Below are 56,650 nucleotides of genomic sequence, written 5' to 3'. Positions count from 1 at the left end.
GGGTAGGTCACCAGCGTGAGCATTTCGAAGAACAGCAGGAACGTGACGAGGTTGCCGGCGAACGAGATGCCGACGGTCGCGGTGACGCACAAGGCGAAGAAGCCGAAGAATCGGCTGCGGTTGGGGCGACCTTCCAGGTAGGCGATCGCGTAGATGGTGGTGAGGAGCCAGAGGACAGCGGATAATCCGGCGAACAGCAGAGACAATGGCTCGACACGAAGCACCAGGTCGATACCGGGCAGCAGTGGCACGCTCCACTCCGGTCGCATCCCGGCGAGGACAGAGGGGATGAACGCCGCGACCAGAGCGATCTTGAGAACCGCAGCCACAAGATTGAGCCCGGAGCGGAGCCGTACCCGGTTTTCTCCGAGGAAGAAGATCACGGCCGCAGGGATCACGGACACCAATATCGGCACCAGCGGCATGATCGAATGGACGGTCTCGGTACCCCCGGAGTTCATGGCCCACCTGCCCATCCCACGACGGCCAGCCTTTCCAGCGGACCCGCCACGGCCATGGCACCCACCGACAACAGTGCAAGCACCCCCGGCGCCACCGCGGCACACGCCGGGGGCGTGGGAACAGTGTGCGCACCGTCATCGTCTTCGAGCATCACCTGGATCGGGCGGAGCAGGTATGCGGCGGCGAGCACACTGCCGACGATGACGAGCGCTATGCACCACCATGCATCGACACGCACCGCAACCGACATCAGCTGCCACTTGGCGACGAACCCGAGAGAGAACGGCAATCCGGCGAGACCGATCGACGCGAGACCGGCGGTCATTGCTGCGAGGGGTGTGCGTACGCCGATCCCGCTGAGATCGGATAACCGGTCGGAGCCGGCCGCATCTTTGAGGGTGCCCGCCACCAGGAACAGCGACGCTTTGCTCAGAGCGTGTCCCGCAACGAACAGCGCGGTCGCGGCCCACGCGGCGCGGATGAGAGTGTCGTCGTCTCCGGCTGCAACGGTGAGGGGGAACAGGAGGAAGAGGTAACCGATCTGGGAGATCGTCGAGTACGCGACCACCAGTTTGAGCCGGCTCTGACGTAGTGCGAGCAGTCCGGCCCACAGCACCGAAGCCGAGCCGAGAACCCCAAGGACGACAGCGACGGCGGCGTCGGGCCCGGTGACGTCGAACCACATGCGCGTCAGGACGTAGAACGACGCTTTCACCACCAGAGCCGAGAGCAGAGGACTCACGGCGCCCGGCGCCGACGAATGCGCTCCGGGCAACCATCCGTGCACGGGAAACACCGCAGTCTTGAGTGCCATACCTGCTGTGGAGAGTGCGAGCACCCAACGCACATACGATTCGGTGTCGTCGGCAGCGAGGATCTCGCCTGCCATGACGATATCGAGGGTGCCGGCAGCCGCGTAGACGAGGGTGACGGCGAGCAGGAGCAGGAGCGATCCCACTACCGCGATGATCAGATAGCGGAACGCTGCTGCCCACGACGCCCGCCCGCCCAGCGCTACCAGGGCCACGGCTGCGAGAGCGAGGATTTCGAGGGCGACGTAGGTGTTGAACAGGTCGCCGGTGACGAACACGGCGTTGAGGCCGGTCCACGCCAACAGCCAGAGCGGCCAGAACCAGGGTGTGTCGCCGGTGGAACGTGGATACAGAAACGCGTGGAGCGATACAGCGGCACCGACGACTGCGCCGGTGAGCAGAAAGATCGCACTCGCTCCGTCTGCGCGGAGCGCGATACCGAGGGGCGCGGGACGCCCGGAGAGCGTCGAGGTGATCGTTCCCGAGCCCGTGACGAAGGCAACCATGACAGCTACGAGCGCCCCGGTGACAGCGGCGCCGACAATACCTGCCCAGCGCCGGAACCGCGCAGGGATGATGATCGCGATGGTGGCCGAGAGCAGTGGCGCGAAGACAACGGTGGGCAGGACGAGACTCGCATCGATCATGGACTGTCCGCCTCGTCGGAGTCGGCGAGTTCGTCGAGCCGACGAGTGAGGACGATTCCGAGCCCGGTCATGGCCACTGTGATGACGATGCTGGTCAGAGCCAACGCATGGAGGATCGGGTCCGGTGGATCAGTGCGTCCGGCCACTGCCAGCAGGATCACCAGCGTCCCGGCCGATGCGACGTTCAGGGCCACAAGTCGGCGAATTCGATCGGCCCCGAGCAAGGTGGCACCCAAACCGAGAACGACGAGGGCGGAGCCCACCCACAGGTACCACTCGGTTGCTGTCATCGCCGGTCTCCTACCCGCCCCAAACCACGCCCGATCGACAGGAAGAGCAGAGTGAGCGCAGCAGCGATGGCCAGCATCAGGGCGACTTCGACGCCGATGGTCACGGCAGTGGCCGATGGGCCGGACATCGCGAACCACGTGCCGTGGGCGAGCACACCCCACGCCGCTGCGGCGAGGAACACGATGACGCCCACACTCACAGCAATGCGACCGCCGACGCCGTCGAGCACGGTGAGTCGACGGCCGGTGAGGATCGTGAGGATTGCTGCACCGGTGAGCACCGCAGCGGATTGGAATGCTCCGCCCGGTCGGTAGGTGCCCGCAAACAGCACCCACGCGGCGAGCAGGGTCAGGATCGGCGCCAGCAGGTTCATTGCGTCGCGCATCGACGGTTCTACGACCGGGCCCGGATCCGACGAAGCGGCGGGGCGAACAGACCGGTCGGCGAGCATGAGCCCACCCACGACGGCGACCAGTACGATGGTCACTTCGAGCAACGTGTCGTACGAGCGGAAGTCGAGGAGGACCGCGGTGACCGGATGGTCAGTGGCGGTATCGTCCATGGTGTCCGCGACGACACTCGGCAACGACGGACTCCCAGCGTCGGCTGCGGAGACCGCGGCGCTCGCCAACCCGATCGTGATCACCGCACACAGCAGCCCGGTGGCAGCGAACAGCACTGCCCGTGCCCGTGAAAGACCAGCTCGTTCAACCGGTTCCGGCGGGGCACGTCGCATCACGGCATCGACGAACAACGCGCACGTCACGCCAGTGCCGATTGCTGCCTCTGCCAACGCAATGTCGGGCGCTCTTTCCAGATTCCACAGCAGCACCAACAACCCGCCGAGGACAACGAACGCAACCACGGCGGTCAAGCGATCCCGGACGAGTACCGCCACCACCGCGGCGAGCAGCACCGTGACACCGACTGCGATATCGAACAGGTCGGCGGGCATCACGGGCGCTCACCGTCCTCGCCCGCAAGAAGCGTCGCCGTAAGCGCTGCTGCGACGAGCGCGAACAGCCAGATCACGAACAGCTTCGCGACCGACCACGGCCCGTCGACCTGAAAGGCCAGCCCGAGCAGGACGAAGCCGAGTCCGAGGGTGTCGGCCTTCGTCAATGCGTGCAACCGGCAAGACAGGTCGGGAAAGCGGAGGAGACCGATTGTTCCCGCGGTGAAGAATCCGAGTCCCACCACGATGAACGCAACCGTGAGAACGTCGGTACCCATCGTCGTCACACCACGCTTCGCGCCGCTGCGATCACAGACACCGAGACGACCAGTGCAAGTGCCACGAGAACGAGGGAATCCTCACGGATGATGGGCAGTTCGGGGATGACGGAAACGATGACGAGTATCGCCGCACCGGTCGTGCCCGCCAGGACGACGCCTGTCACTCGATCGGCGGGGGTCGGACCACGTACCACCCGCACAAGACAGAGAAGAACGTTGACGAGAAGAAGCACGATCACGGCCTGAAGGAAGACGTCCAGGGTTCACTCCTTTCGGCGGTCGAGAACACCGACTGGATGTGGCCGTCGATTTCCTCGACGCGGGACTATGCCCACGTGTGCACTTTCTCACGATCGAGCATCACCCGCGGCACGCTTCCGGCTGCGCGGTGCGGCCGCCTCCCCGGTGACTGCGCACCCATCACGGTGTTCCTCACTCACATCGGCACATTCGGTACATATCGGGTATTCCCGATAATTTTCCCGGGAAACCTCGGACAGTCCGATGCCCGGCCCGCATCCACCCTCACCGTTCCTGCGGAGGCGAGGTGTCGCCGGAGGAAGAGCCGGACGAACTTGTGGGCGCCCTACGCTAGCCTGACGGTTCGTGAGGTAGCCCTCTCCGTGGTGGCCGAGACCCTGGAACTCCCTGGAACAGTGTCGTCGACACCGGCCGGGGCCGTTTTATGCTCGGCTCGTCCGACACCGAAAATTTTGGGAGTAGCCCCTTGGCAGCAGTGAGCAAGGTGTTCGCGGCGAGGCTCGCCGGCCTGGTCGTACTCGGCCCCGACGGCGAATCGATCGGTCGTGTCCGCGACGTCGTACTCACCATCCGAATAGGCCGCCAGCAGCCGCGGGTCCTCGGTCTGGTCGTGGAACTTCCGACCCGGAAACGGATCTTCGTTCCGATGTTGCGGGTGACTGCGATCGCGCCGGGTTCGGTCACCCTCGTCACAGGCAACGTGAGTCTGCGCAGATTCAACCAGCGGCCGTCCGAAGTCCTCGCTCTCGCGCAGGTGATGGACTCCCGCGTGCGGATCGACGATCCGGAGCTCACGAACCTGCACGGGGTGGACGTCACCGTCGTCGATCTGGGGATCGAACTCACCCGCAGCCGAGACTGGCTGGTAGCGCGCGTTGCGGTGCGACGCCACCGCGGACGCCTCTCGCGCCGCGCGCCCCTGCACATCGTCGAATGGCAGCACGTTCACGGCCTGACCCAGCAGGCCCTTGCACAACCCGGCCAGGGCGTCTCCCAGCTTCTCCTGCAATTCGAGGACATGCGTCCCGCGGATGTGGCCAACGTGCTGCGGGACCTTCCGATCAAGCGTCGCAACGAGGTGGCCGCAGCGCTCGACGACGAACGACTCGCCGATATCGTGCAGGAACTGCCCGCGGACGACCAGACGGATCTGCTCAAGCACCTCGAGGTCGACCGTGCTGTCGACGTCCTCGAAGCCATGGACCCGGATGACGTCGCCGACCTGCTCGGCGAACTGCCCGAGACCGACGCGGAGTGGTTCCTGCAACGCATGGATCCGGAGGATTCCGAGCCCGTCCGACGCCTTCTCGAGCACTCCCCCGATACGGCTGGTGGCTTGATGACGCCGGAGCCGGTGGTGCTCACTCCCGCAACCACGGTCGCGGAGGCACTCGCACGCGCACGCAACCCCGATCTCACCCCGGCGCTGGCATCGATGGTGTTCGTGGTGCGGCCACCGACCGCGACACCGACCGGTCGATATCTGGGGTGTGTTCATCTGCAACGATTGCTTCGCGAGCCGCCGGCGAGCCTCGTCGGCGGGATCATCGACAACGACCTCCCGAGACTCGCCCCCGAAGACTCCCTGGCTTCGGTCACCCGGTACTTCGCGACGTACAACCTGGTATGTGCGCCGGTCGTGGACGACGAGCAGCACCTGCTCGGCGCGGTGAGTGTCGACGACGTGCTCGACCATCTACTGCCCGAGGACTGGCGTGAAGAGGAGGAAGAGGATGAGTGACCGCAACCCCTTGGGTTTGCAGCGGCTCGAGACTCCCCGCACCTCCCGGTTCCGGGTCAACTTCGATGTGGAGGCCGTCGGGCGGGTCAGCGAGCGGATCGCACGCTTCCTCGGTACCGGCCGTTACCTGGCGATCCAGACGATCGTGGTGATCGTCTGGATCGCACTCAACATCACCGCGGTAGGCCTGCAGTGGGATCCGTATCCGTTCATCCTGCTCAATCTCGCGTTCTCGACGCAGGCGGCGTATGCGGCGCCGCTGATCCTGCTCGCTCAGAATCGCCAGGAGAACCGCGACCGGGTGTCGCTCGAGGAAGACCGGACACGCGCCGAACAGACGAAGGCCGACACCGAGTTCCTGGCCCGTGAGCTTGCCGCGTTGCGACTCGCGGTCGGTGAGGTTGCGACACGCGACTACCTGCGACGAGAACTCGAAGACCTGAAAGCATTGATCACCGAGGCCGACAGCGGCGACGACGGCGGCACCGGCCAGACGAAACCACCGCGACGCTGAAGGCAGCGAATGGCGCAACGCCCGGTTGCACGTAAACCGACCCGGTTCTGTAATGTGCATCACAACAGGTGGAATCCGAGTTCGGTCGAAGGTGGGTGTTCGGGTGCGCTGGCAGACGACTCTGGTTGTTCCGTTGCTCGCGGCAGCAGGTTTCGCCGCCACAGCGTCGGCGCCCGCCCCGAGTGGAGCCTCCGCAGATCCCGTACCGACACAGACCGCCGCCGCGCGCGATGTGGGAATCCTGCCCGCCGAGCCGGCAGCTCCGCAAGCGCTGCGCAGCCCGTCCTCGGCCACCGAAGACCAGGCCGATCCGCTCTCTCAGACACCACCGGCGATGCCCGGTGACGGGTTCGCCATTCTCGGCGACGGCCCCCTCGCAATCCCAGAGCTCGTGTTCTACGCATACCGCGCGGCCGAGATGCAGCTCGCGGTCAATTCGCCGGAATGCGGGCTGCCGTGGCACCTACTGGCGGCGATCGGGCGACTCGAATCGAATCACGCCGACAACGGGCGCACGGACGTCCTCGGCACCCTCGCCACAGCGAGGACCACAGCCGACGGGCGCGTCGGCCCGATGCAGCTTCCTACCGGCGTGTGGGAGCGATTCCCCTCGGACGGGAACGTCGACGGTGTGACGGACCCACAGAATGTGTTCGATGCGACCCTCGCAGCGGGCGCGTGGGCATGCGCAGACGGCGCGTCCGCACGGGACGAGGCCGGAGAGGCACGGGTGGCGGCCCTGTTCGATCCTTCCCCTCAGTATCTGGCGAATGTGCGCACCTGGTCTGCGGCCTACGAGAAGGGCGCCGAGGTTGCGCCGACGATCCCTGCGGTGCCGCCGACCGCCGAACCCGCCCCGACCGCCATTCCTATTCCCACCGCGGACGCGGCGGCTCCGGCCACACACGGCACGGCCGACGAGTCGGCGCCGGGGCCGACCGACCCGGCGGCGCCGGAACTGCCCATGATGACGATTCCCGAATTACCGGACATCCCCTGTCTCGTCCCTGCCCTCTGCGAGCAGTGACACTCCACCCAGGAGGGCACCGCACTCGCGCCGAGTCGGACATTCCCACCAGGGTTGATTGTTACTAAAATCACATTCACGTAACTGCGCAGCTCCATCTCCCGCAACAGGCCGACTGGCTCCCACGCTCCCCACCGTGGGCTTTCAAGTGATGCCACCACCGGCGTCGGCTCCTCGCGCTGATATCCGTCGGCTCGCGTTACATCACGGTTGAGTAACGGAAGCGCATCAAATCCTGTAGTGTCGTCTCGGCCATATAACGGAGGCGTCTCGAGGAGATGCCCGAGGGAGGTAGCAGTGGGCCGGCACGCCAAGCCATTGGATTCGAAGATCCGTCGCAATTCCGTCATCGCCATGACGGGGTTGGTGCCGGTGGGCTTGGTAGCTGCAGCCGCCACCACCGCGGGCGCATCTCCACGCGCATTGCTCGGGATCCATCAGCAGGAGACCACCCCCGCGGCGTCTACGACGCCCATCGACACGGCGTCCACGACGCCCATAGACACGGCGTCCACGACGCCCATCGGGGAGGTCACCGCAGCCGTGCACGCGGTCGATATCCCGGAGGCCGTCGCCGTCGCGCAGAATGTCATGCTCGCTCCGCAGCCCGCGGCCGCGCCCACCCCGAAGGCTGCTCCCGACCCTGAGCCTCAACCCAAGGTGCTCCACGAAGGCCCCCTCGGGATCCCAGGCATCAACTTCGATGCATACGTCAACGCCGAACGGATCATCAACGAGGAGAATCCCGGCTGCGGCATGTACTGGACACTGCTGGCGGGAATCGGGCGCGTCGAGTCCGGGCACGCCAACGGCGGCCAGGCCGACGATCTCGGCAACCTGCACGAACCCGTGATCGGCCTGCCGCTCAACGGCAGCCTCCCCGGCCAGGCCGTGATCCACGACACCGACGGCGGTGCCCTCGACGGCGATCCCGTGTACGACCGGGCAGTCGGACCGATGCAGTTCATCCCCAGCACATGGACTCAGTACGCGGGCGACGGCAACGGCGACGGCAAGGCCGATCCCCAGAACCTCTACGACTCGACGCTGACCACCGCGCGGTACCTGTGCGACGGTGGCCTCGATATGCGCAACCTTGCGCACTCGACGAAGGCAATCCACCGCTACAACAACTCGATGGCCTACGTTGCGAATGTCCTGGCGTGGTCTGCCGCCTACTCCACCGGCGTCTCACCCAGCGCAGCCGACCTGCCGCGAATCCACTGACCCACCGCCACCTACCATGGTGACCATGGCAGTCCTCGAGTCCGAAGTCCGAAGCGCGCTGGCACGAGTCCAAGACCCCGAGATCCGCAAGCCCATCACGGACCTCGGAATGGTCAAGAGCGTCGGTATCCGCGACGACAGCAGCGTCGACATCGAGGTGTATCTCACGACGGCCGCCTGCCCGATGCGCACCGAGATCAGCGATCGCGTCACCAAAGCCGTAGCCGACGTCGCAGGTGTGGGCGAGATCCGGGTGACACTCGATGTGATGAACGACGAGCAGCGCACCGCTCTCCGGAAGTCTCTTCGCGGCGACTCCACCGAGCCCGTCATCCCGTTCGCGCAACCCGGGTCGCTCACTCGCGTCTACGCGGTGGCATCCGGTAAGGGCGGCGTAGGCAAATCGTCGGTGACCGTCAACCTTGCCGCGGCGCTGGCTGCGCGCGGTCTGTCGGTGGGTGTGCTCGATGCCGACATCTACGGCCACTCGATTCCCCGCATGCTCGGTACGTCGGCGAAGCCCACTCAGGTGGAGCGGATGATCGTGCCCCCCATCGCGCACGAAGTGAAGATGATCTCCATCGCCCAGTTCACCGAGGGGAACACCCCGGTGGTGTGGCGCGGTCCGATGCTGCACCGGGCGCTGCAGCAGTTCCTGGCCGATGTCTTCTGGGGCGATCTCGACGTGTTGCTGCTCGATCTCCCGCCCGGAACGGGTGACGTCGCGATCTCGGTTGCACAACTGATCCCCAACGCGGAAATCCTCGTGGTGACAACCCCCCAGCAGGCTGCCGCGGAAGTCGCCGAGCGTGCCGGGTCGATCGCGTTGCAGACCCGGCAGCGCATCGCCGGGGTTGTCGAGAACATGTCGTGGCTTGAATTGCCCGACGGCACCAAGATGGATGTTTTCGGGACCGGTGGCGGCCAGGCGGTCGCAGAACGGCTCTCACGCGCCGTGGGAGCAACCGTGCCATTGCTCGGCCAGATCCCCCTCGACCCGGCCGTACGTGAAACCGGCGACGCGGGCACGCCGATCGTCCTCAGTGCACCCGATTCCGCGCCGGCGACCGCGATGCGGGAGATCGCAGACAAGCTCGCGGTCCGTCGTCGCGGACTGGCCGGTATGTCGCTGGGGATCGACACCACGCGGCACCTCTGAGCTGACGAAGACGGGCGGGCTTACGTCGCGTCGGGATCGATCGGCGGGGTCTCGCCCGGAGCGAGCGGCTTCGACACACTCGGCTTCGACATATTCGGCCGCGACGACGCCGATCCGTTGGGTGACGAACCGCCGCCGGTGGACAGCGGTGTCGACGGTGAATCGAAGTTGCCCGTGAGGATCGAGTCGTCGCCGTCGAGCAGGTGTTTGGTGATGACTGCCTTCGGCGTCATGCCACGCAACTGGTTGAGATCGGACAGCGGCTTCTGCAAGTCGTCGAATTCGGGTCCGAGTTCGTCCTTGAGCTGCTGCCGCGCGCCCGACGCGTACTCACGGACCTGACGCAGCGACTTGGTCACCCACGACACCGCGCCCGGAAGCCGCTCCGGACCGAGGACCACGAGGGCCGCGATGAGGAGGATCATGAACTCGCCCCAACCGATGTTGCCGAACACCGCACCAGACTACGTGGTCCACGCAGAATTGCAGCAGCGGCAGCGGACGTCACACGTCCCGATCGCGATCAGTCCGATACGGGGGTGACCTCTATGTCGACCACGCGCCCCTCCCGCACCAGCTGCACGCTGATCGGCTGCCCCATCTCCTGCAGATGTACGGCGACAACGAGTTCGTCGGCGCTCGTGACCTCCCGATCGCCGACCTGGACGATCACGTCGCCCTCCACGATGCCGGCCTGCTGCGCCGGGCTGCCCTGCTGCACATTGGCCACCTCGGCGCCGCTGGCGACGTCGTTGACGACGGTCCGGGCATTCACGCCGATCTCGGGATGATGCATCACGCCGTCACTGATGAGCGCCTGTGCCACCTCGGTGACGGTGTCGATCGGGATCGCGAAGCCCAGGCCGACGGAGCCGCCCGTCTCCGACTTGATCGCCGAGTTGATACCGATCACGCGTCCTTCCGAGTCGATGAGCGGTCCGCCCGAATTACCGGGGTTGATCGCCGCGTCGGTCTGCACGGCATCGATGACAGCGTCGGTGTCGGTGCCCTGACCGTTCAACCGCATGGGCCGGTGCAGCGCACTGACGATGCCTCGAGTAACGGTCTTGTTCAGTCCGAGCGGCGACCCCATCGCGACGACGTCCTCGCCCACCTGGACGTCCTCCGACCGGCCGAGTTCGGCGACGACGAGATTGTCCACGTCATCGACCTTCAGGATCGCGAGGTCGGTCTTGATGTCGCGCCCGACGATCGACGCCGGCACCTTCGTACCGTCGTTGAACGACACCTGCACGTTGGCTTCGGGAGTGTTGGCGGCCATCGACACCACATGGTTGTTGGTGACGATGTAACCCTCACCGTCGATCACGACACCCGATCCGGTTCCGGCGTCTTGGCCGAGCGTGACCTGAATCGACACAACGGCGGGCAGCACGGCGTCGGCAACCTGCGCGACAGTTCCGGTCGGGACGTCCTCACCTGCCGCGACCTGCGTCAGCGACACCCCGCGACTGGTCAGTGATCCGTCTTCGGACAGCACCAGCGCGACAACGAGTCCACCGACCATTCCGATGACAACGGCGACGGCGGCGAGGGTCGCGAGGGCTCGGGGCTCGACACGACGGTCGAAGAGCACTTCCCGGAGCGCCAGTCTGCGGGCCGGCGGGAGTTCGTCGTCGACCGCGTCCGCTATAGGTGGGCCGAGTCGCACGGCCGAGTCCGGATCGCGCCACGGATCGGGATCGATGGGCTCGGCAGGTTCGTCGTCGACCTCACCGGGCGGGCGCTGAAGAGTCTCGACGGCATCGGCGGGGCGTCCGTAGGCCTCGGCGAAGATCGGATCGGCCGGAGGCGCATCCTGGATCCGTGGATCGGGTGTGCGGTCTCGTGGATTCACGCCGAAGGAACCGGACGCACCGGCAGGGCGACCGAAGACCTGCGCGGCGGCAGGGTCGACTGCGGGCCGGTACACGGGCCGTGGCTCGAGCCGCGGCGCGTCCGCGGGTCGTTCGATCACCCCGGATGCCGCGTCCGGCCGACCCGCCGCGGCGTCGGGCTTATCGTCGGTCGGCGCTGCCGCGTCGTGGTCGGCGAGTGTGTCGCCTCGCCCGTTACGTTGCACACCCGTCCGTTGCACAGAATCGCCGCTCACGCGTGTCCGTCTCCCCCGTGTAGGTCCGTCACGCAGCCCAGTATCACCGATTGCACTGTGTCTGCTGCTACCGCCTGCTCTCTGTCACCGACGGCGGCGGATCGGCCACCGACGGGGGGCACTCCACGGATCCTGGGTGCCGGCGCCGAAAGGACCACCCGCACCCGACGAACGAGCGGGGTCGGTGGTGGGCCTGTCGCACAGGTGGCTGGGGATGTTGCTCAGCGCCCCGAGGAGCGACGACGGCATCGACGGCGCCTGACGGGCCGCGGACCGCAACGCGCGGCGGGCCTGTTCCTGCGCTTCGACCTCGGTCGCGCATTCGGCACAGATGGACAGGTGCTGGGCAGCGCGGAGATACGCCGACATCCGGAGTTCCCCGTCGACGAACGCGGCAACGGCTTCGCTGGCCAGGTGTTCTGTAGAACCGAACCTGCGAGGTGGTTGCACCATCGTCATCAAATCCTCCTGGCGGCTACCCCGCATCGACGCGACCGACTTCGACCTTCCCATGCTCGCGCAAGTGCTCGCGCAGCGCCTGGCGGCCCCGGTGGATGCGGCTACGCACCGTACCGAGCTTGACCCCCAGTGTGGCACCGATCTCCTCGTAGGAGAGTCCCTCGATGTCACAGAGCACTACTGCGGCACGGTACTCCGGTGCCAGCGAGTCGAGCGCGGACTGCAGGTCGGCACCGAGGTGGGCGTCGTGGTAGATCTCCTCGGGGTTCGGCCCGTGGGCCGGTACCCGATCGTAGTCCTCGGGGAGCGCTTCCATCCGGATGCGATTCCGGCGGCGCACCATGTCGAGGAAGAGGTTCGTGGTGATTCGGTGCAGCCAGCCCTCGAAAGTGCCCGGCTGGTAGTCCTGCAGCGACCGGAACACCCGGATGAATGTGTCCTGGGTGAGATCTTCCGCATCCTGTGCGTTGCCGGAAAGACGGTAGGCAAGGCGGTACACGCGGTCGCCGTGCTGACGCACCAACTCGTCCCATGACGGCATGGCAGCACGATCACCTGTAGCATCGAACACTGCTGTGCCACTCATGTCGGCATCGGTGGGCGCGAACGCGTCGGAGGTGGGGACGGTGTTGGATCTTTGCATGTGGATCGGTGGATCCTCCTCTTCGGGACCGCTGATCGAAAACCAGATTCTTCGGTGTTCAACGCTCAGGGGCGGGGAACTATTTCCCGTCGCGTCCCTTCGTCGTCTTCCGATCGACGCTTCCCGATCGTCGAGCCTGCGGTCTGTTGCCTATCCGACCATCACTTTTCACCACGGCGATGTGGACGCTGTATGAGTACCCTGAAAGTCAGCTGAGAAACCACGAACGCGGGATTCTGGGGCGCGCCTGCCTGCGTTGATGCGGTTCCGCGGATAGCCTCATCAGGGTGCAGACCAATGCCGACCGGATCCTGGCCCACGCGGAGAATATCGTCGTCGAAGACGACGATCTCGCCAACGCGCGCGAACGCGCCCTCGATCTCGGCGCCGAACCCGTGTCCCCGTCCGTAGGCGCAGCGTTGTCCCTGTTCGCGCGCATGCTCGACGCGCGCACCGTCGTCGAGATCGGCACCGGCGCCGGCGTGAGCGGTCTGTGGCTGCTCCACGGACTACGCGAAGACGGTGTACTCACCACCATCGACAGCGAACCGGAGCACCAGCGCGCCGCGAAGATCACGTTCCGAGACGGCGGGGTGGTCGCTTCCCGCACCCGGCTGATCAACGGCCGCGCACTCGATGTGCTGCCTCGCCTCGCAGATTCCGGATACGACCTCGTCTTCGTCGACGCCACCCCCGCGGATCACCCACACTTCGTCCGGGAGGGTGTACGCCTGCTCAGACCCGGGGGCGTCATTGTGCTGCACAACGCACTGCTCGACGGGCGTGTTGCCGACCCGGCGGCGCGGGACTCGACGGTGCTCGCTGTGCGTGAGGCCGCGCGCGCGATCTCTCAGGACGATCGACTGGCGCCAGTGGTGCTACCCCTCGGCGACGGACTGCTGTGCGCTGTACGCATGAGCTGAACACTGTACGCATGAGCTGAACGCTGTGCACGTGAGCTGAACGCTGTGCACGTGCCCAGCTAGATCCACACACCCTTACCGATGGCGACGACTCCGCCATTGCTCACCGCGAAGCGCTGCCGGTCGCGTTCGAGATCGACTCCGATGATCTCGCCGTCCCCGACGACGACATTCTTGTCGAGGATCGCATGGCGCACGACTGCGCCCTTGCCGATCCGGACCCCGGGCATCAGCACGCTGCCCTCGACAGTCGCACCGTCCTCGACCATGACGTTGGAGCTGAGCACCGAATTGCGGACGGTCGCGGCCGACAGGATGCTTCCGGCCCCGACGATCGACTCCTGCGCGAGACCGCCCTGCACGAACTTCGCGGGCGGGAGATTCTCAGCGGTACCGCGAATCGGCCAGCGCTTGTTGTACAGATTGAAGATGGGGTGGACGGACACGAGATCCATGTGCGCGTCGTAGAATGCGTCGAGCGTTCCGACATCGCGCCAATAGGCGCGATCACGTTCGGTAGCACCCGGAACCACGTTGTCGTTGAAGTCGTAGACGTGCGCCGCACCCTGCGCCACGAGCGCGGGGATGATGTCGCCGCCCATATCGTGATCGGAGTCCGAGTTCTCCGAATCCGCCCGCAGCGCCTCCACGAGCACCTTGGTGGTGAAGACGTAGTTGCCCATGGAGGCGAATGTCACGTTGGGATCGTCGGGAGTGCCGGGCGGGTGGGCAGGCTTCTCCAGGAACTGCGTGATGCACCCGTTCTCATCGCTGTCGATGCACCCGAACGCGAACGCTTCGCTGCGCGGCACCCGGATACCCGCGACGGTGACGCCGGCACCGGATTCGATGTGCTGACGCACCATCTGCTCGGGATCCATCCGGTAGACGTGGTCGGCGCCGAACACCACGATGTATTCCGGGTCCTCGTCGTACACGAGGTTGAGCGACTGCAGGATCGCGTCGGCACTCCCGGTGTACCAGCGTGGCCCGAGGCGCTGCTGTGCGGGTACCGGAGTGATGTACTCGCCGGTGAAACCGGACAATCGCCACGTCTGGGAGATGTGCCGATCGAGCGAGTGCGACTTGTACTGCGTCAACACACAAATGCGTAGATATCCCGCGTTGACGAGGTTGCTCAACACGAAATCGATCAGCCGGTACGCGCCCCCGAACGGCACCGCGGGCTTCGCGCGGTCCGCGGTCAACGGATACAGCCGCTTACCCTCGCCGCCGGCGAGCACGATTCCAAGCACATGTGGCTGGCTCCTCACACGCTCAACCTATCCGCACTTCCCATGATGCCGCCAGCCATGCAGGATTGAGGCCCCGCGTGGTCGGGTGCCGCATGCGTCCCGTTGTGCCCGGCATTCAGCGATCGAGTGGCCGGAACGTCGACGGCCGGATAGTTTGATGCAGTGCGGGTGGCAATGATGACACGGGAATATCCGCCCGAGGTGTACGGCGGCGCAGGCGTTCACGTAACCGAGCTCGTGAAGCAACTACGGCGACTGTGCGAGGTCGACGTGCACTGCATGGGCGCACCCCGCGAGACCGCGATCGTGTACTCCCCCGACCCTGGCCTCGCCGGTGCCAACGCCGCATTGACCACGCTGTCCGCGGAACTGCGCATGGCACACGGCGCAGCCGGTGCGGACATCGTCCACTCACATACCTGGTACTCGGGTCTGGCCGGCCACCTCGCCGCCGAATTGTACGACGTCCCGCATATCCTCACCGCTCACTCGCTCGAGCCCCGGCGCCCATGGAAGGCCGAACAGCTCGGTGGTGGGTACCGGATCTCGTCGTGGTCCGAGCGGAACGCCGTGCACTACGCGGACGCCGTCATCGCCGTCAGCGACGGGATGCGGCTCGACGTCCTCGACGCGTACCCGTCCGTCGACCCGGCGCGCGTCCACGTGGTGCGCAACGGGATCGACACTTCGGTCTGGCATCCCGGCCCCCTCGCGCCGAATGCCGAATCGGTGCTGCCGACAATCGGTGTCGATCCGACGGCGCCCATCGCCGTGTTCGTCGGGCGCATCACCCGGCAGAAGGGCCTCGGTCATCTGATCGCCGCCGCACACCGCATCGCGCCCGAGATCCAGCTCGTGTTGTGCGCAGGCGCGCCCGACACACCCGAACTCGCAGCGGACACCGAACGGGCTGTCGCCGAATTGCGGAGTTCACGGGGCAACGTCATCTGGGTGCAGGAGATGCTCCCACACGAATCGATCCGCGAAATCCTTTCTGCTGCAAGGGTGTTCGTTTGCCCGTCGGTATACGAGCCGCTCGGTATCGTCAACCTCGAAGCGATGGCCTGCGAGACCGCCGTGGTGGCGTCGGATGTGGGCGGGATTCCCGAGGTCGTACAGGACGGTGTCACCGGCACGCTCGTGCACTACAATTCCTACGAACCCGCGGTCTACGAGCAGGCTCTCGCCGACGCCGTCAACGATCTCGCCGCCGATCCCACGCGCGCGACCGAATTCGGGCGGGCAGGGCGTGCGCGAGCGATCGCCGAGTTCTCGTGGGAGCAGATCGCGCGCGACACTCTCGCCGTGTACCAGGACGCGATCAGCCGGCGCTGACCTCGCCGGGCTGCCGAACCCACGTCGTCACCACCACCGACGCAGTCACCTCGAATCCGTCGGGTAGCACTCCCACCATCTCGGCGCGTTGCTGTGCGGTGAGATGGAAGGCGGACGGGCCCATCCCCACGAGAGCGCCGGTTGCCTCGCGGGTCAACTCCATCGTGAAACGAACCTCGGTGCGGTCGTGCCGCTCGAACCGACCGGACAGTGCGGCCGACAAGCGGTCGGTCTTGTGCTCGTCGACACTGACCATCCCGGGAAGCGACACCAACTCATGCAGATGGTCCGGGGTCGGGGTGGCCACCACGAGTGTCCCGCCCGGTTCGAGGATCCGGTGCACCTCGGACGCGTTGCGTGGGGCGAACACCGACAGAACATGCCCGAATGTCCCGGACCGCACCGGAATCTGCGCCCACGCGTCTGCCAGGACGGCACCGGTACGGGGATGGCTCCGGGCAATACGACGGACCGCCGGCTTCGACACGTCGAGACCGATGCCTCGGGAGCCTGGCATCGCGTCGAGCACGGATGCAAGGTAGTGGCCGGTTCCCGCGCCGACCTCGAGCACACCCGAATCGGACGGGACGGACGCGCATGCAGCCGAGACCGTCCGGCAGATCGGGTCGTAGTGGCCGGCCCCGAGAAACGTGGCGCGGTCGGCGATCATCTCCGCGGTGTCGCCGGTGAACCGGGTCGCCGCGCCGGTCAGGAGCGTGACATATCCCTGCCGCGCGATGTCGAAACTGTGGCCGCGTTCGCACAGCACTGCTGTGTCGTCGAGGTCCATCGCGGATTCACAGTGCGGGCACGCGAGGAGGTCGATCACCGAGTCGAGCATGGCTTCCCTTCATCCACGACGCACGGCGCATCCCACCGGTACGAAACCGGGCCCCGCGCACATACAGCAGCACGAGACCCGGAAACGTCGAACGAGGCGCTGATCAGCTGGTGACACTCTTGAGTTCGTCGCCGAGGGCCGCGGCCTCGTCCGGCGTGAGCTCGACGACCAAACGCCCGCCGCCCTCGAGTGGAACCCTCATGACGATTCCTCGTCCCTCTTTGGTTGCTTCGAGGGGACCGTCCCCGGTCCGGGGCTTCATGGCCGCCATCCTCTGCTCCCTCCAAATCTGCACCCGACCTCCGGGCGCGTGGGTTACCGTGTGGTTGCCTCGTCGCGGTCGACGATGCGCGCTCCACCATTGTTCCCTATCGCACTCCCAGCTGGGCAGCGGACTCCCGCGCACGGCCACGCCGAGCAGGTCAAGCGTCCGTTCGCACCCAACACTCCGCTATGTGGTCGTCGACCATCCCGGTGGCCTGCATGAGGGCATACGCCGTGGTGGGGCCCACAAAACGGAAGCCCCTGCGTTTGAGTTCACGCGCCATCGCCGTGGATTCCGGGGTCATCGTGGGGATTCGGTCGGCGGAGTCGACCCGCTCGGCGCGCCGCACCGGCGCGAACGACCACAGCAAGGTGTCGAGGTCGGAGCCGGTCAGATCGAGCACCGCTCGCGCGTTCGATACCACCGCCTCGATTTTGAGCCGGTTGCGGACGATCCCGGCATCTGCCATCAGCTCGGCGATCTTCGTATCGTCGTAGCGTGCCACGACGTCGACGTCGAAACCGTCGAACGCCGCGCGGAACCACTCGCGCTTACGCAGGATCGTCAACCACGAAAGGCCCGCTTGGAAGGCCTCCAGGGCGAGTCGCTCGAACAGTGCATCGCGCCCGTGCAGTTCCCGTCCCCACTCGGCGTCGTGGTAGTCGCGGTAGAGCGTCTCGCCGGGGCGGTCGATCGCCCAGGGGCATCGGACCCGTGCGTCCTCGTTCATGAGGAGGCCCCATCTCCTGCATCCTGTTTCTCTTCCGTCTCGGCCACTTCCTCGGACTCCACGCCCCTCGCGGACACCTGAGCGTCCTTGTCGAAGGCTTCGGCCCCCTCGTACTCGTCGATCCGGGCCCTGAGTTCGTCGATCTCCCGAGCGAGCCGATCGAGCGCCCAGTCGACCTCGCCCATCTTGTATCCCCGCAGCGTCTGCTGGAAGCGCAGATCTCGCACATCGGTGCCCGTCACGTCGAACACGGGTAAGACCGTCGCGGTGGTGCCGGGCGGGATGGGCGCGAGCGCCTCACCGCGCCCGAACACCACGCTCGCCACGAAGAACAGCGCGGCGCCGACGACGACGATGACGAGCACGTACAGCAGAACCGTCAGCATTCCTCGATCTTGACACGCCGCCCCGACAAGCGGTCAGCCGGTGATCGTCACCATCGGTGGACGATCCTCGAGACTCACGTGGGTCTCGACGGGGCCGAAGGAGTCGCCGTCGACGACGAACTGGGTCAGCGGCGCACCGGAGTCGGTGATCCCACAACGGCCCAGCATCGTTCCGACGATCTGCCTGCTCATCGCACCGAGTTCGGACAAGGGCCGGTTCCGATGCTTGCGAACCCCCAGGTTGACCTGGGCGATCGCATCGAGACCGAGCCGGTCGTAGGTGTCCAGCAGGAGTCCGATCTCGACACCGTAGCCCGGCGCGAACGGAACCGACTGCAGCAGCTCCCGGGTACCCGCATACTCACCTCCGAGAGGCTGCAGCACACACGTCAGTTCCGGCCGCAGGGCCGCGAGCAGCGGTCGGGCGACGAGCTCGGTGACCCGGCCACCGCCGGAGGCGTCTTCGGCGCCACTGACCCGCAGAGGTCGCCGGTAGAAACCTTTGACGAGGTGGATTCCCTCGCCGAGCAGCAGCGGGCCGAGTAGCTTGGGCACGAACGCCGGGTCCGGGTTGATCAGATCGGAATCGACGAACGCGATCAGATCGCCGGATGTCGCCGCGATCGACCGCCACAGGACCTCCCCCTTGCCGGAGACCGGTGGCAGACCGGGCACCGCTTCCTCCCGTGAAATCGTGCGTGCACCGGCGGCACGCGCGCGGGCAACGGTGTCGTCTGCGGAGCCTGAATCGAGTACCACCAGCTCGTCGACCAGACCGCCCAGAAGCGGATGGATCGTGTCGACGACCTTCCCGACCGTCTCTTCCTCGTCGAGGGCGGGCAACACCACGGTGACCGTGCGTCCGGCTTTCGCGCGCTCGAGTTCGGCGACCGTCCACGCGGGACGGTCCCAGCTGTTCGCTTCGCTCCAGGTGCGTGTGGGGGCGCTCACGCCAGCCCCCTGACCGTGCGTGCGGGCCGGCGGGTCCCGACGATTGCCGCCGTCATGTCGACCACGCGGCGGGTCGCAGCGACCTCGTGCACCCGAAACACCCTCGCTCCTGCCGCCGCGGACAATGCTGTCGCTGCCAATGTGCCCTCCAACCGCTCGGCGAGTTCGACACCCAGAGTCTCGCCTACGAAGTCCTTGTTACTGAGCGCCATGAGCACAGGCCACCCGCTTTTTACGAGAACGTCCACGTGCCGCAACAATTCGAGCCCGTGATAGGTGTTCTTCCCGAAATCGTGGGTCGGATCGATGAGGATCGAGTCTGCCGCGACACCTCGCCGGGCGGCGTCCTCGGCGGCCCCGACGACCTCGGCTGCGACCTCGGCAACGACGTCGGCGTACCGCACCCGGTGGGGGCGGGTCCGAGGGGCGGCGCCGCCGGTGTGGGAACACACGATGCCCACGCCGAGCTCCGCCGCGACATCGACGAGCTCTGGGTCGGCGCCCGCCCACGTGTCGTTGATCAGATCGGCGCCTTCGTCGACCGCGTACCTGGCCACTTCGCTGCGCCATGTGTCGACGCTGATCAGCACATCCGGGTATCGCTCTCGGATCGCTGCGACGAAGGGCACGACTCTCCTGATCTCCTCGGCAACGTCCACGAGATCGCCGGGTCCCGCCTTTACCCCCCCGATGTCCACGAGATCGGCGCCCTCGGCAACGGCCCGGTCGACGGCGGCGAGCGCAGCGTCGTCGGTGAACGTCGCACCCCGATCGTAGAAGGAGTCCGGGGTGCGGTTGACGATTGCCATCACGAGGGCGCGGTCGGTGGCGACCCGCCGGCCGCACAGCGTCGGAGACGGTCGGTCGCACAGCGTCGGAGACGGTCGGTCGCACAGCGTCGGAGACGGCGCGGGCGGGCGCGCGTCGGGCTGCGCGGGCAACTCGGGAACCTCTGCGGCGGAACCGGTCATGGCTCCCATCCTGACACGATCAACGGCGGGGGATTTCACCCCGCGTGACTGCATCGACGTATCCGTCGTAGTAGGGGCGGTATCCCCCCGAGCGACCCGTGAGGACGAACAGGGTGTCGGAGCCGATGTCGGTGTAGCCCTGCTTGCGCAGATCCACCTTGCGGCTCTTGAATGTGGTCGTGTGCTCGAGCTCGTCGACGATCCGTACGAACAGCGGCACCGCGTAGTCGGGGAGCGCCCGGTGCAGCGTTGCGGAAAGCGCAGCACCGTCGAATTCCGCATCGGGATGCAGCGTCACTGCGGCCATGCCCGCGCGGCCTTCGACACCCGGTATCTCGACCCCGTAGACGACCGCTTCGGCGACCGGTTCGTGCGACGACACCGCTCCTTCCACCTGGGTGGTTGCTACGTTCTCGCCCTTCCACCGGAAGGTGTCGCCGAGCCGATCGACGAATGCCACGTGCATGAAGCCCTGTTTGCGGACGAGGTCACCGGTGTCGAACCAGACGTCTCCGTCGTCGAACCCGTTGCGAACGAGTTTTGCTTCGGTGGCGTCGGGATCGGTGTAGCCGTCGAAGGGGGCGCGGGCGGTGACCTTCGCCAGGAGCAGACCGACCTCGCCTCGTCGGACGCTTTTCAGGTGCCCATCGGCACCGCGTCGCGCTCTGCCCGTGCCGGGGTCGTAGTCCACCACCGCGTGCGGGAGCGGGCAGATTCCCGCGGTGCGGGTCTGGTTGAGTGCGTTGATGAATGCGATGTTGCATTCGCTCGCACCGTAGAACTCCGCCACTCGGCCGATTCCGAAGCGTTCGGTGAACTCGGTCCAGATCTCGGGTCGCAGTCCGTTGCCCACGATCAGCCGGATGCCGTTGTCGCGGTCGTCGGGACGCTCGGGCTGGTTGAGCAGGTAGCGGCAGATCTCACCGATGTAGATGAACGCGGTGGCACTGTTGCGGCGAGCATCCGACCAGAATCCCGATGCCGAGAACGTGCGGCCCAACGCGAGGGTCGCGCCCGAGCCGAGGACTGACGAGAGCGCGACCGTCAGCGCGTTGTTGTGATAGAGCGGAAGGCAGCAGTACAGGGTGTCGTCGCGACGCAGGCGCACGCCCAGCCCGCCGAGCCCGGACATCGATTTCAGCCAGCGGAAGTGCGACATCTTGCTTGCTTTGGGAAGACCCGTCGTGCCGGACGTGAAGATGTAGTACGCGGTCTCTGATGCCTGCAGGCGTTCGGTGACCGCCGGGTTGGCGGAATCGGCCTCGGCGGCGAGTGAGTCCAGTTCGTCGACGCGCAGCACCGCTTCCGCCTGCGGCGGTCCGTCGAGGGACTCGACCGCCTCTTCGCATTCTTCGCCGATCACGAGGACCCTGCTGTCGAGCAGTCCGAGGCTGTGGGCGAGCACCTCCCCACGCTGGTGATTGTTGAGCATGCCGGCCGCGGCACCGAGCTTGACCGCCGCGAGTGTGATGAGCAGCGCCTCGGGCCGGTTTGCCATGAGGATGCCGACAACGTCGCCGACCTGCACTCCCCGCGCCGTCAGCACGGCCGCGTACCGATTGACCTGCGCATTCGCGTCGCCGTAGCTCAGCGTGGCGCCGTCGAAGCGCAGGAACGGGTGATCGGGCCGACGGTCGGCGAGTTTCTGGAACACCGACCCGATCGTTTCGCGGGCCTGCGGGGTGCGGGTCATCCCGAGCGCCCCGCGCAGCAGACTCGGCGCATCGGGCAACATGGCCGGTAGTCCGGCAAGCAGACCGATCGGAGAGACGGTCGAATCACGCTCGGTGGACACAGGGTTGGTCAATGTCGTTCCTCACGGCGGTCGGCAGGGCAGCGGGTTCGGGGCGAAGTCACAGCTCCGCCGAACTTACCGAAGAGTAGATAATTGTTCCTCGGAGCGAAACCCCCTCTACACTCGCGCGGCCGCGCCACACCGATCGAGCGCGTCCTCGATATCACCGGCGACCTGCAGGGCATCGAGCGCACGCCGAGCCACGAACCCCGTGTCGACCATCGACTCGAGCCACGTGAGCAAACCGGTATAGTGCCCGACCGGGTCGAGCAGCACCATAGGCTTGTCGTGCATCCCCAAGTATCCCGCGGTCCAGGTCTCGAACAGCTCCTCGAGTGTGCCGATTCCACCGGGCAGGGTGAGAAACGCGTCGGCGCGAGTCTCCATGATCTCCTTGCGTTGCCGCATCGTGTCGGTGACGACGAGCTCGTCCGCATCGACGTCGGCGACCTCGCGGTGCACAAGTGCCTTCGGGATGACTCCGACCGTGTGCGCACCTGCGGCGCGGGCGGCCTCGGCGATCGCACCCATCATCGACACATTGCCTCCGCCGGACACCAGCCGCCAGCCGCGGCTTCCCAGCGCCGTACCGACCGCGCTCGCGAACTCGAGGTACGACTTGTCCACCGGACCGGACGCACAGTAGACGCACACCGACAGGCCGGGCTCGCTCACCACGAGGCCTCCTCGCCGTAGAGTTCGTGCTCGTCTTCACCGCGGTGCGCGGCGACGATGATCTGCACCGCGTCCTCGACGCTGTCGGTCACCGAGATCAGGTCGAGGTCCTCGGCCGAAATCTTGCCCTCGCGCAGCATCGTCGTGCGGATCCAGTCGAGCAGCCCCGACCAGTACTCGGTGCCGAACAACACAATCGGAAATCGAGTGATCTTGTGGGTCTGCACCAGCGTGACGGCTTCGAACAACTCGTCGAGTGTCCCGAACCCGCCGGGCAGGCATACGAACGCCTGGGAGTACTTCACGAACATCGTCTTGCGCGCGAAGAAGTACCGGAAGTTCAGGCCCAGATCGACCCAGTCGTTGAGCGATTGCTCGAAGGGCAGTTCGATACCCAGGCCGATCGAGAATCCGCCCGACTCACTCGCACCACGGTTCGCCGCCTCCATCGCTCCGGGCCCGCCACCTGTGATGACGGCGTATCCGGTATCGACGAGTGCGGCGCCGAGACGCCGGCCGGTCTCGTAGTCCGCATGGTCCGTCGGGGTCCGCGCCGACCCGAACACCGCAACGGCGCGCGGGACCTCCGCGAGCGCACCGAACCCTTCGACGAATTCGCTCTGGATCCGCAGGACGCGCCACGGGTCGGTGTGCACCCAGTCTGCAGGTCCGCGCCGGTCGAGCAGGCGCTGATCCATCATGGTGGACTCGAACGCACGATTCCCGCGCAACTGCACGGGTCCGCGATGCACGATCTCGTCGCGATCGCGTCGGCTGTCGGAGTTCGCGGACTGGTCGTCGCCTGGCATGCCGGTCACGTTATCGGGTGAGGTACCCGCGGAGCACCGCGGTCACCTCGGTGATGTGACGGACGTCGACGTGCTCGTCCCGTTTGTGCGCAAGGTTCGGGTCGCCCGGGCCGTAGTTGACGGCGGGAATCCCCAGGGCCGCGAACCGCGACACGTCGGTCCATCCGTACTTCGCGCGGAATCGGCCGTCGGCCGCAGCCACCAGCGCCGCGGCGGCAGGGTTCGACAGCCCCGGCAGAGCGCCCGGCGACATGTCGGTCAGTTCCATATCGATGTCGAGGCCCACGAAGACCTCCCGCACATGCGCAAGAGCCGCATCTGGGCTGCGATCCGGCGCAAACCGGAAGTTGACGTCGACCTCTGCCGCGTCGGGCACGACATTGCCGGCCACGCCCCCACCGAGGCGCACCGCGGACAGCCCCTCGCGGTACACGCAGCCGTCGATGTCGACCGACCGCGCTTCGTATCGCGACAGCCGGTCGAGCACGGGCGCAAGCTTGTGGATGGCATTGTCGCCGAGCCACGATCTGGCCGAATGCGCTCGCACACCGCTCGTGGAGATCCTCACGCGCAGCGTTCCCTGGCACCCCGCTTCGATCAGCCCACCCGTGGGCTCGCCGAGGATCGCGACGTCGGCATCGAGCCATTCGCGCAGATCGGTTTCGATACGGCCGAGTCCGTTGAATGAGGCAGCGATCTCCTCGCAGTCGTAGAAGACGAGTGTCAGGTCGTGGGCTGGTTCGGTAACGGTCGCCGCGAGATGCAGGAACACCGCGTCTCCCGACTTCATGTCGGAAGTCCCGCATCCGTACATCAGGTCGCCCTCACGCCTCGATGGCACATTGTCGGCGATCGGCACTGTGTCGAGGTGACCTGCCAGCATCACGCGGCTGCCGAGACCGCGGTTCGTGCGGGCCAGGACGGCGTTGCCACTGCGAATCACCTCGAACCCGGTCGTCTGTTCGCGCAGCGCCTCTTCGACGATGTCGGCGATGACCGATTCGTCCTGCGACACGCTGGGGATATCCACCAGGGCTGCGGTGAGGTCGATCGGATCGGAGTGCAGGTCGAGGTGCGGTGCGGCCATAGCCGCACAATACGGACTCGTCGTTTTTCACAGGTTCGGCATCGGTTTTTCACAGGGCCTACACAGGACTGCCGGCGCCTCGCGTACGCTTCTCGACCGTGAGTGCACACGGAGCATCAGCAGTAGGCATCGCGAACATCGCGGCGGACGGCACCGTCCTCGACACCTGGTTCCCGGCTCCCACGCTGGGCGAACACAACGAAACCGGGACGACGCGGCTCGAAGGCAAGGACATCCCGTCCGACCTCGCGCTGCTCGCGGGGACCGACGAGGCGCGCGACGTCAACCAGGTCGCGGTGCGCACCACCATCGCCGACCTCTCGAAGGCACCCACCGACGCCCATGACGCCTACCTGCGTCTGCACCTGCTCTCCCACCGTCTCGTCCAACCGCACGGCATCAACCTCGACGGCCTCTTCGGTCTGCTCGCCAACGTGGTGTGGACCAACTACGGACCCTGCGTGGTCGAAGGATTCGAACTCGTCCGGTCGCGCCTGCGCATCCGCGGCCCGGTCACGGTGTACGGCGTCGACAAGTTCCCGCGCATGGTCGACTACGTCGTACCGGCGGGTGTCCGCATCGCCGACGCCGACCGTGTCCGCCTCGGTGCGCACCTTGCGTCCGGCACCACCGTGATGCACGAGGGTTTCGTCAACTTCAATGCCGGCACCCTCGGTAACTCGATGGTCGAAGGCCGCATCTCCGCGGGCGTCGTCGTCGACGACGGCTCCGATGTGGGCGGCGGCGCCTCGATCATGGGCACCCTGTCGGGCGGAGGCAAGGAAGTCATCTCCATCGGCAAACGCTGCCTCCTCGGCGCGAACGCCGGCGTCGGCATCTCTCTCGGCGACGACTGCATCGTCGAGGCCGGTTTGTACGTCACCGCAGGAACCAAGGTCACCGGCCCCGACGGCACCGTCGTCAAAGCCAAGGACCTCAACGGCAAATCGAATCTCATGCTGCGCCGCAACTCGGTCAGTGGCGCCGTCGAAGTGGTCCCGAACAAGGGCACCGGCGTCGAACTGAACGCGGCCCTTCACGCCAACGACTGAGAAGCATCCCTTGAGCACAGCCGAGTCGCCCGCCACCGAACCGCAGCATCTCGGGAGCGGACTCAAAGTCCGGCATCTGACCATGATGGGGCTCGGCTCTGCGATCGGCGCGGGCCTGTTCCTCGGCTCGGGTGTGGGTATCGCCGCGGCGGGTCCCGCCGTTCTCATCTCGTACGTTCTCGCCGGGATCATGATCATCTTCGTGATGCGCATGCTCGGCGAGATGGGTGCGGCGCTACCGGTATCAGGGTCGTTCTCGCACTACGCCCGCATCGGAATCGGCCGCTGGGCCGGATTCACGATGGGCTGGCTCTACTGGTTCATGTTGATCATGGTCCTGGGGGTCGAGATCACCGGCGCCTCGGCCATCGTGCAGTCGTGGCTTCCCGGTGTGCCCCAATGGGTTGTGGCACTCGTGTTCGTCACATTCTTCGCCGTGGTCAACCTCGCGCGTGTTGCGAATTTCGGTGAGTTCGAGTTCTGGTTCGCTGCGTTGAAGGTCGCCGTCATCCTCGGTTTCCTCGTGCTGGGTGCGTTGCTGGTGTTCGGTCTGCTGCCCGGCACCGATCCGGTCGGCACAGTCCATCTGCTCGGCGACGGCGACGGTTTCGCGCCCAACGGTATGGCAGGCATCGCCGCGGGTCTGCTCGCAGTGGCGTTCGCGTTCGGCGGCATCGAGATCGTCACGATCGCCGCTGCCGAATCGAAGGATCCGGAACGGTCGATCGCCACCGCCGTCCGCTCGGTCGTCTGGCGTATCAGCCTCTTCTACTTCGGTTCGATCGCGATCATGGTGCTCGTGTTGCCGTGGACCACCGCGAGCGGCGACACCTCACCGTTCGTGTCCGTCCTCGATATCGCCGGTATCCCTTACGTCTCCGGATTCATGGAACTCGTTGTCGTGATCGCGCTGCTGTCGGCGTTCAACGCGAATGTGTACGGAACGTCGCGGATGGCGTACTCCCTCGCGCGCGGCGGGGACGGACCTGCGTGGCTCGGCACACTCACCCACCACGGAGTGCCCCGCAACGCAGTGCTGGTGTCGGTCTTCTTCGGCTTCGTCAGCGTGTGGCTGAACTGGCTGCTTCCCGATCAGATCCTCGGGATCCTGCTCAACGCCGTCGGCTCGGCCCTGATCGCGATCTGGCTCTTCATCGTGGTCGCACACCTGCGGCTGCGGCGGCGGTTCGAGCAGGACGGCACGCTGAAGCTGAAGATGTGGGCGTTCCCCTACCTGAGCTGGTTCACACTCGCCATGCTCGTCGCGTTCATCGTGCTGATGCTCTCCGACTCCGACGCTCGGGCCCAGCTCACGGCCACCGCCGCGCTGTTCGTGATCATCACCGTGATCGGCATCGTCTGGCGCCGATTCCACCCCACGGACTCGAACGACGCGGCCGCCCACCCCACCTCCTGACGGAGGGCCGGGCCGCACCGAAAGCCCGGCACCGACCGTCCGGAACGAACCCTAATGGGCCGCGTGGAACTCCCGATCCGTACTGAGACCTTCGAGCCGCCGGGCGATCAGCGCGGCCTGCAACTGTCGCAGACCCGAGGGCCGCGTGGGATCGAAACCGGTCAACTGAGAAACCCGCTTGAGCCGGTAATCGACCGTGTTGGCGTGCACATGCAAGGTGCGTGCGGTCAGCTGCCTACTCAGGTCGTGCGAGATGTGGGTTTCGAGGGTCTCGACGAGTTCGGGTGAGTCGTCGAGCGGATCGAGGACACGCGCGAGGTACTGCCGCGCCGGCCCCGGACGGGTCAGCTGGTATTCGAGAGCAAGATCGTGCATCCCATAGGAGGCGACCGGGCGTCCCAGCAGACGAACGAGGTCGAGCAGTTCGTGGGCCTGCTTCGCTGCCGCCGGAACCTCCGGCACGGATGCGTGCACCAGCGCCACCGTCACCGACACACCGGCCACCGTCTCGATCCGGCGGCGCAGATCGTCGACCACCGGCGATGCCGACACTCCGGCGAGCAGCACGGTACCGCCTTCGGGCCCGAGCAACGCCAGGTGCTTACCGTCACAGAGGGCTTCCAACTCGACCTCGACGCGGCGAAGGGTTCGGCGTGCAACGACTTCGGGGCGCACGTGCGGATTCCGCTCGTCGGGATGCCGCGCCAGCGACACCGCGAGGACGGTGTACCCGTCGGCGAGTTCGAGCCCGGACCGACGCGCGACCGACGCGGCATCCTGTCCGCTGAGCAGCGCGGCGATGAGTTCCTGCGCGGCGACGTCGCGTTCGCGGCGAATGACCTCGAGTTCCGAGACGAACCCGGTCGTGGCAGTCACGGTGACGCGTTCGAGCAGCGCCATCCACAGCCGCGAGGCGTCGGCCACCGACATGACATCGCCCTCGCGTGCGCGGTCGCTGACGAGCTCCCAACCGAGGCGAATGCCCTCGTGATAGATGCGCAGCATGTATTCGAGGCGGAATCCCGCACGGGCCCACTGCGCTGCGCTGCTGCGTAGATCTGCGAGATCGGCGTCCGACGGGAGTTCGCCGGAATCGAGCAAGTGGATCGCGATGCGCAGGCACCGGACGGTGACCTCGGTGACGTCGCCGCGCAGCGACTCTCCAGGACGCAGCGAGCACGGTGCGACGTTGTCGGCGAAGTGCTCGACCAGCTTGCGCGCTACCGCAGGCAAGTCGCGAAGCGGAACCGACGCGGGCTTGCCGTCGACAATGAATGCCGGGCTCGGGTCACCGTACCGATCCGAACGAAGCGCTTGCTCGGTTTCGCGAACCTGATCCGTCAGAGACATACCTCGAACCCCCATCGAAGTGAGTAGACCTACTTACTCGGCAGTAGACAATCCGCCCTGCAGTGTGACACACGCAACCCCCGAACCGACTATTGGTCGAGCTATTGGTCGAGCTTCCGGCTGCACCCGCACTCGGCCGGAGATTGTTCTGCCGACGTCACTACTGCAACAGTTTCTTCTGCACCTTTCCCATCGCGTTGCGCGGCAAGGAGTCGACCACTCGCACCTCACGCGGTCGCTTGTGGATCGAAAGCTGCTGAGCAACAAGCGTGATCAACTCGTCCTCCACCACTGCCGGACCATCGCCGTGAGGTACCACGAACGCGACGATACGTTGGCCGAGATCATCGTCCTCCAGCCCCGCAACCGCAACCTCCCTTACCGATGGGTGTCCGAGGAGCACGGTTTCGATCTCCCCTGCGCCCACACGGAAGCCGCCCGTCTTGATCAGATCCGTGGACTCCCGGCCGACGATCCGATGGAAGCCCTCGGAATCGATGACCGCGACATCCCCGGTGATGAACCAACCGTCGTCGGTCCACGATGCCGCTGTGGCCTCGGGGCGACCCAGATAGCCGTCGAACAACATCGGCCCTCGCACCTGCAGCACGCCGATGCTCTCGCCGTCGTGGGGCACGTCGTCACCGCGCTCGTCACGCAACCGTGTCTGCACCCCGGCCACCGGTGTCCCCACCCAGCCGGGTCGACGCTCACCGTCGACGCGGGTGCTCAGCGTGAGCATCGTTTCGCTCATGCCGTAACGCTCGACCGGGGCCTGTCCGGTGAGCTCGCGCAACTTCTCGAACACCGGTACCGGAAGCGGCGCACTGCCCGAGACGAGCAGTCGCGCGCCAGCCAGAGCACGCGCGGACTCTTCGTCCTCGGCCACACGCGACCACACCGTGGGCACACCGAAGTAGACAGTGCCGGAGGCCTGCGCGTACGCCTGCGGCGTCGGCTTGCCCGTGTGGATGAGCCTGCTACCCACGCGAAGTGGTCCGAGCACTCCGAGAATCAGCCCGTGCACATGGAACAACGGCAATCCGTGCACCAGAATGTCGCGCTCGGTCCAGTCCCACGCCCGCGCGAGCGCATCGAGACCCGCAGCAATCGCCTGACGGCTGAGCAACACCCCCTTGGGCGATCCCGTGGTTCCGGACGTGTAGAGCACGAACGCGATCGTCTTCGGGTCCGGCTCCGGTACCTGATGCCAGTCACGGGCGTGCAGTCGCACCGGCAGCACCGGGAGCTCCGGCACCTGAGCGCTCGCATCACCATCACCTGTGTCGGGAGCGGGCCCGAGCCACGCTTGCGCACCCGAATCCTTCAGTATGTGAGCGAGTTCGCCCGGCCCCGAATCGGGAGGAACCGGAACCACCGTGACGCCCGCGATCAGGCAGCCGACGATCGCCACGACCGTCGTCGCAGTAGGAGCCGCGAGCACCGCGACCCGCTCGGCTCGCGACACACGCGCGGCCACCGCTGTCGCCGCCCCGAGAATGTCGCTGCGCGACAGGGTGCGGCCGTCGATCCGGACGGCATCGGCAACATCGTCGCCGCGGGCGACGGCAAGCGGATTCAACGACCGCAGTAGTACAGACACAGCCGTCACGATACTTCGACCCACCCCGATCACACATATCGCTGTGCGCGCGGTCAGGGTCGGGGGTGCCCGTGGCGTTCATCGACCTCCGCACGACCGAATCCATTGCTCCCGGGGCCGGACGCCAGGGCCTGCCGAGGCGGCGGAAGCACGATTCCGAGTACCGCCCCGAGAAGCATGCCGATCAACACCGCGACACCGTGGGCATCGTCGAGGAACACCAGCAACACCCCGGCGGCAAACGTGCCTGCCGAGGCCACCAGCAGCATGCGTTGCGCGCCCACCACCGGCCACAGGCCCGCAAGGGACGCCGCCATCACGAATGCCGCGCCGGAGACTCCCGCCCCCACAGACGGCGCGACGAACGACGTGAACAACCCCCACAACAGCTGACCGACCACGAACAACGCGACCGCGCGCTGCCACCCCCACACACGCACCACCGCGATCGCGACGATCGCGAGCATCACAAGATTGCCGGCCGTACCGGCCACGCCACCGTCTTGGGTCAACGCCGAGCTCAGCACCCGCCACCACTCACCATCGCGCGTGCGCACCGGGTCGCGGCGAAACACATCGAGCAGCGACGGCGAGATCAACCGGATCACCGACGGCACCGCGACCAGAGCCCAGAGCACGATCGCTGCGGGGGGCGGCGGCCACCACCAGGCATGCGCGCCACGTCCGTCTCTGCCGCGACGCGGGGCAGCGAGCAGAGCGGTGAGTGCCACCACGACGACGTAGAGCGCCCACGAACGGGGGTCGTCGCCGGAAGTGCTCACAGGCGCCAATCTACCGCCGCGGTGGTCCGTTCAGTCGCGGCTCAGCAGCGAATGCACGAAGAACCGCAGGTTGGAGGGGCGCTCGGCGAGCCGGCGCATGAGGTACCCGTACCACTGCGATCCGTAGGGAACGTAGACCCTCACCCGGCGCCCAGCGCGCGCCAACCGCTGCTGCTCCCCGCCCCGAATCCCCAGCAGCATCTGGTGCTCGAACTCGCCGCGGCCACGTCCCGCGAGCGCGGCGAGGGAATCGACCGCGGTGACGACGGAAGGGTCGTGCGAGGCGATCATCGGGTACCCCTCGCCCGCCATCAGGATCTGCAGGCACCGCAGATACGACGCATCGACCTCGGCGCGGTCCCGGTAGGCCACCGACTCCGGCTCGTCGTAAGCGCCCTTACACAACCGGACCCGCGACCGAGGTCCCGCCAGTTCTCGGCAGTCCCGTTCAGTGCGGCGCAGGTATGCCTGCAGCACCGCCCCCACATCAGGGAAATCGGCGCGCAGTTCGCCGACGATCGCGAGCGTGTCGTCCGTGACGGTGTGGTCTTCGGCGTCGATACTGACCCACGCGTCCGCTTTCTGCGCAGCGGCGCAGATCTCCCGAGCGTGGTCGAGCGCGATCGTGCTGCCGTTCGTCCCGAGAGATAACCCCAGCGCGGTGAGTTTGACCGACACTTCGACCGCGGGTGCACCGGTGAATGTCTGCGGCGCGAGTTCGCTGAGCGCCCCGAGATCGGCGAGCAGATCGCAGTATTCGCCGACGACGGCGCGGGCGCGCCCTACGTCGAGGGTGTTCTCGCCGAGATGGTCGATGCTCACACCGAGCCCCGAGCCCAACAACTGCTCGGCGACGGTCATCGCGTCGGCGCGGGTGGTTCCGGCGACGAACCGATCGACGATCCGGCGGGTGGGTGGCGCCCCGGTCACCAGGCGACGCACCGCGTTCGACTTCGCGGCCGTGAGGATGACCGGGCGCAGCGGGTTCGACAGGGCACCACCGCGGCCCGTGCTGGTCACGGCGCCGTCCCGAGGTCGGGCTCCATGTGCGGGTAGCGGTGATCGGTGGGCGGGACGAACGTCTCTTTGAGCGCACGCGGCGATACCCAGCGCAGCAGGTTCAGCGGTGAGCCCGCCTTGTCATCGGTGCCTGAGAGCCGACCACCGCCGAACGGCTGCTGTCCGACGACCGCGCCGGTGGGCTTGTCGTTGACGTAGAAGTTGCCCGCTGTGAACCTCAGCGCGGCGGAGGCCTGCTCGATCGCGGCGCGGTCCTCCGCGACCACGGCCCCCGTGAGTGCGTACGGGGTTGCGGTGTCGATCATCTCGAGCACGTTCTCCCACGCACCGGCCACGGTGTCGTCGTAGACGTACACGGCGAGGATCGGACCGAAATACTCGGTGGTGAGCGCTTCGTCGCCCGGGTCGTCGACGAGCAGCACCGTGGGTCGCACGAACCAGCCGACCCACTGGTCGTACCCGCCGCCGACGGCGAACTCCACGGAGGTGCGGTCCCGCGCGCGGTCGAGGGCACCGACGACCTTCTCGTATGCACGGCGATCGATCAGCGCGCCACCGAAATTGGCCAGATCGGTGACGTCGCCGTAGGTGAGCGCATCGACCCGCGCGAGGAAGTCCTCCCGCATCCGCGACCACACCGAGCGTGGCACGAACGCGCGCGACGCCGCCGAGCACTTCTGCCCCTGGTACTCGAACGCGCCGCGAATCAGCGCGGTGGCCAGGATCGCGGGATCGGCGGTCGGATGCGCGACGACGAAATCCTTACCGCCGGTCTCCCCCACGATCCGCGGATAGGTCCGATACGCGTCGAGGTTGCTGCCGATCTCCCTCCACAGATGCCGGAACGTCGCGACCGATCCGGTGAAGTGCAGACCCGCGAAGCGCGGGTCGCTCAGAACCACGTCGGACACGGCCCTGCCGTCGCCGGTGAGCAGGTTGATCACCCCGGGAGGCAGACCGGCCGCCTCGAGCACGCGCATCGTCCAATAGGCGGCCAGGGATTGCGTCGGTGAGGGTTTCCAGACGACGGTGTTGCCCATCAGCGCAGGCGCGGTGGGTAGGTTACCGGCGATCGCCGTGAAGTTGAACGGGGTCACGGCGTACACGAACCCCTCGAGCGGACGGTGATCCATCCGGTTCCACACCCCCGACGACGACTTCGGTTGCTCCGCGAGAAGTTCGCGGGCGAAGTGCACATTGAACCGCCAGAAGTCCACCAGTTCGCACGGTGCGTCGATCTCGGCCTGCTGCACCGATTTCGACTGGCCGAGCATCGTGGCGGCAGCGATGGTCTCGCGCCACGGGCCCGACATCAGGTCGGCGGCGCGCAGGAGGATCGCAGCGCGCGCGTCGAACGGCATGTCGCGCCATGCCGGTGCGGCCGCGGCTGCGGCATCCGCTGCTGCGGCCGCGTCTGCCGCAGTGGCATTGCGGAGGGTGCCGAGCACCGAGCGGTGGTTGTGCGGCTGCACGATGTCGATGCGATCGCCTTCGCCGTGGAGGTGAACTCCCCCGATCACATGACTCACATCGATCGGGTCGGCGGTGAGTTCCGCGAGTTTTCCGAGAAGCCGAGCCCGCTCAGGGCTGCCCGGCGCATATCCGTGAACCGGTTCGTTCGTCGGCTCAGGAACAACTGTGACGGCGTCCATGGTGCCTCCTTGGCCCAGGGTAACGCCGACACCGAGACCCGCGGGTCGAATGCGATGGTGTGCTCACCTGCGGCGGCCTACTTCAGGCGCTGTGCAGCAGCCTCGACCCGCTCGTCGGTGGCGGTCAACGCGATCCGAACGTGCTGCACACCGCCGGGTCCGTAGAACTCGCCCGGTGCGACGAGAATGCCGCGTTCGGCGAACCAGTCGACGGTCGTGCGGCATTCTTCACCCCTGGTAGCCCACAGGTAGAGGCCGGCCTCGGAATGGTCGACGGTGAAACCGGCGCCGCGCACGGCCGCGAGCAGCGTCTCGCGACGTGCCCGGTACCGCTCGCGCTGGATGTTCTCGTGCTCGTCGTCGTTCAGTGCCGCGGCCATCGCGGCCTGGATCGGCAGCGGCACCATCATGCCGGAGTGCTTGCGCACCTCGAGGAGGTCCGCGACGAGTTCGGCGTCGCCGGTGACGAATCCTGCGCGGTAACTCGCGAGGTTCGACGTCTTCGACAGCGAATGCACCGCAAGCAGATTGGTGTGGTCGCCGTCGCTCACACTCGGATGCAGGATCGAGAGCGCCTCACCCTCCCACGTGAGCCCGAGGTAGCACTCGTCCGATACGACGATCGCGTTCCGGGTACGGGCCCAGTCCACGACCTTGCGCAGATGATCGAGCCCGAGCACCTTCCCGGTCGGGTTCGACGGCGAGTTGACGAACACCAGCGACGCACCCTCCGGCCCGAGTCGGGTGAGACCGTCGGCGCGGATCAACCGTGCACCCGCGAGCAGCCCGCCGACCTCGTAGGTCGGGTACGCGAGCTCTGGAATGACGACGAGATCCGCGGCGCCGACACCCAACAGGGTCGGCAGCCACGCGATCATCTCCTTGGTGCCGATCGCGGGCAGAACCGATGCCTCGTCGATACCGGTGATCCCGTAGCGACGCGCAAGCGCACCCACTGCGGCCTGCCGCAGTTCGGGCGTCCCGTGTGTCGTCGGATAACCGGGCTCCACCGCGACCGAGGCGAGCGCCTCCCGGATCACCGGCGCGACCGGATCGACAGGAGTTCCCACCGAGAGATTGACGATCCCGTCCGGGTGCGCGGCAGCCTTCGCTTTCGCGTCGGTCAGCGAATCCCACGGAAAATCGGGGAGGTTCTGTGCAGCCGACCGGCGTGCGCGTGTGGCCACCGGCGCCTAGTCCTCACCCATGGGAGGGAGGTTCTTGACGAACGGCGTGTCGTAATCGACCTTGCCGAGCTTCGCCGCACCACCGGGAGACCCGAGATCCTTGAAGAAGTCGATGTTGGTCTGCACGTACTCGGACCACTCGTCCGGGACGTCGTCCTCGTAGAAGATCGCCTCGACGGGGCATACGGGCTCGCAGGCGCCACAGTCCACGCATTCGTCCGGGTGGATGTACAGCATGCGGCCACCCTCGTAGATGCAGTCGACCGGGCACTCTTCGATGCATGCCTTGTCCAACACGTCCACGCACGGCTCCGCAATCGTGTACGTCACTGCTGTTCTCCCTGCCTCTCTACAATGCGCGCCGACCCGGTACGGTCCCAGCGCATCGGCGCACTGGCGCCCACAACCGAACAGTATCCACCGTCGCCGGTCGCCACCTATCCATTAGGGTGCCCTGACCTTGCCCGGAAACTGGGGGCGGGGCTATCGGACAGTGACGCCGATCTCACGACGGGCGTATGCGGTGGTGCGTTCACGCGCAGGACGACCGATGCCCTCGGCGATCGCCACCAACTCGGCGACGGTCTTGTCCGAACCGTGCTGCGACCCCGCCATCCGCGAGATCGTCTCTTCCATCAACGTTCCACCGAGATCGTTGGCTCCCCCCTCGAGCATCGCCTGCGTACCCGCGACACCGAGCTTGACCCAGCTGGTCTGGATGTTCTCGATACGGCCGTGCAGCATGATGCGGGCCAGCGCGTGCGCCGCTCGGTTGTCACGCATCGTCGGCCCCGGCCTGGATGCACCCGCCAGATACAGCGGCGACGACTGGTGCACGAACGGCAGCAGCACGAACTCGGTGAACCCACCGGTGCGATCCTGGATCCTGCGCAGTACGTTCAGGTGCCCCACCCAATGATGCGGCTGGTCGACGTGCCCGTACATCATCGTCGAACTGGATCGCAGCCCTACCTCATGCGCGGTGGTGACCACCTCGATCCACTCGGCGGTGGGCAGCTTGCCCTTCGTGAGCACCCAGCGCACCTCGTCGTCGAGGATCTCCGCGGCCGTACCCGGAATCGTGTCGAGGCCGGATTCGCGCAGCTCGGTCAACCATTCGCGGATGGACGTACCACTCCGCGCGACACCGTTGACGATCTCCATGGGCGAGAACGCGTGCACGTGCATCGACGGCACCCGCGCCTTGACCGCGCGCACCAGATCCGCGTAACCGGTCACAGGAAGCTCGGGGTCGATGCCGCCCTGCATGCACACCTCGGTGGCGCCGGCGACGTGCGCTTCCCACGCCCGATCGGCGACCTCTGCCGTAGACAACGTGAAAGCATCGGCATCACCCTTGCGCTGCGCGAAAGCACAGAATCGGCAACCCGTGTAACAGATGTTGGTGAAGTTGATGTTCCGATTGACCACATAGGTGACGTCGTCGCCGACCGTATCGCGCCGCAGTTGATCTGCCAGCGCGACAATTGCCTCGAGACCCGCCCCGTCGGCGTTCGCGAGAGCGACGTACTCCGCGTCGGAGCAACCGCCCGGGTCGCGCTCCGCGGACCGCAACGCCGACAGCACGTCGTGCTCGAGACGAACCGGCGCGGACTCCCCGAGTGCCAGCACCTGCTCGCGCACGGTATCCCAATCACCGAAGGCGCTACCGAGGTCGGACCGGTGATCGGTATTGCGTCCCGTCACGTCGATCTCGGAATTGAGATCTATGCGCCCCGACGAACCCCAGTCGACGTCGGGTTCCTGCCACGGCAGCCCCGATGGGATGACCTGCTGTGCGAGCCCGGTCTCCGGGTCGGACAACGCACGCACGTGCGCGGCAATTCTGGGGTCGATCCACGGCTGGCCGGCCAGCACATACTGCGACTGTGCTGCAATGCGTTCGGTGAGCCGGAATCCCGCCTCGGCGCTGAGCCGGGCCAGTGCGTCGAGATTCGGCCACGGCCGCTCCGGATTGACGTGGTCCGGGGTCAGCGGCGACACCCCACCCCAGTCGTCGACGCCCGCCGCGAGCAGCGCGCGGCATTCGTCGAGCGAGACCAGGTTGGGCGGCGCCTGGATTCTCATGCCGGGGCCGAGAATCAGCCGTGTCACCGCGATCGCCGACAGGAACTCGTCGAGCGCGGCGTCGTCGACATCACGCATCGCGGTGTCGTCCTTGGCCCGGAAGTTCTGCACGATGACTTCTTGGATGTGGCCGAACGCCTTGTGCGTCTTCCGGATCGCCAGGATCGACTCGGCACGTTCGACGAAGGACTCCCCGATGCCGACGAGGATCCCCGTGGTGAACGGCACCGACAGGCGGCCCGCGTCGGTGAGCACCCGCAGCCGCACGGACGGTTCTTTGTCGGGGCTGCCATGATGGCACTGGCCTTTCTCCGTGAACAGCCGTTCCGACGTCGTCTCGAGCATCATGCCCATCGATGGCGCTACCGGCTTGAGCCGTGAGATCTCGGCCCAGCTCATCACGCCCGGATTCAGGTGCGGCAGCAGACCGGTTTCCTCGAGCACCCGGATCGACATGGCCCGCACATAGTCGAGCGTCGAGTCGTACCCGCGCTCGTCGAGCCACTGCCTCGCCTCGGGCCACCGGTCCTCGGGCCGGTCACCGAGGGTGAACAACGCTTCCTTGCAGCCCAGTGCAGCGCCCTGCCGCGCGATCTCGAGGATCTCGTCGGGCTCCAGGTACATACCCCGGCCTTCAGCACGAAGCCGGCCCGGAACAGTGACGAAAGTGCAGTAGTGGCACCGGTCGCGGCAGAGCCGGGTGATCGGGACGAACACCTTCCGCGAGTAGGTAACCGTTCCCGGCCGCTCCAGCGCAAGCAGACCAGCGTCGCGTACCCGCGACGCCGACGCACACAGATCGCGGAGGTCGGCGCCGTGGGCCTGCAGCAGCACAGCGGCCTCATCGACGTTGAGGCTCACCCCGTCGCGGGCGCGACGCAGCGCTCGTCGCATCGCAGACGGAGTCGGCTGTACATCACCTGCCGAGACTGTCGGCTGTACATCACCTGCCGAGACTGTCGGCTGTACATCACCTGCCGAGACTGTCGGCTGCGGGGCGGCACCAGGTCGCAGCGACGGCAACGGAAGCATCGCGGAGTGCTGCGTGTCGTCAGCGGAATCGGTCATGGCCCGATCATGCGCCCCCACCGTGTCGCATGCCACTTCGGGGTGCGCCCGCTCGTCACTCGTGGGGATAGTCCTCGTCCACGGCCACCTCGCGATTCTGCTCGGCAGCATCGGCGGGATCGACCTCGAGCGGCAGGTCGGACGGGAACGTGTCGCGAGGATCGTCGTAGGCCGGCGTCGACTGTTCGACGCGATCCCCTTCGGAATCCTCGGTCGACAGGCCCGCGAACTCGAGTGCATCGGAAGCGTCGGTCATGTCGGCTTCACTCATGTCGGTCCTCCTCGTCGTGACTGAACGTCCGTCGGTGCGGGGATACCCTGGGCCATCCGGAGCGGGACCCTGCCTCAGCCTAACCTGGAACCCGGAACCGAGTCGGGAGTGTGAAAGTGGACAGCAGCACCGGAACGGTGATGGCTGAACCCGCGTGGCGGCCGAGTCCGAAGGCACGCGCATTGTGGGCGATCAATGCCGCACTGATGTGGGTCCCGGTCGCCATTGCGCAGGTTGTGTGGGCTGCGCTGGATTCGAGCCGCGTCGGGTGGCACGTCGCGGCAGCCTGCGCGACCGTGCTCCTCGCGGGCCTGCATATCGGGGCGGTCCCCCTGTGGCGCTACCGGGTGCACCGCTGGGAGATCAGCGACACCGCCGTACACACCCGCTCGGGTTGGTTCACGCAGGAACGTCGGATCGCACCGATCTCACGAATCCAGACCGTCGACACCGAGCGCGGCCCGATCGACCGTCTGCTCGGGCTCGCGACCGTCACCGTCACGACCGCCTCGTCCGCCGGCGCGGTGGAGATCACCGCGCTCGATACGGCGATGGCCGACGAGACGGTCGCACGGCTCACCGCGATCGCTGGTGTCAACGGAGCCGATGCGACGTGACACCCGGATCCGACGTACCCGCACCTGAAACACCGTTGCCCACCGACTGGCAGCGCCTCGACCGCCGCATGCTGCTGGTTCACCCCGTCGAAGAGATCCTGAAACTGTTTCCCGTCCTGATCGGTTCGGTGCTGTTGGGCAGCAGCAGCGGCAATCCGTACTGGGGTCTCGGTGTCGCGGCCGTGCTGGTCCTCATCGGACTCGCCCGCTGGTTCACGACGAGCTACCGGGTCGGACCCGTGCACATCGAGTTGCGCCGCGGCCTGTTGCAGCGCCGCGAGCTGTCGATTCCGCGCAGCCGCATCCGGTCGGTCGACGTCGACCGGCGGATACTGCACCGAGTGCTCGGTCTCGCGGTGGTGAAGATCGGCACCGGGCAATCCGGCGGTAGCAGCACCGACCACAACCGGTTCGAGCTCAACGGCATCGCCATCGAGGACGTTCCCGCTCTGCGTGCCGGTCTCCTCGAGGATGCGCAGACTGCCCCTGCAGCCGGAAGCGTCCCTGCAGCCGGAAGCGCCCCCGAGTCCATCCCCGTCGACGCTGGACCGGTCGAACGCGAAGTGGCCCGGTTGCGGCCCGGATGGGTCCGGTACGCGCCGTTCTCGGCAACCGGACTGATCGGTGTCGCCGCCGTTGTCGGGTTGGCGTTCCAGTACGGGATCGGCGAACAGCTCACCGAATCGGACACTGTCGCGCACGGAGTCGACGCACTCGCGGCGGCCGGCATCGCTGTCGCTGTCGGTGTCGCGGTCGCCGTGATCTTGGTCGTGGCGAGTATCGCCGCCTGCATCCGGTATCTACTGCTGTACGGGAACCTGCTGGTCACCGACGACGAACGGATGCTGCGGGTCGGGCGAGGACTGCTGCGGGTGCGGCACACGACCCTCGATCGCGCGCGACTCCGCGGCGTCGCCGTCCACGAACCCCTCGCGCTGAGGCTCGTGGGAGCGGCACGCCTCGACGCGATCATGACGGGCGTATCGGCCGAACGCGGCGAATCGTCGCTCGTGTTGCCATCGGCACCCGACCGCGAAGTACGCCGGGTGGCCGGCGAAGTACTCACCACCGACTCGCCGCTGACAGTGCCGCTGATCCCCCACGGCGCAGGAGCACGTCGGCGCCGCTTCACCCGGGCCCTCGCCCCAGTGGTGTGCCTGATCGCAGTGGGCATCGCAGCTGCCGCGATCTTCGGCCGGCCATTGCCCTTGGCAGCCGGGGCGGGTGCGGCTGCACTCGTCATCGCCGCGATAGCGCTCGGATGGGATCGCTATCGGGGTCTCGGGCACGCTTCGCCTACCGGCTATCTCGTCACACGCGCGGGTTCGCTCGACCGTCACCTGATCTACCTCGAGTCGGACGGGATCATCGGGTGGACGGTGCGTCAGACCTTCTTCCAGCGACGGACCGGCGTGGCCACGGTGATCGCAGCAACGCCCGCGGGCGCAGGCCACTACGAAGTCGTGGACGTGCCCCTACACGACGCGTGGTCGTTGATCGAGTCGGTGACTCCCGGCGCGGGCGACATCTGGGCACGCAGAGACCGGATATCGTGATCGATCCCTGGCGCAGACCCGGAGCGAGCACCCTGTCGGCGATGGACGAGATGCTCGTGGACTGCCGCGCGTGTCCGAGGTTGGTCGAGTGGCGTGAACGGGTCGCGCAGGAGAAACGAGCCGCGTATCGCGACGAAGAGTACTGGGGTAGGCCTGTACCCGGATTCGGGCCGACCGACGCGGCACTGCTCATCGTGGGGTTGGCGCCGGCGGCGCACGGCGCCAACCGTACGGGGCGGATGTTCACCGGCGATCGATCCGGCGATTTCCTGTACGCCGCGATGTACGATGCCGGTCTCGCGTCGCAACCCACCGCGACCCGGATCGGAGACGGACTCGAACTGTTCGGCACGCGCATCACCTCACCGGTGCATTGCGCACCGCCTGCCAACAAGCCGACGGTCACCGAGCGGGACACGTGCCGAGGCTGGCTCGAGCAGGAACTCGCACTGCTCTCACCGACGCTGCGGGCCGTCGTCGTGCTCGGTGGATTCGGTTGGCAGGCACTGCTTCCGGTGCTGACCGCCTCGGGGTGGACCGTACCGTCACCACGCCCGAAGTTCGGGCACGGTGCACGTGCCACCCTTGCGCCGGCGGTCGAGGATCGGGCCCCCTTGCAGCTGTTCGGGTGCTACCACGTGAGTCAGCAGAACACCTTCACCGGCCGTCTCACCCGGGAGATGACCGCGACCGTGCTCACATCTGCTGCGCGGGCGGCCGGGCTGCCCGCACGATCGCTTTGATCCGCGCCGAGAAGAGGTAGCCGCCTGCCGGCGCGAGCGCCGCGACGGGCAGCATCAGAATTCGCCAGTCGGCCACGGCGAGCTGATCTCCGCCCGGCCCGACTACCAGACACGCGGCGAATCCGAGCAACCACGCCGCGAGCGGCAACATCGCGGTCTGCAGCGATCCGGTCTCGCTGTGCACGGCCATCACCAGCAGCAGATTGATCACCGCGGCGAGCAGGATCGTGATCGGGAACGGGACCGGGCCGATGTAGAGACCCAGAAACATCACCGACAGGATCGCGCACAGAACCCCGTCGAAGACGAGTAGCGCGACCACCCCTCTCCGGGGCCCCTGCGGCGGCGCGGGTACGTCCGGGAGTGCGGTTGCAGGGTCGACGGTCATCGCTCCATAGTGCGCGACGGCTGCCCGGCAGTGCCAATCGGGGTCACGGCACGGGCGGGTAGCCGAGCATGGTCAACAGGTGCGATTGCATGTCGACGAAGCCGTAGAGCGCATCGAAATAACCGGCACGGATCTCGTCGGCGTGCGGGCGCAACGAGTCGACCAACGCGATGATCTCATTCTGAACGGACCAGTTGTACATCGCCGTCCTCCCCTCCATCGATGTCGGCGGTCACCCTATCCGATACCGGAGAAGAGGTCACGCTCCCGCCCGGAGGTATCCGTTTCACCTGGTTGCCCACGCACCAGACGGAAGTGCTCTTCATCGAGAACCGGTTGAGCGACGAGGTTCGACAGCGTGAACTGCGCTCCGCCCGGCGCGACGGTCACCTGGGTCGCGTGGGCGGCCATCGCGGCGCGTTTCGCGGCAAGCACCCCGCGGACGTCGACGACGGCACTCACCTGATCGTCGGGCACGCTCGGGAGTTCGCCCGGATCGGGTCGGCGCCATCCGTCCGGGAGGTCGCCGATCTCGGCGATACGCGCTTCGAGCGCCGACCTCTCGGTCACGGTCCAATACACCTTCGCCGGTGTCCATGGTGCACCGGCAGCTGCATAGTCGTCGGTTCCGGAGACGTCGAGCGCGGCCATCACGCGTTCGTGCACGGCGATGTGGTCCGGGTGCCCATACCCACCGACCGGGTCGTACGTGACCACGACGTGAGGCCGCGTACGCCGGATTTCGGCGACAAGCGCCCCGATGGCTTCATCGGAATCGGCGTTGACCCACGCGCGGGGATTCGCCGCCGACGGTGTGCCGGCCATCCCGGAGTCCCGCCAATGGCCCGCCCCACCCAGGAATCGGGGTGCATCCAGTCCGAGTGCATTCAGTGCGCGGGTCAACTCCAATACACGGTAGCCACCGAGCTGGTCTGCCCGCTCGGCGGTGAGCTGCGCCCACTGGCCGCCGATCACCTCTCCTTCCTCACCGAGAGTGCAGGTCACCACGGTGACCTCGGCTCCATGGGCGACATATCGGGCGACAGTGCCACCCGTGGTGAGGGTTTCGTCGTCCGGATGTGCGTGTACAAGCAGTAGTCTGCGCGCTTCGTCAGCGGTCACTGGCATTCCTCCACCAGAATCGGGCGTCGCCGACGATCCCCGCCGGCACCGGACCTGCCAGTGCAATTCCGTCCACACCGGGACCGGCAGCGGTTACGGACCGCCCCTGGATGATCGGGAGGTTCACTGCAAGCTCCCACAGCCTCGGCTCCACTTCGGCGAGTGTCGCGGGGACGTCCCCTACCCCGTGCAGGGCATCGACGAGTCGAGTCTGCACGGCGGGATCACAGGCACCCGAAAGGTTACTGGGTGCTTCGAGTTCGGCGGCCGCGGCCTCCTCCGCTTCATCCCTCGACTCCTCGCTGCCTGCTTCCTCGCTGCTGCCATCGTCGTTGCCGACACCCGAGTCGGGGACACCGGCCGCGGTGGTGGTCGGGACTGCGGTCGTCGACGTGGGCGGCTCCGCCGTCGTCGCTGATCCCGCCGTCGTTCCTGCTCCCTGCGTCGTCTCCGATGCGGACGGTGCCGGAGGGTCGGGCAGGCACCCGAATCGGGAGAGCGTCGCGGTGGCGGGGTCGGACCCCGCCTGCATCCAACCGACGATCGCGTGCACATCGCCGTCGACGAGGGCATCACCGTAGAGCTCGTCCGGCGGTAGTTCGCTCACGGTGGCCGCGATTCCGGCACCGGACAGTACATCTGCCGCCGTGTGTGCCACGGTGCGCGCGGTCGCGGACCCTTCGACGACACCGAGCACGAGCACCAGCGGGGCGCCGTCGCGGACGAGTGCGCCGTCCGAGATCGGTTCTGCGCGTCCGGTGGACGGCTGCTCGGACGAACCGTCGCCCGAGGGCAACTCTGCCCGCGTGGTCGGGTCGGGTGTAGTCGGGTCGGGTGTGGCTGCTCCGGCCGGGGACGGGTGATCCGCGGGCGGCTCAGGGATTGGCGCCGCCGGCAGATTGGGCAGGTAACCGGCTTCCGCGAGCAGCGCAAGCGCGTCTTCCCGACTCGGCCATGGCGGCATCGTCGGCATGTATCCGGGATCGGACGGTGCGAGGACCTGAGCCCTGTCGGGGACTACCTCGGCCTCGGAACCCGCCGCGACCAGAGCGAGCATCTCCGGATCGAGCAGACCGAGAACCCCGCGGCGTACCCGCGGGTCGGCAAGGGTGGGAGTGCGGGTGTTGAGCGTCAGTTCGAGCGTCCTGGGCTCGAGCTGCACGTGGGTTCGCAGCCCCGGCACCGCACCGAGCTGGGCGAGCAGGGCCGATCCGCCGGAAACCTGCGCGATCTGGGTGTCGCCACTTCGCATGGACTCGGTGAGCTGGGCGTCGCTGCCGCCACGTCGCATGAGGATCTCATCGGGCAGAGCCGGCTCACCCCAGAACCGGTCGTTGCGCTCGAGCAAGACCTCACCGCGGCCTCGGTCGACGGACTCCACCTTGAAGGGACCGCCCGACACCGGGATCGTTTCCGACAGTCCGGTGTCGAAACCGCCCGGAGTGTCCTTGACGAGGTGGGCGGGGAGCATGTCCGTGAACAACTCTCGCCACGCAGGGTACGGCTCGCGCAGGGTCACGGTGACAGTCTTGCCGCCGCCAGAGGAGCGGACGTCTTCGATCAGCCGATAGCCCGCGGCGTCGACGACTCCTGGCTGCGAGGTCATCTGCCGCCAAAGATAGTGGAAGTCCTCCGCCGCGATGGGCGCGCTGTCCGACCACTGGGCGTCGTTCCGGACCTCGTATTCGATGGTGAAAGGCACCTGCGAGACGACCTCCGCGGACACCAGCACCGAATCGTCGAGCACCCATTCGGTGACAGCAGGATCCTCCGCGCTCGACACAGGGCGGAATGCGCTGGGCAGGACCAGTTGCGCGATCGCATCGCCGACGGGTGACTGATCTGCCAGCAGGTGCGGGTTGAAACCGGTCTCTACGCCGTCGATTGCGACGACCACCGTGTTGCGCGCCTGGGCGGGCGCGGGCGCTGTTGCGGACTCCGTCTGTTCAATCGGCGGAGGTGGATCCGCAGTACACGCCGTCGACGCCAGTGCGACTGTCACGACGGCCACCGGACCGATCCACCGCCGGCGCCGGAGGCGCGAACGCAACACTCGGAGTTCCTCTCGTCGACTGTCACGGCCCCGGGGAGCCGGGCTACCGGGGCCGCTCCACACTATTTCTACTTGTTGCGGGCTTTCTCGCGCGACCGAGCACGCGCACGGTCGGTGCTCGACAGGTGCACCTTGCGTACGCGAATCACCTCGGGGGTCACCTCGACACATTCGTCGACCGCACAGAACTCGAGCGCAGCTTCGAGCGTGAGTTCGATCGGCTTGGCGAGTGTCTCCATGACATCGGCCGTCGACGAGCGCATGTTGGTGAGCTTCTTCTCGCGGGTGACGTTGATGTCGAGGTCCTCCGCGCGGGGGTTGATGCCCACGACCATGCCCTCGTACGTGTCCGCGCCCGGGTCCACGAAGAAGGTGCCGCGATCGGAGAGCTGGATCATCGCGAACGGGGTAACCGAACCTGCGCGGTCGGACACGAGCGACCCCGTGTGGCGTGCTCGGATCTCGCCGGCCCACGGTGCGTAGCCGTGGAAGATCGCGTTGGAGATACCCGTGCCGCGTGTTTCCGTGAGGAAATCGGTACGGAAGCCGATGAGACCGCGGGACGGGACGATGAACTCCATCCGGACCCAACCCGTTCCGTGGTTGGTCATCTGCACCATCTTGCCCTTGCGGGCCGCGAGGAGCTGGGTGATCGAGCCGAGGTACTCCTCGGGGCTGTCGATCGTCAGCTCTTCGTACGGCTCGTGCAGCTTGCCGTCGACTGTCCTGGTGACCACCTGCGGCTTGCCGACAGTGAGTTCAAAGCCCTCGCGGCGCATCTGCTCGACCAGGATCGCGAGCGCAAGCTCACCACGACCCTGCACCTCCCACGCGTCCGGGCGGCCGATGTCGAGCACCTTGAGCGACACATTGCCGATGAGTTCGGAGTCGAGCCGGGTCTTGACCATGCGGGCAGTGAGCTTGTGGCCCTGCACGCGGCCCACCAGAGGCGACGTGTTGGTGCCGATCACCATGGAGATCGCGGGTTCGTCGACGGTAATGGTGGGCAGCGCGACCGGGTTCTCGACATCGGCGAGGGTGTCGCCGATCATGATGTCAGCGATGCCTGCGACGGCGACGATGTCGCCCGCGACGGCTTCCTCACCGGGCTGACGCTCGACGCCGACCGTCTTGAGCAGCTCTGTGATCTTCACGTTCTTTACGCCGTCCGAGTGCATCCACGCGACGGTGTCGCCCTTACGGAGCTTGCCGTTGTGGACGCGGAGCAGCGCGAGGCGACCGAGGAACTCGGACGCATCGAGGTTGGTGACATGCGCCTGCAGCGGCGCGTCCGCGTTGCCCTTCGGTGCCGGGATGCAGTCGAAAAGGACCTCGAAGAGTTCGTCGAGGTTTTCCGCATCGGGGACCTGACCGTTCTCGGGCTGCTTCCGGCTGGCCTTGCCCTCGCGACCCGAGGCGTAGAGAACGGGCAGCTCGAGAGCGAGTTCGGCGGCTTCCGCGGCCTCGTCATCGAGATCGGATGCAAGGTCGAGCAGAAGGGTCTGGCTCTCCTCGACGACCTCTGCGATGCGGGCGTCGGGTCGGTCGGTCTTGTTCACGACCAGGATCACGGGCAGCGACGCGGCAAGCGCCTTGCGCAACACGAAGCGTGTCTGCGGCAGCGGGCCCTCGGAAGAGTCGATGAGCAGGACCACTCCGTCGACCATCGACAGGCCGCGCTCGACCTCGCCACCGAAGTCCGCGTGGCCGGGGGTGTCGATGACATTGATAACGGTCACGCCACCGTCGGCATGGTGGCGGTGCACCGCAGTGTTCTTGGCGAGAATGGTGATGCCCTTCTCGCGTTCGAGGTCGCCGGAGTCCATGACTCGGTCAACGAGTTCAGCGCGTTCCGCGAACGCACCCGACTGGCGCAGCATGGCGTCGACGAGGGTGGTCTTTCCGTGGTCGACGTGCGCCACGATGGCGACGTTCCGAAAATCTGCGGTGCTCACGCGATGGCTCTCCTGGCTGTAGTCCGGCCACACGGCACTGGACCCGGTTGGCACCTCGCCCGTACGGCGCAATTTCTCATCTGGTCCGCGACGCGAATGCGAAACACCCGGCGCGGACTTCGAGATCGATTCTCCGAAGGTCCGTGCGGGCACTGCGGCCACGAGTACCCTACAGCCCGCACAGGCATGCACGCGGCATCGCGACCCTATCGGCCCAGCTCAGCGTACCCCGAAGTGACGTTCGACACGTCGAAGGGTCCGACTTCGAGTCTGAGTTCGAGTCTGAGAACGCCCCGCCGAGCACCCCTTGGCCTCCAACTGAGGGAACGCTAACCTGACTTCCACGCGCGTGGAAGTCAGGAGCAGGACGAAGATGGGCAAGAAGAAGTTCAAGGCAAGCACTGTCGCAGGCTTGAAGCCGAAGAAGAAATGCTGCCGCAAGAAGACGCGCTGCGTGAAGTGCCCCGTCGTGATCATGCGCATGAAGAAGGTCCAGAACGACGGGATGAGTGAGAAGCAGCTGCGCAAGCACCTCGAGAAGGTTCGCGCCGCCTGACCCGGCCGCGACCGATTGCCCCGGTTCGTTGCGGACGGCTCCGCAGAGGCCACACAATGAGTCATGGCCCAGTTGCTCACCGACGGCGAGATCGACGCCGCACTGTCCGACCTCCCCCATTGGCACCGCGCAGGCGACGCCCTGGTGCGCACCATCGAGTCACCGACATTTCCCGACGCGATCAGTCTGGTCGGCAGGGTGGCCGAGGTCGCCGAGGACGCGAACCATCATCCCGACATCGACATCCGGTGGCGCAAAGTGACCTACTCACTCAGCAGCCACTCCGCAGGGGGAATCACCGCGGCCGATCCGGATCTGGCTCACAAGATCGATGCACTGGCGGGGCCGTAGCGGAATCGGCGCCGATTCGGCGAGGCGCGACGATCATCCATAGGTAGACGACGAGAACGCCGACCACGTTCACTGCTCCGAGCCACGCGAGCGCCGCGGGGCGGTCGATATCCCACATCGACGCCTGGAAGGTGCTCAGCACCCACGGCACACCCACCAGTGTCACCGCGGCCCAGCAGGCCGCTACGACCCGGGTGCCGAGACGACCGGCGAGTGGCCCGTAGGCGAGCCACAGCAACATCGGAACGACCCACACCCAGTGGTGCACCCACGAGATCGGCGACACCAGCAGGCCGAACAGCTGAACGATGACGAGCGTGCCGAGCCGGTCGTGGGGGCCGAGTGACCGCCACGCCGCAAACGCGAGAACCGCGCAGGCAGCGACAGCGACGATCCACACCCAGCCGGTATCCACGTCACGGCCGAGAAGCCGACTGAGCGCACCCCGCAGCGACTGGTTCCAGACCGATCCCACAGGGCCGATCCGATCGGCATCACCGAACAGAGAAGTGAAGTAGGTGCGCGCCTGCTCTCCGAGCAGCACACTGCTGACGACCACGGTGGCACCGAACGCGACGGCCGAGAAGAACGCGGCGCGCCAACGTCTCCTGGCCAGGAAGTACATGCCCGTGATCGCCGGGGTGAGTTTGATGCCGGCCACGATGCCGACGAGCCCACCGGACAGCCACCACCGACTGCTGCGGACCGCCACCATCACGGCGAGCGCGAGAAAGACGTTGATCTGCCCGTAGTCGAGAGTGGTGCGCACCGGCTCGATCCACACCGCGATCGCCGTCCAGACCGACGCCACCGACGTCCAGTACGGTCCGCGTGCCGCCGGACCGACGAGCAGTTCGAGTGAGATCCGGATGACCCAGAACAGCGCTGCGATCGTCAGGAGTAACCACAGGATGCTGATCAGCCCGAACGGCAGATAGTGCAGCGGCAGGAACACGAGGGCCGCGAACGGCGGATAGGTGAATGGCAGCGGGAAATCGGGGGTGTCGCGCGAATAGGTGAAGTCGTACAGTTCGCCGCGCAGAAGTGCGGCGGAACCGTCGACGTACACATGAAGGTCGACGAGGTTCATGCCGTTGGTAGTCAGCAGGCCCAATGCGAGCCTGGCCACCACCGACAACAGTAGAAGCAACGCGCACCACAGACGGTACGACCGAGCACGTTCTGGCACCGCGGTGCGCCTCCCGTCGTCGTCGTCCGGGTGCTCCGACCCGGCGTCAGAGATTACCGGTGCGATACGACAGATCGAAAAGCGACAGCCGCTCACGTAACAATTTCATCTCTGGTCACAGCTTTCACATCCGTATCGCGTTACCGTCAACCTAGAACCACCATCGGAACACCCTGTGGCTACACTCCCCGCAGGTATCGGCCCAACGCCCTCGACAAGCGGGCGCTGCCGCTTGTACCGGACGGGGGGGCTACATAGAGTGTCTCCTCGAGCCGTCAGTAACCGATTGCCCGTCCAAAGGCACCGGGTACTTCAACGACAAGGATGGGGAACAGTGCTTCGTACTCGAGGAATGCGGAGGGCGCTCACCGTGTGCGCACTCGCCGCCGCCGCGGGACTTGCCGTGCCGACGCACGGAGTCGCGCAACCTGCACCGCCCGCGCTACCGGACCTGGCCGAGCTCGTCACGCTCCCTCAGTTCGCCGTGCCGGCCGATCTGTCCATCGAGTCGCTGACACAGTTCCTCCCCCGAACCGAGGTCGACCTCCGAGAGACCGAGGCACTCGCGTCGCTCGCCCCCGCCATCGTCGGCGCCGCGGCCGGCCCTTCCGATATCGCGGACGACGGCAAGAACGACATCCTCGCTCAAGCCAAAGAGCTACTCGCGAACTCCGAACTTCCGGATTCGGTGAAGGGCACGCTCGAGAGCGTCATCACGTTCCTCGACGGTAGCGGCGGCGGCGGCCCCGCTCTTCCGGCTCCGGGCGAGGTCGTGATCTCCCAGTTCCTGTACCCGACGCTGGGTCAGGACTGCATCGGCGACGGCGCAGACTCCGTGGGCACTGCACTCGCGGTCGCGGGTCCGGCACTGCTACCACCTCCGGGGCCGGGCGCCGGCCAGGCCGGATTCGTGTTCACTGCACTCGGCACCGCACCGGCCGCCGCTGAGCAGGCCGAGCCGATGACCCTGACCTGGATCAACGTCTCCAACGGCCGCTCCGGCACGCAGCCCATGACCAACCAGGCCAATATCAACCCGGACGGCCCGACCACACTGAGCGCGATCGCCGACACCGGACCCGGCCAGGTCGTCGCCGTGGTCTCAGGTGGCGTCACCACACAGGAGGAGGGCGCGGATCCGCGCTCGTGCACGTTCCTGCCGACCCTGGGGCTCGTCGCAGTTCCCTGACCGACACAGTCACCGCACGGGCCGCCGGAGTTCGCTCCGGCGGCCCCGTCGCGTATTCGACCGAGTTCCCGTGCCCTTCTCACCAGCCACCACACGTGATAAACCGGGATATGGTCCGCATGTCACAGTGTCGCCCCCCGCAGTCGACCCGCTCGCTGCGCTCACACCGCTCGACCCGCTCGCTGCGCTCACACCGGTCGTTCCTGTCGATCGCCTCGGAAGGATCCATTCTCTCGATCGGGTCCGCCTATTCGATTCTGTCGATCGGCAGCGTCGGTTCGATCCTGTCGATCGGGTCTGCCGGGTCCGCTGCCTCTGCGCTGTCGTCGATGTCGGTCGGCAGCGTGGGTTCGTGCATGTCGGCGCTCTCGCGGTGGTCGTTGATGTCGTGGCGCGGTGTGCATTCGATGCCGGACGAGCATCCACGTTTCGCAGTCATCGCCGATGAACAGGATCCCGCCGGTCACTGTCAATCGTGACCAGCACACGGTGGGTCCGTTCGGCTTCCGAACAGACAGCGTGTTAGACAAGTGCAACATAGTTGTTTTTGCACACATCACAGTTGAGGTCGCGCTCGAAGGGCCTCGGACGAGGATCCCATGGCCGTCGACAGCCCGACTCCCACCCGGGAGCGGCCCGTGCCACGCGCGATCGTTCCGGTCCTCGCGCTGTGCGGGATCAGCGTCTCGGTCATGCAGACGCTCATCATTCCGCTACTGCCGCAACTTCCGGTCCTCGTCGGCGCAACGCCCGAGAACACCTCGTGGGCCGTCACCGCAACCCTGCTCGCCGGTGCCGTCATCACGCCCATCTCCGGACGGCTCGGAGACATGTTCGGTAAGCGCCGGATGTTGATCGCATGCCTCGGCATGATGGTCGCCGGCTCGGCAGTATGCGCGCTGTCGACAACCCTGGTTCCCCTCGTGGTCGGCCGCACGATTCAAGGGGCAGCAGTCGGCGCAATCCCACTAGGCATCGCCATTCTGCGCGACGAACTCCCGCCCAGGAAGATCCCGGGTGCCATGGCAACCCTGAGCGCCACGCTCGGCGTCGGCGGTGCGATCGGCCTGCCGTTTGCAGCGGTCGTCGCACAGCTGACCAACTGGCACATCCTGTTCGTGGTGTCCGGCGTCATCGGAGCACTCGGAATCGCAGCCGTGCTTCGATTCGTTCCCGAGTCTCCACAACGCAACCCCGGCAGATTCGATTTCGTCGGTGCTGTCCTGCTGTCGATCGCTCTGATTCTGCTCCTCCTCCCGGTCAGCAAGGGCAATACGTGGGGCTGGTCGAGTCCGAATACACTCGGGATGCTCACCGGGGCGATCGTGGTATTCCTCGGGTGGGGCGGGTACGAACTGCGTCGGCCACGTCCTCTCGTCGACCTCCGCATCTCCGGGCGACGGCCGGTGCTCATGACGAACCTCGCATCGATCGCCCTGGGATTCGCGATGTATTCCAACATCCTCGCGTTCCCACAGTTGCTCATGGCTCCCAGCGAGACCGGCTACGGATTCGGGCTGTCGATGGTGGCCGCGGGGCTCGTGCTCATGCCGAGCGGACTCGTGATGATGGCACTGTCACCCGTGTCTGCCCGGATCACGAGGAGATTCGGTGCACGCACCACACTCGCGTGCGGCGCAGCGACCATCGGGATCGGATACCTGGTGGCGTACCTGGTGCACGCCGAGATTTGGCACATCCTGGTCGCGGCGATGATCATCGGTGCCGGAGTGGGCCTGTCCTATGCGGCAATGCCCGCACTGATCATGGCCGCGGTGCCCCTGAGCGAATCGGCGGCGGCCAACAGCCTCAACACCTTGATGCGGTCGATCGGGACGTCGACTGCGGCCGCGGTCATCGGTGTCGTGCTCGCCGCGATGACCACTCGAATCGGCGACGCGCTCGTCCCGTCGCTCGAGGGATTCCGGATCACGTTTCTCATTGCGGTCATCGCAACCGTCATCTCGTTGATCTTCACCGCACTGATCCCACCCGTACGTCCGACTGCTCATCGCGTCGGGACGTGATCGGAATCGTGGTGCGAGTCAGGGCTGCGGGGCGATCGGAACTGCAGGATGATCAGAGCTTCGAGAGTGACCACTGCCCATAGTCGACGGCCAGCACGTTGTTGACGTCGATACCGATGCCGTCGATCTCGCCTCCGGACACCTGGTGCAGATGTGCGGACCCGTGGACGAATCCCTTGGGAGTACCCCAATTGTGCTGCCAGTAGAAGGCCCCGAGCCCGACGGCAGACGCCCACCCGATGGTCGGCGAGTTCGCATACACCCCCGTGTTCGAGGGACCGACCACTTCCTGCCATGCGAGCAGGTACGGGACGATCTGGGTGGTGAACTGCACGAAGGTGGGGTTGTCGTCGATCGATGTGTAGATCGGGCGGTCGTCCGGACCACCTGCCGCGCGATGCAGTTCGAGCCCTCGCCGCGCATGCTTCAAACCCGCCTCGTATCCACCGAGCCAATCTGCCGTGTCCTGCTTACCGAACTGGTAGCACGACACCACTTCGAGACCGCTGTCGGTGAGGGCGTCGGCCTCACTCTCGGTCAGTGGCTTGGCGGTCATCCATTCGGCACCAGGCCGGCGGTCGGAGACGTAGCGGATCGCACCGATGTGTCCCGCGGCACTGATCGACGAGGGGGACGGCACTGCCGCGGAGTAGTCGACGATGGTGCCGAGCACCTCACGCCCCTGGGCGATCCCCGGCGCGGCGAACGCGGAAGCCGCCACCGCTCCTGACCCGATGGCCGTATACCGCAACAATTCCCGACGGGTAAGTCTCATGCATGCCTCGCTTCACAGGTGGGCAGATACCACCCGGTATTGCACCACAGCATCACGAGTCTCACCTGTCGCATCGGTGAATACGCCCGATTCGTCCGGGTCGACAAGCCAGGTGTCAGTGCCCCGCAAGCTCCGCGAAGAACGCAGGCACCAGGGCGACGTCCTTGACGGTCCGCAGCGTGGTGCGGACGCCCAGGCCGTGTTCCTCGAGCAGGTCGCACAAGCCTTCGCCGTCGACCAGATCGATCGGCGGAGCCCCATGCCTGTACGCCTCTGCCTTGGCGTCCTCGGCGAACTCACCGGTGGATACGAGTAGCCCTTTCTCGCCCCGACCGACCATTGCGGCACGGAACTCCCGTACGACGTCGGCACCCACCCGCTCACGGCCGCGAACGAAGCGGAAGAACACCGAGAAACTGAGCAGCGACACCCGCAGCACACCGGTGCCCTCGACGACGTCGGCGTGGGCGCTCTCATCCGGGTCCAGCGTCGTCAACGTGGTGAACCCCGCCGCGCGAAGTACCGCCGTCACCAACCGCTCGAAACCGTCGTCGGGCAGGTCGGCGACAGCACCCAGTACCGGCTCGCGCCACATTTCCGGATCCTCGGGCGCCGCGACGAGAGGCACGACCTGCGCGCCCGACGAGGTCCGCCCGATTCGCTTGCGTCGCTTCTCGGCGGTGTAGGCGATCTGCCTGGGCCGAATCTCGGATTCGCGCACCGTGCGCCCCTGGTCGGTGGCGCTCCACACCCCACGACGAGCATTGGCGAGCAAGCCCATGCCCTTGAGGTAGGTGCGCGCCCAGGCCACGCGGTATTCGATCTCGGTCCCGGGACCGTCGCCGTGCAGCACCGCGCGCGCCGCCGCCGACAATCCCACACGCTCCGATACGGCTGCGTCGATTTCATCGATCGCGCCGGATCCGCCCAGCCCGATCACTGCCTGCAGGGTCGGCCACAACAGATCCGTGTAGGGCGGTAGTGCACTCTCGGTACCGGCTGCATTCGCTGTGCTTCCGAGAGGGCTTCCGACAACGTTTCGGCGCTGCACACCTTCCCCAATCGTCGCGGCCTTGCCCAGTACCGCCGGTCGCTCCTGCAGGTCGGGAAACACCCTATCGGATCGACGGTGCCCGTTTCGGCGCGGGCACCTGCCGTGCCCCTACGATGGAATCCGTGCTCCCCGCGAACGAGCCGAACCCCGGTTCACTCACACGCGCAGTGATCTCCGACTCCGGGGTCACCCGGACACCGTTCGTCGAACGCGCCATCGAGATCTCCTAGTGTGAGCGGGTGGGTTTCACACGCGCCGAGCTCGAGTCCTTCCGCGATGCTGTCGTCCCCGACCTGATCGACGACGGCTGCCGTCTACTGTTCGTCGGCATCAATCCCGGATTGTGGACAGCCGCGGCCGGAGCCCATTTCGCGCGACCCGGCAACCGCTTCTACCCGGCTTTGCTGCGGGCCGGCATCCTCACCCGCGCGGTCGACCCCACATCCGGCCTGAGCGGAGCAGATACCGCGCACCTACTCGAGCGCGGCATCGGCATCACCAATCTGGCACCCCGCGCCACGGCGCGCGCGGACGAGCTCACCACCGACGAATTGCGCGCCGGCCCTGAGCGATTGGCAGAGGTGGTCACGCGATGGCAACCCCGCGTCGTCGCGGTTGCAGGAATCACCGCGTACCGCACAGCCTTCGGGCGACGCAAGGCCGTTTCCGGCGTGCAGGAGGAGACGATCATCGGCGTTCCGCTGTGGGTGGTCCCCAATCCGAGCGGCCTCAATGCGCACGACACCGTCGGCTCCCTGGCCGAGGCGTACGCGGCGCCCGCTCGGGCGGCAGGCATCCTCGCGCAGTGATCAGGCGCGCCCGGTCACCTTCGCGAGGTATTCGGTCGCGCGGTAGCCGTCTGCCGTTCCCTCGACGAGGACGGCGACACCGTCGGAGTTCTCCGTGCGGAGCGGGAGGATCTCCTGATACCCAGGTGAGTCGTACCACCGGCGGGCGCGCTCGATGTCGGGGAATTCGATGACGATCACATTCCCGGGGAACGGTCCTTCCAGCACCTCCGGGTCGACTCCGTGAACAAGGAAACGTCCTCCGTACGGAACGAGCGTGTCATCGATCGTCTCGAGGTATCGGATGATGTCCGCTCCGAAGTCGACGGAACGGAGGTGGGCGATTGCGTATGCGGTCATGCCGACGACTCTGCGACATCGGGCGCCACAGATCGATTACCTGCGAGGTAATGGCAACACTTCCCTCGCACCCATAGGGTCGACGCCATGACGACGATGCAGTCGGAACCGGCCGGCGCGATGCTGCGACACTGGAGAGAACGTCGAGGACTCAGCCAGCTCACGCTCGCGAACCGCGCGGGCGTCTCTGCGCGACACGTGAGTTTCGTCGAAACCGGCCGGTCACGCCCCTCCCGCGACATGCTGTTGAAGATCTGTGATGAGTTGGAAATATCTCTGCGCGAGCAGAATTCGATACTGATGGCCGCGGGTCTGGCACCGGCCTATCCCGAGCATCGGCTCGGCGACGTGCCCATGTCCGCGGTGTCCGATGCCATCACGCGAATCCTGCGATCGCACCAGCCGTTTCCCGCGCTGGTCGTGGATCGGCACTGGACGATGGTCGACGCCAACGAAGCCATCGGAGCGCTCGTTGCGGGCTGCTCACCGGAGTTGCTCGAACCACCGGCCAATGTGCTGCGCCTGTCGTTGCATCCGAACGGCCTGGCCCCGCGGATCGCGAATCTGGGGCAGTGGCGCTCGCACCTGCTGCTCCGGCTCCGTCATCAGATCGGCGCTACCGCCGACCCCGTTCTCCTGCGCTTGTACGACGAACTGTCCGGCTATTCGTGCGACGACCCGGACGAGCCGGCGGAGCCGCATTCGCTCGTGGTGCCCTTGCGGATACGCACCGACGACGGCGAGCTGTCGTTCTTGAGCACCACCACGTTGTTCGGGACGCCGCTCGACGTGACGGTCTCCGAACTCGCGATCGAAGCGTTCTATCCGGCCGACGACGCGACCGCCGCTGCGCTGCACCGCTGAGCGCGTAGCGCGAACCCTGTTCTCACCGGACGTCACGGGCGTACGGTTCGAGAGGAAGCTGTTCGAACTGATCCGGAGGCGACCGATCATGAGCACTGCCAAGTGGTGGGTGATCGACGGGCGGAAAGATGGATACGCCGTCGAAGAACGTCCTACCGGGGACATCGTGGTCACGAACAAGTCCTCGTCCGAAGAACACGTGCTCCACGGGTATGTGTGGAAGCACTCGCCGGTGTTCGGCATCCAGATCCAGAGCGAGGGACCGCCGCCGTACGGGCACTGGGTCGAGAACCCGGGCGACTGACCTCACCCGGGTAGATCGTCACGGCAGCGTCATCAACCGACGATGTTCGCCGGTCACGGTGTCGATGAGCGCCGCGCGTACCACGGTGGCTTCGAGAGGCAGCACGTCGTGTCGTAGGTCCGCAGTACCGCATACGACAGGTGCGGCACGTGCCTGCGATGTGTGTGGGTGAGGAGCGTGGAGATGCCGTCGCCCTCGAGGCGTTCCCACAGGCGCCGTACCGCACGGTCGGTGTCGGCGTCGAAGAGCAAGCAGACGGCGAGTGCCATCAGCCGAGACGTTCGCGATGCGGCATGGCTCCGTCAGGCCACGGTCACGTGCCACACGAGTGCTGCCGCGAGCGCCCCGGCGCCGTTGAGCGACCAGTGCAACGCGATCGGTGCGAGGATGCTGCCGCTCCGCCGACGGAGCCAGGTGAACACGAACCCTGCCGCTGCGGTCGCGATCACGGCGCCGGTGATCCCTGCGAGCTGCGCCCAGATTCCGGCGCCGAGGAAGGCGCTCAGTCCGGCGTTGCCCGCGGTCAGCCCGAACGACGACGCGATGTGCCACAGGCCGAACAACAGCGACCCGGCCGCGAAGACGCCGCGGGCTCCCCACACGCGTTCGAGGGTGCCGTGCAGGACACCGCGGAACGCGAGTTCCTCGGGGAT

Annotated in this window: 60 protein-coding genes and 1 pseudogene (2 of these 61 cut by a window edge); 20 read left to right on the top strand and 41 right to left on the bottom strand. The window is 66.6% G+C overall.

Features of this window, described 5'->3' with window-relative positions; all coding sequences use genetic code 11:
* The 6 genes in view from ACZI8W_RS02150 to ACZI8W_RS02125 are tightly spaced (at most 5 nt apart) and all read right to left on the bottom strand, a layout consistent with a single transcriptional unit that may run on beyond the window.
* Positions 1-461: the start of a proton-conducting transporter transmembrane domain-containing protein gene (locus ACZI8W_RS02150; protein ID WP_463366830.1), read on the bottom strand. The gene continues 1,066 nt to the left of window position 1, outside the view; only the first 461 of its 1,527 coding nucleotides appear in the window; its start codon is at positions 459-461; its stop codon lies beyond the left edge, outside the window.
* The gene (locus ACZI8W_RS02145) at positions 458-1,921 is read right to left on the bottom strand and encodes a complex I subunit 5 family protein (RefSeq protein WP_463366829.1); all 1,464 of its coding nucleotides are present in this window, start codon (positions 1,919-1,921) and stop codon (positions 458-460) included. The genes ACZI8W_RS02150 and ACZI8W_RS02145 overlap by 4 nt, the downstream gene beginning before the upstream one ends.
* Positions 1,918-2,211 carry an NADH-quinone oxidoreductase subunit K gene (locus tag ACZI8W_RS02140; protein ID WP_463366828.1) on the bottom strand — a complete coding sequence of 98 codons (294 nt, stop codon included), beginning with the start codon at positions 2,209-2,211 and terminating at the stop codon, positions 1,918-1,920. Before ACZI8W_RS02140 ends, ACZI8W_RS02145 begins: the two co-directional genes overlap by 4 nt.
* Positions 2,208-3,167 carry a hydrogenase subunit MbhD domain-containing protein gene (locus ACZI8W_RS02135; protein ID WP_463366827.1) on the bottom strand — a complete coding sequence of 320 codons (960 nt, stop codon included), beginning with the start codon at positions 3,165-3,167 and terminating at the stop codon, positions 2,208-2,210. The genes ACZI8W_RS02140 and ACZI8W_RS02135 overlap by 4 nt, the downstream gene beginning before the upstream one ends.
* A complete protein-coding gene (locus tag ACZI8W_RS02130; RefSeq protein ID WP_463366826.1) occupies positions 3,167-3,445 on the bottom strand; it encodes a cation:proton antiporter in 279 nt (92 codons plus the stop codon). Before ACZI8W_RS02130 ends, ACZI8W_RS02135 begins: the two co-directional genes overlap by 1 nt.
* Positions 3,446-3,450: 5 nt before the next feature.
* A complete protein-coding gene (locus ACZI8W_RS02125) occupies positions 3,451-3,687 on the bottom strand; it encodes a hypothetical protein (RefSeq protein WP_463366825.1) in 237 nt (78 codons plus the stop codon).
* Positions 3,688-4,175: 488 nt separating this feature from the next.
* Between ACZI8W_RS02125 and ACZI8W_RS02120 the strand changes: the two genes are divergently transcribed.
* From ACZI8W_RS02120 to ACZI8W_RS02100, 5 genes are all read left to right on the top strand, one after another.
* Positions 4,176-5,450: a magnesium transporter MgtE N-terminal domain-containing protein gene (locus tag ACZI8W_RS02120; protein WP_463366824.1), complete on the top strand. Its 1,275-nt coding sequence runs from the start codon at positions 4,176-4,178 to the stop codon at positions 5,448-5,450.
* Positions 5,443-5,964, top strand: coding sequence for a DUF1003 domain-containing protein (locus ACZI8W_RS02115; RefSeq protein ID WP_463366823.1), 522 nt, complete (start codon positions 5,443-5,445; stop codon positions 5,962-5,964). The genes ACZI8W_RS02120 and ACZI8W_RS02115 overlap by 8 nt, the downstream gene beginning before the upstream one ends.
* Before the next feature lie 103 nt (positions 5,965-6,067).
* Positions 6,068-6,991, top strand: a complete 924-nt coding sequence (locus ACZI8W_RS02110) for a lysozyme family protein (protein ID WP_463366822.1) — start codon at positions 6,068-6,070, stop codon at positions 6,989-6,991.
* A gap of 297 nt (positions 6,992-7,288) precedes the next feature.
* On the top strand, positions 7,289-8,218 hold the full coding sequence (locus ACZI8W_RS02105) for a lytic transglycosylase domain-containing protein (protein WP_463366821.1): 930 nt from the start codon (positions 7,289-7,291) through the stop codon (positions 8,216-8,218).
* Positions 8,219-8,243: 25 nt separating this feature from the next.
* Positions 8,244-9,377, top strand: coding sequence for an Mrp/NBP35 family ATP-binding protein (locus tag ACZI8W_RS02100; protein WP_463366820.1), 1,134 nt, complete (start codon positions 8,244-8,246; stop codon positions 9,375-9,377).
* Positions 9,378-9,397: 20 nt separating this feature from the next.
* Here ACZI8W_RS02100 and tatB read toward each other — a convergent pair whose 3' ends face one another.
* From tatB to sigE, 4 genes are all read right to left on the bottom strand, one after another.
* The gene (gene tatB / locus ACZI8W_RS02095; RefSeq protein WP_463366819.1) at positions 9,398-9,832 is read right to left on the bottom strand and encodes a Sec-independent protein translocase protein TatB; all 435 of its coding nucleotides are present in this window, start codon (positions 9,830-9,832) and stop codon (positions 9,398-9,400) included.
* Positions 9,833-9,900: 68 nt separating this feature from the next.
* A complete protein-coding gene (locus ACZI8W_RS02090; RefSeq protein WP_463367034.1) occupies positions 9,901-11,355 on the bottom strand; it encodes a S1C family serine protease in 1,455 nt (484 codons plus the stop codon).
* Between the two features lie 219 nt (positions 11,356-11,574).
* Complete coding sequence (locus tag ACZI8W_RS02085) at positions 11,575-11,949, bottom strand: zf-HC2 domain-containing protein (RefSeq protein WP_463366818.1); 375 nt, start codon at positions 11,947-11,949, stop codon at positions 11,575-11,577.
* A 16-nt stretch (positions 11,950-11,965) separates the two neighbouring features.
* Positions 11,966-12,592: an RNA polymerase sigma factor SigE gene (gene sigE / locus ACZI8W_RS02080; protein WP_463366817.1), complete on the bottom strand. Its 627-nt coding sequence runs from the start codon at positions 12,590-12,592 to the stop codon at positions 11,966-11,968.
* Between the two features lie 287 nt (positions 12,593-12,879).
* Here sigE and ACZI8W_RS02075 point away from each other — a divergent pair, with 287 nt between their 5' ends.
* The gene (locus ACZI8W_RS02075) at positions 12,880-13,515 is read left to right on the top strand and encodes an O-methyltransferase (protein ID WP_463366816.1); all 636 of its coding nucleotides are present in this window, start codon (positions 12,880-12,882) and stop codon (positions 13,513-13,515) included.
* 59 nt (positions 13,516-13,574) lie between these two features.
* Here ACZI8W_RS02075 and glgC read toward each other — a convergent pair whose 3' ends face one another.
* Complete coding sequence (gene glgC / locus ACZI8W_RS02070; RefSeq protein WP_463366815.1) at positions 13,575-14,789, bottom strand: glucose-1-phosphate adenylyltransferase; 1,215 nt, start codon at positions 14,787-14,789, stop codon at positions 13,575-13,577.
* Between the two features lie 144 nt (positions 14,790-14,933).
* Here glgC and glgA point away from each other — a divergent pair, with 144 nt between their 5' ends.
* Positions 14,934-16,106, top strand: coding sequence for a glycogen synthase (glgA, locus tag ACZI8W_RS02065; RefSeq protein WP_463366814.1), 1,173 nt, complete (start codon positions 14,934-14,936; stop codon positions 16,104-16,106).
* On the opposite strand, the gene ACZI8W_RS02060 is transcribed toward glgA, so the two are convergent.
* The 10 genes from ACZI8W_RS02060 to dapE all read right to left on the bottom strand — a co-directional run bounded on the left by ACZI8W_RS02060 (position 16,093) and on the right by dapE (position 24,616).
* A complete protein-coding gene (locus tag ACZI8W_RS02060) occupies positions 16,093-16,947 on the bottom strand; it encodes a putative RNA methyltransferase (protein WP_463366813.1) in 855 nt (284 codons plus the stop codon). The genes glgA and ACZI8W_RS02060 overlap by 14 nt on opposite strands.
* Before the next feature lie 103 nt (positions 16,948-17,050).
* Entirely contained in the window at positions 17,051-17,218 is a 168-nt protein-coding gene (locus ACZI8W_RS02055) for a DUF3117 domain-containing protein (protein ID WP_011211259.1), read from the bottom strand.
* A 151-nt stretch (positions 17,219-17,369) separates the two neighbouring features.
* Positions 17,370-17,942 carry a DNA-3-methyladenine glycosylase I gene (locus tag ACZI8W_RS02050; RefSeq protein WP_463366812.1) on the bottom strand — a complete coding sequence of 191 codons (573 nt, stop codon included), beginning with the start codon at positions 17,940-17,942 and terminating at the stop codon, positions 17,370-17,372.
* Positions 17,939-18,328 (bottom strand): DivIVA domain-containing protein, encoded by a 390-nt coding sequence (locus ACZI8W_RS02045; protein WP_463366811.1) that lies wholly within the window; start codon positions 18,326-18,328, stop codon positions 17,939-17,941. The genes ACZI8W_RS02050 and ACZI8W_RS02045 overlap by 4 nt, the downstream gene beginning before the upstream one ends.
* Before the next feature lie 33 nt (positions 18,329-18,361).
* Entirely contained in the window at positions 18,362-19,279 is a 918-nt protein-coding gene (locus ACZI8W_RS02040; RefSeq protein ID WP_463366810.1) for a glucosyl-3-phosphoglycerate synthase, read from the bottom strand.
* The gene (gene folP / locus ACZI8W_RS02035; protein ID WP_463366809.1) at positions 19,276-20,250 is read right to left on the bottom strand and encodes a dihydropteroate synthase; all 975 of its coding nucleotides are present in this window, start codon (positions 20,248-20,250) and stop codon (positions 19,276-19,278) included. The genes ACZI8W_RS02040 and folP overlap by 4 nt, the downstream gene beginning before the upstream one ends.
* A 19-nt stretch (positions 20,251-20,269) precedes the next feature.
* Positions 20,270-22,045 carry a long-chain-acyl-CoA synthetase gene (locus tag ACZI8W_RS02030; RefSeq protein ID WP_463367033.1) on the bottom strand — a complete coding sequence of 592 codons (1,776 nt, stop codon included), beginning with the start codon at positions 22,043-22,045 and terminating at the stop codon, positions 20,270-20,272.
* Positions 22,046-22,162: 117 nt separating this feature from the next.
* Positions 22,163-22,723 (bottom strand): LOG family protein, encoded by a 561-nt coding sequence (locus tag ACZI8W_RS02025; protein ID WP_463366808.1) that lies wholly within the window; start codon positions 22,721-22,723, stop codon positions 22,163-22,165.
* Positions 22,717-23,529, bottom strand: a complete 813-nt coding sequence (locus ACZI8W_RS02020; protein WP_463366807.1) for an LOG family protein — start codon at positions 23,527-23,529, stop codon at positions 22,717-22,719. Before ACZI8W_RS02020 ends, ACZI8W_RS02025 begins: the two co-directional genes overlap by 7 nt.
* A 10-nt stretch (positions 23,530-23,539) precedes the next feature.
* Entirely contained in the window at positions 23,540-24,616 is a 1,077-nt protein-coding gene (gene dapE, locus ACZI8W_RS02015) for a succinyl-diaminopimelate desuccinylase (protein WP_463366806.1), read from the bottom strand.
* Between the two features lie 98 nt (positions 24,617-24,714).
* Between dapE and dapD the strand changes: the two genes are divergently transcribed.
* On the top strand, positions 24,715-25,668 hold the full coding sequence (gene dapD / locus ACZI8W_RS02010) for a 2,3,4,5-tetrahydropyridine-2,6-dicarboxylate N-succinyltransferase (protein ID WP_463366805.1): 954 nt from the start codon (positions 24,715-24,717) through the stop codon (positions 25,666-25,668).
* 82 nt (positions 25,669-25,750) lie between these two features.
* On the top strand, positions 25,751-27,085 hold the full coding sequence (locus ACZI8W_RS02005; protein WP_463367032.1) for an amino acid permease: 1,335 nt from the start codon (positions 25,751-25,753) through the stop codon (positions 27,083-27,085).
* A gap of 51 nt (positions 27,086-27,136) precedes the next feature.
* Here ACZI8W_RS02005 and ACZI8W_RS02000 read toward each other — a convergent pair whose 3' ends face one another.
* The 9 genes from ACZI8W_RS02000 to ACZI8W_RS01960 all read right to left on the bottom strand — a co-directional run bounded on the left by ACZI8W_RS02000 (position 27,137) and on the right by ACZI8W_RS01960 (position 38,106).
* A complete protein-coding gene (locus tag ACZI8W_RS02000) occupies positions 27,137-28,435 on the bottom strand; it encodes a PucR family transcriptional regulator (RefSeq protein WP_463366804.1) in 1,299 nt (432 codons plus the stop codon).
* 160 nt (positions 28,436-28,595) lie between these two features.
* A complete protein-coding gene (locus ACZI8W_RS01995) occupies positions 28,596-30,038 on the bottom strand; it encodes an acyl-CoA synthetase (RefSeq protein ID WP_463366803.1) in 1,443 nt (480 codons plus the stop codon).
* A gap of 53 nt (positions 30,039-30,091) precedes the next feature.
* Positions 30,092-30,820, bottom strand: coding sequence for a rhomboid family intramembrane serine protease (locus ACZI8W_RS01990; protein ID WP_463366802.1), 729 nt, complete (start codon positions 30,818-30,820; stop codon positions 30,092-30,094).
* Between the two features lie 30 nt (positions 30,821-30,850).
* Complete coding sequence (locus ACZI8W_RS01985) at positions 30,851-31,840, bottom strand: proline dehydrogenase family protein (RefSeq protein ID WP_463366801.1); 990 nt, start codon at positions 31,838-31,840, stop codon at positions 30,851-30,853.
* A complete protein-coding gene (gene pruA / locus ACZI8W_RS01980; RefSeq protein WP_463366800.1) occupies positions 31,837-33,492 on the bottom strand; it encodes an L-glutamate gamma-semialdehyde dehydrogenase in 1,656 nt (551 codons plus the stop codon). Before pruA ends, ACZI8W_RS01985 begins: the two co-directional genes overlap by 4 nt.
* A gap of 77 nt (positions 33,493-33,569) precedes the next feature.
* On the bottom strand, positions 33,570-34,679 hold the full coding sequence (gene dapC / locus ACZI8W_RS01975) for a succinyldiaminopimelate transaminase (protein ID WP_463366799.1): 1,110 nt from the start codon (positions 34,677-34,679) through the stop codon (positions 33,570-33,572).
* A gap of 6 nt (positions 34,680-34,685) precedes the next feature.
* Entirely contained in the window at positions 34,686-35,009 is a 324-nt protein-coding gene (fdxA, locus tag ACZI8W_RS01970; protein WP_169687621.1) for a ferredoxin, read from the bottom strand.
* 153 nt (positions 35,010-35,162) lie between these two features.
* The gene (locus ACZI8W_RS01965; protein WP_463366798.1) at positions 35,163-37,835 is read right to left on the bottom strand and encodes a bifunctional FO biosynthesis protein CofGH; all 2,673 of its coding nucleotides are present in this window, start codon (positions 37,833-37,835) and stop codon (positions 35,163-35,165) included.
* Positions 37,836-37,890: 55 nt separating this feature from the next.
* Entirely contained in the window at positions 37,891-38,106 is a 216-nt protein-coding gene (locus tag ACZI8W_RS01960) for a hypothetical protein (RefSeq protein ID WP_463366797.1), read from the bottom strand.
* Positions 38,107-38,246: 140 nt separating this feature from the next.
* On the opposite strand from ACZI8W_RS01960, the gene ACZI8W_RS01955 reads away from it, so the two are divergent.
* From ACZI8W_RS01955 to ACZI8W_RS01945, 3 genes are all read left to right on the top strand, one after another.
* Positions 38,247-38,723 (top strand): PH domain-containing protein, encoded by a 477-nt coding sequence (locus ACZI8W_RS01955; protein WP_463367031.1) that lies wholly within the window; start codon positions 38,247-38,249, stop codon positions 38,721-38,723.
* 68 nt (positions 38,724-38,791) lie between these two features.
* Positions 38,792-40,279, top strand: coding sequence for a PH domain-containing protein (locus tag ACZI8W_RS01950; protein WP_463367030.1), 1,488 nt, complete (start codon positions 38,792-38,794; stop codon positions 40,277-40,279).
* Positions 40,280-40,320: 41 nt separating this feature from the next.
* Positions 40,321-41,022: a uracil-DNA glycosylase gene (locus ACZI8W_RS01945; RefSeq protein WP_463366796.1), complete on the top strand. Its 702-nt coding sequence runs from the start codon at positions 40,321-40,323 to the stop codon at positions 41,020-41,022.
* Here the strand turns inward: ACZI8W_RS01945 and ACZI8W_RS01940 are convergent.
* The 5 genes from ACZI8W_RS01940 to typA form a co-directional block, all read right to left on the bottom strand.
* Positions 40,976-41,410, bottom strand: coding sequence for a hypothetical protein (locus ACZI8W_RS01940; protein ID WP_463366795.1), 435 nt, complete (start codon positions 41,408-41,410; stop codon positions 40,976-40,978). The genes ACZI8W_RS01945 and ACZI8W_RS01940 overlap by 47 nt on opposite strands.
* Before the next feature lie 43 nt (positions 41,411-41,453).
* Complete coding sequence (locus tag ACZI8W_RS01935) at positions 41,454-41,612, bottom strand: hypothetical protein (RefSeq protein WP_463366794.1); 159 nt, start codon at positions 41,610-41,612, stop codon at positions 41,454-41,456.
* A gap of 35 nt (positions 41,613-41,647) precedes the next feature.
* On the bottom strand, positions 41,648-42,538 hold the full coding sequence (mshB, locus tag ACZI8W_RS01930) for an N-acetyl-1-D-myo-inositol-2-amino-2-deoxy-alpha-D-glucopyranoside deacetylase (protein ID WP_463366793.1): 891 nt from the start codon (positions 42,536-42,538) through the stop codon (positions 41,648-41,650).
* Positions 42,522-44,543, bottom strand: a complete 2,022-nt coding sequence (locus tag ACZI8W_RS01925) for an ABC transporter family substrate-binding protein (protein ID WP_463366792.1) — start codon at positions 44,541-44,543, stop codon at positions 42,522-42,524. Before ACZI8W_RS01925 ends, mshB begins: the two co-directional genes overlap by 17 nt.
* Before the next feature lie 110 nt (positions 44,544-44,653).
* Positions 44,654-46,540 (bottom strand): translational GTPase TypA, encoded by a 1,887-nt coding sequence (gene typA / locus ACZI8W_RS01920; RefSeq protein ID WP_463366791.1) that lies wholly within the window; start codon positions 46,538-46,540, stop codon positions 44,654-44,656.
* Between the two features lie 373 nt (positions 46,541-46,913).
* On the opposite strand from typA, the gene ACZI8W_RS01915 reads away from it, so the two are divergent.
* The gene (locus ACZI8W_RS01915) at positions 46,914-47,096 is read left to right on the top strand and encodes a hypothetical protein (RefSeq protein ID WP_463366790.1); all 183 of its coding nucleotides are present in this window, start codon (positions 46,914-46,916) and stop codon (positions 47,094-47,096) included.
* Positions 47,097-47,159: 63 nt separating this feature from the next.
* Positions 47,160-47,447, top strand: a complete 288-nt coding sequence (locus tag ACZI8W_RS01910; protein WP_463366789.1) for a 4a-hydroxytetrahydrobiopterin dehydratase — start codon at positions 47,160-47,162, stop codon at positions 47,445-47,447.
* On the opposite strand, the gene ACZI8W_RS01905 is transcribed toward ACZI8W_RS01910, so the two are convergent.
* Positions 47,392-48,636: a mannosyltransferase gene (locus ACZI8W_RS01905; RefSeq protein ID WP_463366788.1), complete on the bottom strand. Its 1,245-nt coding sequence runs from the start codon at positions 48,634-48,636 to the stop codon at positions 47,392-47,394. The genes ACZI8W_RS01910 and ACZI8W_RS01905 overlap by 56 nt on opposite strands.
* A 352-nt stretch (positions 48,637-48,988) precedes the next feature.
* Here ACZI8W_RS01905 and ACZI8W_RS01900 point away from each other — a divergent pair, with 352 nt between their 5' ends.
* The 3 genes from ACZI8W_RS01900 to ACZI8W_RS01890 all read left to right on the top strand — a co-directional run bounded on the left by ACZI8W_RS01900 (position 48,989) and on the right by ACZI8W_RS01890 (position 51,852).
* Positions 48,989-49,825, top strand: coding sequence for an Rv1157c family protein (locus tag ACZI8W_RS01900; RefSeq protein ID WP_463367029.1), 837 nt, complete (start codon positions 48,989-48,991; stop codon positions 49,823-49,825).
* Between the two features lie 119 nt (positions 49,826-49,944).
* Positions 49,945-50,304, top strand: coding sequence for a hypothetical protein (locus ACZI8W_RS01895; RefSeq protein WP_463366787.1), 360 nt, complete (start codon positions 49,945-49,947; stop codon positions 50,302-50,304).
* A 120-nt stretch (positions 50,305-50,424) separates the two neighbouring features.
* Positions 50,425-51,852, top strand: coding sequence for an MFS transporter (locus tag ACZI8W_RS01890; protein ID WP_463366786.1), 1,428 nt, complete (start codon positions 50,425-50,427; stop codon positions 51,850-51,852).
* A gap of 52 nt (positions 51,853-51,904) precedes the next feature.
* Here the strand turns inward: ACZI8W_RS01890 and ACZI8W_RS01885 are convergent, their stop codons facing one another.
* Both ACZI8W_RS01885 and ACZI8W_RS01880 read right to left on the bottom strand, forming a co-directional pair.
* Entirely contained in the window at positions 51,905-52,627 is a 723-nt protein-coding gene (locus tag ACZI8W_RS01885; protein ID WP_463366785.1) for a DUF1906 domain-containing protein, read from the bottom strand.
* A gap of 115 nt (positions 52,628-52,742) precedes the next feature.
* The gene (locus ACZI8W_RS01880) at positions 52,743-53,678 is read right to left on the bottom strand and encodes a restriction endonuclease (protein ID WP_463367028.1); all 936 of its coding nucleotides are present in this window, start codon (positions 53,676-53,678) and stop codon (positions 52,743-52,745) included.
* Between the two features lie 242 nt (positions 53,679-53,920).
* Here ACZI8W_RS01880 and ACZI8W_RS01875 point away from each other — a divergent pair, with 242 nt between their 5' ends.
* On the top strand, positions 53,921-54,490 hold the full coding sequence (locus ACZI8W_RS01875; protein ID WP_463366784.1) for a mismatch-specific DNA-glycosylase: 570 nt from the start codon (positions 53,921-53,923) through the stop codon (positions 54,488-54,490).
* Here the strand turns inward: ACZI8W_RS01875 and ACZI8W_RS01870 are convergent, their stop codons facing one another.
* Positions 54,491-54,829, bottom strand: a complete 339-nt coding sequence (locus tag ACZI8W_RS01870; protein WP_463366783.1) for a DUF1330 domain-containing protein — start codon at positions 54,827-54,829, stop codon at positions 54,491-54,493.
* An 87-nt stretch (positions 54,830-54,916) separates the two neighbouring features.
* On the opposite strand from ACZI8W_RS01870, the gene ACZI8W_RS01865 reads away from it, so the two are divergent.
* Together ACZI8W_RS01865 and ACZI8W_RS01860 are read left to right on the top strand one after the other, a co-directional pair.
* A complete protein-coding gene (locus ACZI8W_RS01865) occupies positions 54,917-55,693 on the top strand; it encodes a helix-turn-helix domain-containing protein (protein WP_463366782.1) in 777 nt (258 codons plus the stop codon).
* Between the two features lie 88 nt (positions 55,694-55,781).
* The gene (locus ACZI8W_RS01860; protein ID WP_463366781.1) at positions 55,782-55,997 is read left to right on the top strand and encodes a maltose regulon activator MalT; all 216 of its coding nucleotides are present in this window, start codon (positions 55,782-55,784) and stop codon (positions 55,995-55,997) included.
* A 110-nt stretch (positions 55,998-56,107) separates the two neighbouring features.
* Here the strand turns inward: ACZI8W_RS01860 and ACZI8W_RS01855 are convergent.
* Positions 56,108-56,266 (bottom strand): annotated as a pseudogene (locus tag ACZI8W_RS01855) (2'-5' RNA ligase family protein); the annotation flags it as partial.
* A 33-nt stretch (positions 56,267-56,299) separates the two neighbouring features.
* On the bottom strand, positions 56,300-56,650 hold the end of the coding sequence (locus ACZI8W_RS01850) for a CPBP family intramembrane glutamic endopeptidase (RefSeq protein WP_463366780.1). It continues 399 nt past the right edge of the window; 351 of the gene's 750 nt are visible here — the last part of the coding sequence; the start codon falls outside the window, past its right edge; the stop codon is at positions 56,300-56,302.

It is taken from the genome of Rhodococcus ruitaii, assembly GCF_055230935.1.
Note: the sequence above shows the minus strand (reverse complement) of the source record. Positions and strands in the feature narration are given on the sequence as shown.

Coding starts and splice junctions, on each gene's coding strand:
- mshB (WP_463366793.1), bottom strand. CDS start 42,538: ATGCCAGTGACCGCTGACGAAGCGCGCAGACTACTGCTTGTACACGCA.
- ACZI8W_RS01900 (WP_463367029.1), top strand. CDS start 48,989: ATGCGGAGGGCGCTCACCGTGTGCGCACTCGCCGCCGCCGCGGGACTT.
- ACZI8W_RS01895 (WP_463366787.1), top strand. CDS start 49,945: ATGTCACAGTGTCGCCCCCCGCAGTCGACCCGCTCGCTGCGCTCACAC.
- ACZI8W_RS01955 (WP_463367031.1), top strand. CDS start 38,247: ATGGCTGAACCCGCGTGGCGGCCGAGTCCGAAGGCACGCGCATTGTGG.
- ACZI8W_RS01945 (WP_463366796.1), top strand. CDS start 40,321: ATGGACGAGATGCTCGTGGACTGCCGCGCGTGTCCGAGGTTGGTCGAG.
- ACZI8W_RS01915 (WP_463366790.1), top strand. CDS start 46,914: ATGGGCAAGAAGAAGTTCAAGGCAAGCACTGTCGCAGGCTTGAAGCCG.
- ACZI8W_RS01910 (WP_463366789.1), top strand. CDS start 47,160: ATGGCCCAGTTGCTCACCGACGGCGAGATCGACGCCGCACTGTCCGAC.
- ACZI8W_RS02115 (WP_463366823.1), top strand. CDS start 5,443: ATGAGTGACCGCAACCCCTTGGGTTTGCAGCGGCTCGAGACTCCCCGC.
- ACZI8W_RS01950 (WP_463367030.1), top strand. CDS start 38,792: ATGCTGCTGGTTCACCCCGTCGAAGAGATCCTGAAACTGTTTCCCGTC.
- ACZI8W_RS01870 (WP_463366783.1), bottom strand. CDS start 54,829: ATGACCGCATACGCAATCGCCCACCTCCGTTCCGTCGACTTCGGAGCG.
- sigE (WP_463366817.1), bottom strand. CDS start 12,592: ATGCAAAGATCCAACACCGTCCCCACCTCCGACGCGTTCGCGCCCACC.
- ACZI8W_RS01960 (WP_463366797.1), bottom strand. CDS start 38,106: ATGAGTGAAGCCGACATGACCGACGCTTCCGATGCACTCGAGTTCGCG.
- ACZI8W_RS01935 (WP_463366794.1), bottom strand. CDS start 41,612: ATGTACAACTGGTCCGTTCAGAATGAGATCATCGCGTTGGTCGACTCG.
- ACZI8W_RS02140 (WP_463366828.1), bottom strand. CDS start 2,211: ATGACAGCAACCGAGTGGTACCTGTGGGTGGGCTCCGCCCTCGTCGTT.
- ACZI8W_RS02135 (WP_463366827.1), bottom strand. CDS start 3,167: ATGCCCGCCGACCTGTTCGATATCGCAGTCGGTGTCACGGTGCTGCTC.
- ACZI8W_RS01865 (WP_463366782.1), top strand. CDS start 54,917: ATGACGACGATGCAGTCGGAACCGGCCGGCGCGATGCTGCGACACTGG.
- dapE (WP_463366806.1), bottom strand. CDS start 24,616: ATGGCCGCACCGCACCTCGACCTGCACTCCGATCCGATCGACCTCACC.
- ACZI8W_RS01885 (WP_463366785.1), bottom strand. CDS start 52,627: ATGAGACTTACCCGTCGGGAATTGTTGCGGTATACGGCCATCGGGTCA.
- ACZI8W_RS02045 (WP_463366811.1), bottom strand. CDS start 18,328: ATGCTGACGGTTCTGCTGTACGTGCTCGTCATCGTCGTCGTCGGCGCC.
- ACZI8W_RS02055 (WP_011211259.1), bottom strand. CDS start 17,218: ATGGCGGCCATGAAGCCCCGGACCGGGGACGGTCCCCTCGAAGCAACC.
- ACZI8W_RS02100 (WP_463366820.1), top strand. CDS start 8,244: ATGGCAGTCCTCGAGTCCGAAGTCCGAAGCGCGCTGGCACGAGTCCAA.
- folP (WP_463366809.1), bottom strand. CDS start 20,250: ATGACCGGTTCCGCCGCAGAGGTTCCCGAGTTGCCCGCGCAGCCCGAC.
- ACZI8W_RS02130 (WP_463366826.1), bottom strand. CDS start 3,445: ATGGGTACCGACGTTCTCACGGTTGCGTTCATCGTGGTGGGACTCGGA.
- ACZI8W_RS02060 (WP_463366813.1), bottom strand. CDS start 16,947: ATGCTCGACTCGGTGATCGACCTCCTCGCGTGCCCGCACTGTGAATCC.
- ACZI8W_RS02145 (WP_463366829.1), bottom strand. CDS start 1,921: ATGATCGATGCGAGTCTCGTCCTGCCCACCGTTGTCTTCGCGCCACTG.
- ACZI8W_RS02050 (WP_463366812.1), bottom strand. CDS start 17,942: ATGAACGAGGACGCACGGGTCCGATGCCCCTGGGCGATCGACCGCCCC.
- ACZI8W_RS02085 (WP_463366818.1), bottom strand. CDS start 11,949: ATGACGATGGTGCAACCACCTCGCAGGTTCGGTTCTACAGAACACCTG.
- ACZI8W_RS01860 (WP_463366781.1), top strand. CDS start 55,782: ATGAGCACTGCCAAGTGGTGGGTGATCGACGGGCGGAAAGATGGATAC.
- pruA (WP_463366800.1), bottom strand. CDS start 33,492: ATGGACGCCGTCACAGTTGTTCCTGAGCCGACGAACGAACCGGTTCAC.
- ACZI8W_RS01965 (WP_463366798.1), bottom strand. CDS start 37,835: ATGACCGATTCCGCTGACGACACGCAGCACTCCGCGATGCTTCCGTTG.
- ACZI8W_RS02005 (WP_463367032.1), top strand. CDS start 25,751: ATGATGGGGCTCGGCTCTGCGATCGGCGCGGGCCTGTTCCTCGGCTCG.
- ACZI8W_RS02000 (WP_463366804.1), bottom strand. CDS start 28,435: ATGTCTCTGACGGATCAGGTTCGCGAAACCGAGCAAGCGCTTCGTTCG.
- ACZI8W_RS01940 (WP_463366795.1), bottom strand. CDS start 41,410: ATGACCGTCGACCCTGCAACCGCACTCCCGGACGTACCCGCGCCGCCG.
- ACZI8W_RS02020 (WP_463366807.1), bottom strand. CDS start 23,529: ATGCCAGGCGACGACCAGTCCGCGAACTCCGACAGCCGACGCGATCGC.
- ACZI8W_RS01890 (WP_463366786.1), top strand. CDS start 50,425: ATGGCCGTCGACAGCCCGACTCCCACCCGGGAGCGGCCCGTGCCACGC.